Source organism: Micromonospora sp. RB23 (genome assembly GCF_053585025.1).
In genome coordinates this window covers 2,165,109-2,222,779 of the sequence record NZ_CM132111.1, presented here as the reverse complement: position 1 = coordinate 2,222,779, position 57,671 = coordinate 2,165,109, and the positions used below count along the sequence as shown (strand labels likewise).

Annotated in this window: 47 protein-coding genes (2 of these 47 cut by a window edge); 24 read left to right on the top strand and 23 right to left on the bottom strand. The window is 71.0% G+C overall.

What is annotated here, in order from left to right:
• A protein-coding gene (locus ACTFTM_RS10265; protein ID WP_449565560.1) for an alpha/beta fold hydrolase crosses the window boundary here: on the bottom strand, nt 1–119 show its beginning. 718 nt of this gene lie to the left of the window's left edge; the window shows 119 of its 837 coding nt (coding positions 1–119); its start codon is at nt 117–119; its stop codon lies beyond the left edge, outside the window.
• A gap of 106 nt (nt 120–225) precedes the next feature.
• The gene (locus ACTFTM_RS10260; RefSeq protein ID WP_449565559.1) at nt 226–795 is read right to left on the bottom strand and encodes an alpha/beta fold hydrolase; all 570 of its coding nucleotides are present in this window, start codon (nt 793–795) and stop codon (nt 226–228) included.
• A 246-nt stretch (nt 796–1,041) separates the two neighbouring features.
• On the opposite strand from ACTFTM_RS10260, the gene rph reads away from it, so the two are divergent.
• The 3 genes from rph to ACTFTM_RS10245 all read left to right on the top strand — a co-directional run bounded on the left by rph (nt 1,042) and on the right by ACTFTM_RS10245 (nt 5,395).
• Nucleotides 1,042–3,663 carry a rifamycin-inactivating phosphotransferase gene (gene rph, locus ACTFTM_RS10255; RefSeq protein ID WP_449565558.1) on the top strand — a complete coding sequence of 874 codons (2,622 nt, stop codon included), beginning with the start codon at nt 1,042–1,044 and terminating at the stop codon, nt 3,661–3,663.
• A gap of 126 nt (nt 3,664–3,789) precedes the next feature.
• Nucleotides 3,790–4,146, top strand: a complete 357-nt coding sequence (locus ACTFTM_RS10250; RefSeq protein WP_449565557.1) for a YciI family protein — start codon at nt 3,790–3,792, stop codon at nt 4,144–4,146.
• Nucleotides 4,147–4,219: 73 nt separating this feature from the next.
• A complete protein-coding gene (locus ACTFTM_RS10245; protein WP_449566597.1) occupies nt 4,220–5,395 on the top strand; it encodes an RNA polymerase sigma factor in 1,176 nt (391 codons plus the stop codon).
• Between the two features lie 92 nt (nt 5,396–5,487).
• On the opposite strand, the gene ACTFTM_RS10240 is transcribed toward ACTFTM_RS10245, so the two are convergent.
• The 4 genes from ACTFTM_RS10240 to ACTFTM_RS10225 form a co-directional block, all read right to left on the bottom strand.
• Nucleotides 5,488–5,847, bottom strand: a complete 360-nt coding sequence (locus ACTFTM_RS10240) for a VOC family protein (protein WP_449565556.1) — start codon at nt 5,845–5,847, stop codon at nt 5,488–5,490.
• Between the two features lie 128 nt (nt 5,848–5,975).
• Entirely contained in the window at nt 5,976–7,517 is a 1,542-nt protein-coding gene (locus ACTFTM_RS10235) for a non-reducing end alpha-L-arabinofuranosidase family hydrolase (protein ID WP_449565555.1), read from the bottom strand.
• Nucleotides 7,518–8,013: 496 nt separating this feature from the next.
• Complete coding sequence (locus ACTFTM_RS10230) at nt 8,014–9,330, bottom strand: cellulose binding domain-containing protein (RefSeq protein WP_449565554.1); 1,317 nt, start codon at nt 9,328–9,330, stop codon at nt 8,014–8,016.
• Nucleotides 9,331–9,748: 418 nt separating this feature from the next.
• A complete protein-coding gene (locus ACTFTM_RS10225) occupies nt 9,749–12,637 on the bottom strand; it encodes a BTAD domain-containing putative transcriptional regulator (protein ID WP_449565553.1) in 2,889 nt (962 codons plus the stop codon).
• A 387-nt stretch (nt 12,638–13,024) separates the two neighbouring features.
• Here ACTFTM_RS10225 and ACTFTM_RS10220 point away from each other — a divergent pair, with 387 nt between their 5' ends.
• Nucleotides 13,025–15,145, top strand: coding sequence for an amylo-alpha-1,6-glucosidase (locus tag ACTFTM_RS10220; protein ID WP_449565552.1), 2,121 nt, complete (start codon nt 13,025–13,027; stop codon nt 15,143–15,145).
• A gap of 22 nt (nt 15,146–15,167) precedes the next feature.
• Here the strand turns inward: ACTFTM_RS10220 and ACTFTM_RS10215 are convergent, their stop codons facing one another.
• The 3 genes from ACTFTM_RS10215 to ACTFTM_RS10205 all read right to left on the bottom strand — a co-directional run bounded on the left by ACTFTM_RS10215 (nt 15,168) and on the right by ACTFTM_RS10205 (nt 16,972).
• Nucleotides 15,168–15,683, bottom strand: coding sequence for a sigma-70 family RNA polymerase sigma factor (locus ACTFTM_RS10215; RefSeq protein WP_449565551.1), 516 nt, complete (start codon nt 15,681–15,683; stop codon nt 15,168–15,170).
• 145 nt (nt 15,684–15,828) lie between these two features.
• Nucleotides 15,829–16,275 (bottom strand): DUF4333 domain-containing protein, encoded by a 447-nt coding sequence (locus tag ACTFTM_RS10210; protein ID WP_449565550.1) that lies wholly within the window; start codon nt 16,273–16,275, stop codon nt 15,829–15,831.
• A gap of 16 nt (nt 16,276–16,291) precedes the next feature.
• Nucleotides 16,292–16,972, bottom strand: a complete 681-nt coding sequence (locus ACTFTM_RS10205) for a hypothetical protein (RefSeq protein WP_449565549.1) — start codon at nt 16,970–16,972, stop codon at nt 16,292–16,294.
• 234 nt (nt 16,973–17,206) lie between these two features.
• On the opposite strand from ACTFTM_RS10205, the gene ACTFTM_RS10200 reads away from it, so the two are divergent.
• On the top strand, nt 17,207–17,503 hold the full coding sequence (locus tag ACTFTM_RS10200) for a WXG100 family type VII secretion target (RefSeq protein ID WP_007457407.1): 297 nt from the start codon (nt 17,207–17,209) through the stop codon (nt 17,501–17,503).
• Between the two features lie 87 nt (nt 17,504–17,590).
• Complete coding sequence (locus ACTFTM_RS10195) at nt 17,591–21,982, top strand: FtsK/SpoIIIE domain-containing protein (protein ID WP_449565548.1); 4,392 nt, start codon at nt 17,591–17,593, stop codon at nt 21,980–21,982.
• Between the two features lie 61 nt (nt 21,983–22,043).
• Here the strand turns inward: ACTFTM_RS10195 and ACTFTM_RS10190 are convergent, their stop codons facing one another.
• Together ACTFTM_RS10190 and ACTFTM_RS10185 are read right to left on the bottom strand one after the other, a co-directional pair.
• Entirely contained in the window at nt 22,044–22,712 is a 669-nt protein-coding gene (locus tag ACTFTM_RS10190; protein ID WP_449565547.1) for a hypothetical protein, read from the bottom strand.
• Nucleotides 22,709–23,014 (bottom strand): hypothetical protein, encoded by a 306-nt coding sequence (locus tag ACTFTM_RS10185; RefSeq protein WP_357120592.1) that lies wholly within the window; start codon nt 23,012–23,014, stop codon nt 22,709–22,711. The genes ACTFTM_RS10190 and ACTFTM_RS10185 overlap by 4 nt, the downstream gene beginning before the upstream one ends.
• 379 nt (nt 23,015–23,393) lie before the next feature.
• Here ACTFTM_RS10185 and ACTFTM_RS10180 point away from each other — a divergent pair, with 379 nt between their 5' ends.
• The 4 genes from ACTFTM_RS10180 to ACTFTM_RS10165 all read left to right on the top strand — a co-directional run bounded on the left by ACTFTM_RS10180 (nt 23,394) and on the right by ACTFTM_RS10165 (nt 27,112).
• Nucleotides 23,394–25,037: a hypothetical protein gene (locus tag ACTFTM_RS10180; RefSeq protein ID WP_449565546.1), complete on the top strand. Its 1,644-nt coding sequence runs from the start codon at nt 23,394–23,396 to the stop codon at nt 25,035–25,037.
• Complete coding sequence (locus tag ACTFTM_RS10175; RefSeq protein WP_449565545.1) at nt 25,034–25,618, top strand: type VII secretion system-associated protein; 585 nt, start codon at nt 25,034–25,036, stop codon at nt 25,616–25,618. Before ACTFTM_RS10180 ends, ACTFTM_RS10175 begins: the two co-directional genes overlap by 4 nt.
• Before the next feature lie 232 nt (nt 25,619–25,850).
• On the top strand, nt 25,851–26,399 hold the full coding sequence (locus ACTFTM_RS10170; protein WP_449565544.1) for a sigma-70 family RNA polymerase sigma factor: 549 nt from the start codon (nt 25,851–25,853) through the stop codon (nt 26,397–26,399).
• Entirely contained in the window at nt 26,396–27,112 is a 717-nt protein-coding gene (locus ACTFTM_RS10165; RefSeq protein ID WP_449565543.1) for a zf-HC2 domain-containing protein, read from the top strand. The genes ACTFTM_RS10170 and ACTFTM_RS10165 overlap by 4 nt, the downstream gene beginning before the upstream one ends.
• Before the next feature lie 104 nt (nt 27,113–27,216).
• Here ACTFTM_RS10165 and ACTFTM_RS10160 read toward each other — a convergent pair whose 3' ends face one another.
• The 3 genes from ACTFTM_RS10160 to ACTFTM_RS10150 form a co-directional block, all read right to left on the bottom strand.
• Nucleotides 27,217–28,140, bottom strand: coding sequence for a hypothetical protein (locus ACTFTM_RS10160; protein WP_449565542.1), 924 nt, complete (start codon nt 28,138–28,140; stop codon nt 27,217–27,219).
• A gap of 116 nt (nt 28,141–28,256) precedes the next feature.
• Nucleotides 28,257–29,465 carry an alcohol dehydrogenase catalytic domain-containing protein gene (locus tag ACTFTM_RS10155; RefSeq protein ID WP_449565541.1) on the bottom strand — a complete coding sequence of 403 codons (1,209 nt, stop codon included), beginning with the start codon at nt 29,463–29,465 and terminating at the stop codon, nt 28,257–28,259.
• 110 nt (nt 29,466–29,575) lie between these two features.
• Entirely contained in the window at nt 29,576–32,470 is a 2,895-nt protein-coding gene (locus tag ACTFTM_RS10150; protein WP_449565540.1) for a BTAD domain-containing putative transcriptional regulator, read from the bottom strand.
• Between the two features lie 246 nt (nt 32,471–32,716).
• Between ACTFTM_RS10150 and ACTFTM_RS10145 the strand changes: the two genes are divergently transcribed.
• The 4 genes from ACTFTM_RS10145 (at nt 32,717) to ACTFTM_RS10130 (ending at nt 35,389) form a co-directional block, all read left to right on the top strand.
• Nucleotides 32,717–33,685, top strand: coding sequence for an RNA polymerase sigma factor (locus ACTFTM_RS10145; RefSeq protein WP_449565539.1), 969 nt, complete (start codon nt 32,717–32,719; stop codon nt 33,683–33,685).
• A 40-nt stretch (nt 33,686–33,725) separates the two neighbouring features.
• Nucleotides 33,726–34,478 carry a GNAT family N-acetyltransferase gene (locus tag ACTFTM_RS10140; RefSeq protein ID WP_449565538.1) on the top strand — a complete coding sequence of 251 codons (753 nt, stop codon included), beginning with the start codon at nt 33,726–33,728 and terminating at the stop codon, nt 34,476–34,478.
• A 147-nt stretch (nt 34,479–34,625) separates the two neighbouring features.
• The gene (locus ACTFTM_RS10135) at nt 34,626–35,081 is read left to right on the top strand and encodes a hypothetical protein (RefSeq protein ID WP_449565537.1); all 456 of its coding nucleotides are present in this window, start codon (nt 34,626–34,628) and stop codon (nt 35,079–35,081) included.
• Nucleotides 35,082–35,083: 2 nt separating this feature from the next.
• Complete coding sequence (locus tag ACTFTM_RS10130) at nt 35,084–35,389, top strand: winged helix-turn-helix domain-containing protein (protein ID WP_449565536.1); 306 nt, start codon at nt 35,084–35,086, stop codon at nt 35,387–35,389.
• On the opposite strand, the gene ACTFTM_RS10125 is transcribed toward ACTFTM_RS10130, so the two are convergent.
• The 3 genes from ACTFTM_RS10125 to ACTFTM_RS10115 form a co-directional block, all read right to left on the bottom strand.
• A complete protein-coding gene (locus ACTFTM_RS10125) occupies nt 35,386–36,981 on the bottom strand; it encodes a Na+/H+ antiporter (RefSeq protein ID WP_449565535.1) in 1,596 nt (531 codons plus the stop codon). The two genes, ACTFTM_RS10130 and ACTFTM_RS10125, sit on opposite strands and share 4 nt — an antisense overlap.
• A gap of 88 nt (nt 36,982–37,069) precedes the next feature.
• Entirely contained in the window at nt 37,070–37,681 is a 612-nt protein-coding gene (locus ACTFTM_RS10120) for a YdeI/OmpD-associated family protein (RefSeq protein WP_449565534.1), read from the bottom strand.
• A gap of 135 nt (nt 37,682–37,816) precedes the next feature.
• Nucleotides 37,817–39,085, bottom strand: a complete 1,269-nt coding sequence (locus tag ACTFTM_RS10115) for a cellulose-binding domain-containing protein (protein WP_449565533.1) — start codon at nt 39,083–39,085, stop codon at nt 37,817–37,819.
• Between the two features lie 383 nt (nt 39,086–39,468).
• Here ACTFTM_RS10115 and ACTFTM_RS10110 point away from each other — a divergent pair, with 383 nt between their 5' ends.
• The gene (locus ACTFTM_RS10110) at nt 39,469–41,451 is read left to right on the top strand and encodes a GTP-binding protein (RefSeq protein ID WP_449565532.1); all 1,983 of its coding nucleotides are present in this window, start codon (nt 39,469–39,471) and stop codon (nt 41,449–41,451) included.
• Here the strand turns inward: ACTFTM_RS10110 and ACTFTM_RS10105 are convergent.
• Nucleotides 41,414–41,914, bottom strand: coding sequence for a YcxB family protein (locus ACTFTM_RS10105; protein ID WP_449565531.1), 501 nt, complete (start codon nt 41,912–41,914; stop codon nt 41,414–41,416). The genes ACTFTM_RS10110 and ACTFTM_RS10105 overlap by 38 nt on opposite strands.
• Nucleotides 41,915–42,005: 91 nt before the next feature.
• Here ACTFTM_RS10105 and ACTFTM_RS10100 point away from each other — a divergent pair, with 91 nt between their 5' ends.
• Both ACTFTM_RS10100 and ACTFTM_RS10095 read left to right on the top strand, forming a co-directional pair.
• Nucleotides 42,006–42,563, top strand: coding sequence for a hypothetical protein (locus tag ACTFTM_RS10100; protein ID WP_449565530.1), 558 nt, complete (start codon nt 42,006–42,008; stop codon nt 42,561–42,563).
• 22 nt (nt 42,564–42,585) lie between these two features.
• Complete coding sequence (locus ACTFTM_RS10095; protein ID WP_449565529.1) at nt 42,586–43,797, top strand: MFS transporter; 1,212 nt, start codon at nt 42,586–42,588, stop codon at nt 43,795–43,797.
• 11 nt (nt 43,798–43,808) lie between these two features.
• On the opposite strand, the gene ACTFTM_RS10090 is transcribed toward ACTFTM_RS10095, so the two are convergent.
• Nucleotides 43,809–45,047: a hypothetical protein gene (locus ACTFTM_RS10090; protein ID WP_449565528.1), complete on the bottom strand. Its 1,239-nt coding sequence runs from the start codon at nt 45,045–45,047 to the stop codon at nt 43,809–43,811.
• Between the two features lie 356 nt (nt 45,048–45,403).
• On the opposite strand from ACTFTM_RS10090, the gene ACTFTM_RS10085 reads away from it, so the two are divergent.
• Entirely contained in the window at nt 45,404–46,840 is a 1,437-nt protein-coding gene (locus ACTFTM_RS10085) for an RICIN domain-containing protein (RefSeq protein ID WP_449565527.1), read from the top strand.
• Nucleotides 46,841–46,911: 71 nt separating this feature from the next.
• On the opposite strand, the gene ACTFTM_RS10080 is transcribed toward ACTFTM_RS10085, so the two are convergent.
• Entirely contained in the window at nt 46,912–48,039 is a 1,128-nt protein-coding gene (locus ACTFTM_RS10080; RefSeq protein WP_449565526.1) for a glycoside hydrolase family 53 protein, read from the bottom strand.
• A 19-nt stretch (nt 48,040–48,058) separates the two neighbouring features.
• Nucleotides 48,059–49,249: a cellulose binding domain-containing protein gene (locus tag ACTFTM_RS10075; RefSeq protein ID WP_449565525.1), complete on the bottom strand. Its 1,191-nt coding sequence runs from the start codon at nt 49,247–49,249 to the stop codon at nt 48,059–48,061.
• 223 nt (nt 49,250–49,472) lie between these two features.
• Here ACTFTM_RS10075 and ACTFTM_RS10070 point away from each other — a divergent pair, with 223 nt between their 5' ends.
• From ACTFTM_RS10070 to ACTFTM_RS10055, 4 genes are all read left to right on the top strand, one after another.
• Nucleotides 49,473–50,300, top strand: coding sequence for an SAM-dependent methyltransferase (locus tag ACTFTM_RS10070; RefSeq protein ID WP_449565524.1), 828 nt, complete (start codon nt 49,473–49,475; stop codon nt 50,298–50,300).
• Between the two features lie 150 nt (nt 50,301–50,450).
• Nucleotides 50,451–50,825, top strand: coding sequence for a hypothetical protein (locus ACTFTM_RS10065; protein WP_449565523.1), 375 nt, complete (start codon nt 50,451–50,453; stop codon nt 50,823–50,825).
• Between the two features lie 212 nt (nt 50,826–51,037).
• Nucleotides 51,038–51,769 (top strand): alpha/beta fold hydrolase, encoded by a 732-nt coding sequence (locus ACTFTM_RS10060; RefSeq protein ID WP_449565522.1) that lies wholly within the window; start codon nt 51,038–51,040, stop codon nt 51,767–51,769.
• Between the two features lie 103 nt (nt 51,770–51,872).
• Entirely contained in the window at nt 51,873–53,213 is a 1,341-nt protein-coding gene (locus ACTFTM_RS10055) for a carbohydrate-binding protein (RefSeq protein WP_449565521.1), read from the top strand.
• A 35-nt stretch (nt 53,214–53,248) separates the two neighbouring features.
• On the opposite strand, the gene ACTFTM_RS10050 is transcribed toward ACTFTM_RS10055, so the two are convergent.
• On the bottom strand, nt 53,249–53,899 hold the full coding sequence (locus tag ACTFTM_RS10050; RefSeq protein WP_449565520.1) for a TMEM175 family protein: 651 nt from the start codon (nt 53,897–53,899) through the stop codon (nt 53,249–53,251).
• Nucleotides 53,900–54,198: 299 nt separating this feature from the next.
• On the opposite strand from ACTFTM_RS10050, the gene ACTFTM_RS10045 reads away from it, so the two are divergent.
• Complete coding sequence (locus ACTFTM_RS10045) at nt 54,199–55,467, top strand: prolyl oligopeptidase family serine peptidase (protein WP_449565519.1); 1,269 nt, start codon at nt 54,199–54,201, stop codon at nt 55,465–55,467.
• Nucleotides 55,468–55,482: 15 nt separating this feature from the next.
• Here the strand turns inward: ACTFTM_RS10045 and ACTFTM_RS10040 are convergent, their stop codons facing one another.
• Nucleotides 55,483–56,670 carry an amidohydrolase family protein gene (locus ACTFTM_RS10040; protein WP_449565518.1) on the bottom strand — a complete coding sequence of 396 codons (1,188 nt, stop codon included), beginning with the start codon at nt 56,668–56,670 and terminating at the stop codon, nt 55,483–55,485.
• A 323-nt stretch (nt 56,671–56,993) separates the two neighbouring features.
• On the opposite strand from ACTFTM_RS10040, the gene ACTFTM_RS10035 reads away from it, so the two are divergent.
• On the top strand, nt 56,994–57,671 hold the 5' end (the start) of the coding sequence (locus tag ACTFTM_RS10035; protein ID WP_449565517.1) for an APC family permease. It continues 828 nt past the right edge of the window; only the first 678 of its 1,506 coding nucleotides appear in the window; its start codon is at nt 56,994–56,996; the stop codon falls past the right edge of the window.

Sequence of the window (57,671 nt, the reverse complement as noted above, 5' to 3'; positions counted from 1 at the left end):
ACGAAACGGTACGCCTCACGGCTGTCACCCATGCCGTGGGCGAGCACGACGAGCGGGCCGGAGTCGCCGGTCACCTCGTACGCCAGGGTGCCGCCGTCGACGTTCAGGAACTCGGTCATCAGACCCTCCAAGCTAATTGGCTTAGCCAAAGGCTAATACCATTAGCCTGAGCCGTCAAAGTGACGTCCGACGCAGCAAACGAGGGCCACGACTCCGAAGGTGCGCTCAGCGCGTGGGAGGGACGTCCCGGGTGATCACCCGCGCCACCTCGGCGAGGTCGTCGTCGAGTTGGTGACCGCGCCCGGGGAGCCGGTACAGGAGGGCCTGTGGCAACGCGTCCGCGTACCGGTCGGCGTGCGACGGCGGCACCGTCCCATCCCCGAGACCGTGGAACACCCGCACCGGCACGCCGCGCGGCAGCCTGACGCCGAGGTCGACGGGCAGCTCGAACTCGTCGCCGGGCCAGCCGCCCGCGCCAACGAAGGGGGCGGCGACCAGGACGATCAGCGCCAGCTCACGCACCGGGGGCCGCTCGGCGAGCGCATGGACGAGAATCGTCCCGCCCACCGAGTGGCCGACCACGACGGCTCCGTCGTCCAGGGCCGCGATCTCCCGGCGGATGGCAGCGCTCCAGGTGGCGCAGTGCGGATCGTCCTCGTCGGGGAGGCGTGGGTAGCGGACGTCGTACGAGGCACCGAGTTCGCGCCGCAGGCTGTCGACCATCCGGCTGTCCCACTCGTCGTACGTGCCGGAGCCGGCGCCCTGGACGAACAGAACCTGCGTGGTCGCTGTCACGACCGCCCCTCTCGAGCGCGGACCGTGCCGCTTTACGCGATTTCCGTTCACGGCGGAAAGGGGAAAACACCACCGGAAACCGCTCCCACTTCAACGTATATCGCAACCGGGGCCTTGCCGCAAGACCCCGGTCGTGGCGCAGAATCGTCGGCCGGAGACGGGAACCAACGAAGAATCGGGGAACCACGTGCGTGTGTTGTTCAAGGCGCTGGCGTTCGCGCGGACCGTCCGGGCCGAGGTGACGCGATGAGCGACAGGTACGTACGGGATCTCGACGAGGTCGACGAGACGCAGGTGGCGATCGTCGGCGGCAAGGGCGCCCGCCTGGGGGCGCTGTCCCGGATCGACGGCGTCCGCGTACCGCCCGGCTTCTGCGTGACGACCGACGCCTTCCGGCGGGTCCTGGCCGAGGCGCCCGCGATGGTGGAACACCTCGACGACCTGTCGCGCCTCACGGCGGACGACCGGGAGACGATCCGCGACCTCAGCGCGGAGATCCGCCGACTGATCGAGGGAATCGTCCCACCCGACGACGTGGTGACGGCGATCGGCGCGGCCCTGCGCCGGCACGGCACGGACGCGGCCTACGCCGTCCGGTCCAGCGCCACCGCGGAGGACCTCGCGACGGCGTCGTTCGCGGGCCAGCAGGACACCTACCTGAACGTCCGAGGCGCGGCGGCCATCCTGGCGCAGGTCAGCCGGTGCTGGGCCGCGCTCTTCACCGAGCGGGCCGTCACCTACCGACAGCGCAACGGCATCGACCACCGGGCGGTCCACCTCGCCGTCGTCGTGCAGAAGATGGTCTTCCCGCAGGCGGCCGGTGTGCTGTTCACGGCCGATCCCGTCACGTCCAACCGGAAGGTCGCCGCCGTGGAGGCCAGCTTCGGTCTCGGCGAGGCTCTGGTCTCCGGCATCGTGAACCCGGACGCCTACCGGGTGCGGGACGACGTGATCGTCGACAGGTCGATCGCCGTCAAACGCGTCGCCATCGACGCCCTCCCGGACGGCGGCACCGCCCGGCAGGCGATCAGCGCGGACCGGCAGGGGCAGCCGGCGCTGACGGACGACCAGGTCCTGCGACTGGTACGGGTGGGGCGGCGCATCGAGGCGGCCTTCGGCTGCCCGCAGGACATCGAGTGGTGCCTGGCCGACGACGACGTCCAGATCGTCCAGAGCCGGCCGATCACCACGCTGTTCCCCGTCCCCGCCGCTCCGAACGAGGAGAACCACGTCTACCTGTCCGTCGGGCATCAGCAGATGATGACCGACGCCATGAAGCCGTTGGGGCTGTCCATGTGGCAGCTCACGGCGATGGCGCCGATGCACGAGGCCGGTGGAAGGCTCTTCGTCGACGCCACCCGCATCCTGTCGTCGCCCGCGAGCCGCACCGGCTTCCTCGACATGGCGGGAAAGTCCGATCCGTTGACGCGGGACGCGCTGGAGACCCTCCTCGCCCGCCCCGACTTCGTACCGACGCTGACGCAGGACGCTCCCCGTGTCCCGCGACTCGGCGGCGCGCCGACCACGATCGAGAACGACCCGGCCATCGTCACCGAGCTGGTCGAGCGCAGCCGGACGTCTCTCGCCGCGCTGCGGCGCGACATCGCGACGGTGACCGGACCGGCGCTGTTCGACTTCCTGCTCGCGGCCTTCGAGGAGCACAAGCGACTGCTCGCCGACCCGCTGAGTATGCAGGCGATCATGGCGGGGATGGAGGCCACCTGGTGGCTCAACGAGCAGTTGGCCGAATGGCTGGGTGAGCGGAACGCGGCCGACACCCTCACCCTGTCGGCCCCCGGCAACGTCACGTCGGAGATGGGCCTGGCTCTGCTGGAGGTGGCGGACGCGATCCGCCCGTATCCCGAGGTGGTGGCCTTCCTGCGGGACGTCGACGACGACGGCTTCCTCGACGAGCTGCCCAAGCTGGCGGGCGGCATTCAGGCGCGCGACGCCATCCGGGCCTATCTCGACCGGTACGGAATGCGCTGCGTCGGCGAGATCGACATCACGAGACCACGCTGGGCCGAATGTCCCACCACGCTCGTGCCCCTGATCCTGGACAACATCAGGCTCCACGAGTCGGGAGCCGCCGCCCGGCGCTTCGCACAGGGCCACGCCGAGGCGCAGCGCAAACGCGAGGAGCTGCTGGAACGCCTACGCGCCCTGCCGGACGGGGAGCGCAAGGCCGACGAGACCGCACGGATGATCGACCGGGTCCGCACCTTCATCGGGTACCGGGAGTACCCGAAGTACGCGATCATCAGCCGCTACTTCGTCTACAAGCAGGCCCTGCTGCGGGAGACCGAACGCCTCGTCCAGGCTGGCGTACTGCGCGACGCCGACGACGTCTTCTACCTCACCTTCGCCGAGCTGCACGACGTCGTACGGTCGCACCGGATCGACGATCACCTCGTCGCGCGGCGCAGGGAGGCGTTCCGGACGTACCAGGCGCTCACCCCGCCCCGGGTGCTCACCTCCGAGGGAGAGGGTCTCTCCGGGACGTACCGGCGCGACGACGTGCCGGCCGGCGCGCTCGTCGGTCTCGGCGTCTCCGACGGGATCGTCGAGGGTCGCGCCCGCGTCCTTCTCGACCTGGCCGACGCCGACCTGGAACCGGGCGACATCCTGGTCACCGCGTACACCGATCCGAGCTGGTCACCGCTGTTCGTGGCGGTCTCCGGGCTGGTCACCGAGGTGGGTGGCCTCATGACCCACGGGGCGGTCATCGCCCGGGAGTACGGCCTGCCCGCCGTCGTCGGCGTGCCGGACGCGACCAGGCTGATCCGTGACGGGCAGCGGATCCGCGTGCATGGCGCCGACGGGTACGTCGAGATCCTGGACGCGTCCGCCGCTGCCGCTCAGTTGTAGGGCCTGGTCGCTGGCGCGACGTCGGGGACAAGATTTTCGGCGTGGCTGTCGATCTACGGCCCGCCCGGCCCGTCGTAGTGTGGAGGCCACCACGAGGGGGGCCGGCACACGGACGGGACTTGAGCCATGGCCAAGTACATGATTCTGATCTACGGCGACGCCCAGCAGTGGGACGCGATGACCGACGAGCAGTGGAAGGCGCACGACGCCGCGCACGAAGCGTTCGCCGAGAAGGCCGGCAGGCAGATCATCGACGGGAAGCAGCTGGAGATGTCGCCCACGGCCACCACGCTGCGCTCGGACTCCACGGGCCAGATCAAGACCACCGACGGCCCGTTCCTGGAGACCAAGGAGGCGCTCGGCGGCTACTACCTCATCGAGGCCACCGACCTGGACGACGTCCTGTCGTTGGCGGCGCTGCTCCCCGAGGTGCACGCGTCGCACAGCGGTGTGGAGATCCGCCCGGTGGTCGACCACGGTTGACGTGACCGACCCACGGACGAAGGACGAGGTCGTCGCGGCGGTCGCCCAGGCGCACCGCCGCGACTGGGCCCAGGTGCTCAGCACCACGGCCCATCTGACCCGCGATCTCGACCTGGCCGAGGAGTGCACACAGGACGCGTTCGCGCAGGCCCTGGAGACCTGGACGCAGACCTGTATCCCGGACCGGCCGGGCGCCTGGTTGACCACCATCGCGCGCAACCGGGCCCGTGACGTCCTGCGCCGCGAGTCGGTGTTCCGTCGCAAGATGCCGCTGCTGGTGGCCGACGGGACCACGCCGGGGCCGGAGGACGGCCTCGTCGACGACCGGCTGCGTCTCATCTTCACCTGCTCGCACCCGGCACTGGCCCCGGAGGCCCAGGTCGCCCTGACGCTGCGCCTGGTGTGCGGGCTGTCCACGCCCGAGGTGGCCCGCGCGTTCCTCGTGCAGCCGGCCACCATGGCCGCCCGCATCACCCGGGCCAAGAAGAAGATCGCCGCGGCCCGCATCCCGTACCGGGTGCCGGGCCCGGACCAGCTCGAAGAGCGGGTGAGCGCCGTCCTGGAGGTCGTCCATCTGATCTTCACCACCGGCCACACGGCGCCGCTCGGCGCCCAGCTGGTCCGCCAGGATCTGGTGGACAGCGCGGTCGGGCTGGCCCGCATGCTGCACCTGCTGATGCCGACCAACGCCGAGATCAGCGCACTGCTCGCGTTGCTCCTGCTCAACGTCGCCCGCCAGGACACCCGCAGATCCGCGGACGGGCGTCTGGTGCTGCTGTCCGAGCAGGACCGCTCGCGCTGGGACCGGCAGCTCATCGCCGAGGGCCGCGCTCTGGTCGCCGACGCGCTGCGTCGTCGGCCCCCGACACGGTACGCGCTGGAGGCGGCGATAGCCGCCCTGCACGCGGAGGCGCCGAGCTGGCAGGACACCGACTGGGCCCAGATCGTCGCGCTCTACGACACCCTGTTCCGGATCTGGCCCTCCCCCGTGGTCGATCTCAACCGAGCTGTGGCGATCGGGCTGCGCGACGGGCCCCGGGCCGGCCTCGACGCGCTGAACCCGCTGCTCGCCGACCCGGCCCTCGCCACGTACGGATACCTCAGTGCCGCCCGGGCCGACTTCCTGCGCCAGTTGGGGCAGTGGCCGCAGGCCCGGACGGCCTACGAGGAGGCGTTGACCCTCACCGACAACGACGTCGAACGTGCGTTCCTCACTGATCGGCTGACCGAACTGGAGCGGAATCCGTGAGCGCGCCGTCTCGCCGTCGGGCAGGTCCGCCAGGGCGGCGGCGATCTCGTCGGTCCGGTGGACGGTGGCGGGTGGCGGCACGAACCGGTCGGTCAGACATCCGCCTCGATGGCGAACGTGTTGCCGTCCGGGTCCTGGAACCAGGCGATGCGTCCACCGCCGGCCCGGGCGGTGATCCCCTTCCGGTCGTGCTCGAACTGCTCGTACCGCACGAAGTCGACGCCGGCCGAGGTGAGTTCGTCGACGATCTCGTCGAGGTCGTCGACGTACCACGTCGCCAGCGTCGCCTCGGTCGTCCCGGCGGTGACCGACTGGTACACGTTCAGGGCCGGTCCGCCGCCGGAGGCGTAGATGCGACTGCCGTCGGGGATGTGGGCGCTGGGCGCGGACCGCAGCGCGCGCAGGCCCAGCCTGCCTTCGTAGAAGGCGACCGCCCGCCCGATGTCGGACACGGCGACTGACGTTCGTAGGTGGTGTGCGCTCAAGGGCATGACCCAGCCTTGCAGAGGCGGGGCCCTGCGGACGTGACGCGGGGCGGGCTCGGCGTGGTGCCGGGCCCGCCCCTCGGTCGTGCGTCAGGTCAGCGTTGCAGGGTGAGCAGGCCCGGTCGGTAGGGCAGCAGGCCGTAGTCGACGCCGTTGGAGGAGGGCGATCGGCCTTGGTAGAGCAGTTGGAGGTTGCAGGGGTCGACGGTGAAGGTCTGGTCGGCGCTGGTGCGGATCAGCTCGCCGTGGCTGATGTCGTTGGTCCAGGTGGCGCCGCTGTTGGCCTTGCCGGCGAAGGGGTTGCTTTCGGTGGCGGCCTGGGGGGTCCAGGTGCCGTTGAGGCTGGTGGCGGTGAAGGAGCGGAAGTAGCGGCCCTGGCTGCCGATGGCTTCGACGATCATGAGGTAGCGGTTCTGGCCGCGGAGTTTGTACACCTGGGGTGCTTCGAAGAGGTTGTTGGTGGTGTCACTCATGATCGTGGTGTAGCTGGAGCCGAAGCTGGCGGGGAAGTTTCCGATGGGCATGCTGGCGCGGTAGATCTTGCCGTTGTCGCCGGCGAAGAAGAGGTACATGTTCTGGTCGTCGGCGATGAGGGTCTGGTCGATGGGGCCGGTGCCGGAGCCGGTGATGCTGCCGGTGAACAGGGTTTGCGCGGCGGACCAGCCGTTGGCGTTGGTGGGGTCGCTGGAGGTGCGGTAGGAGAACGCGGTGCCGCCCCACTGGTAGGCCAGGACCCAGATGTTCTTGGGCGCGAAGTAGAACAGGGTGGGTGCGACGGTGCCGCTGTTCATGGTGTTCTGGCTGGCCGAGGCCATGTCCGACCAGTTGGTGAACAGCCCGAAGTTCATCGAACCCCACGACGAACCGAAGTCGTGGGTGGTCGCGTAGACCAGCTGGCGGCCGTTGTAGGGGGCGACGGTGAAGTCCTTGAGGGACACCCAGCCGGACTTCGGCTGCGCCAACGCCCCGGTCGACGACCACCGGTACGACGACGGCAGGTCACAGGTGCCGCCCGGGGGCGGCGTGGTGGGAGGCGGCGTGGTCGGGTTGCCCCCGCCGTCGACGCGCACGAGCTGCCACTGCTGGTTGGCGCCGTTCCAGTCGTCGTACTGCACGATGTTGCCACCGTCGGCGGTCGAGGCGCCCTGCACCTCCATGACCTTGTTGCTGTTGCGGTTGATCAACCGCACATAGCCACTGTCCGAGTCGGCCAGGCGGAACTGCTGGTTGGTGCCGTTGTTGTCGGACCACTGCACGATCGCCCCGCCATTGGCGGTCGAACGGCCGGAAACGTCCAACACCTTGCCCGACAACCGCGACTTGACCCGGTAGTAGCCGCCACCCGAATCCACGAACTGCCACTGCTGCTGGTTGCCGTTGTTACGCGTCCACTGCGTGATGCGCGCACCGTCGTTCGTGGCCAGGTTGTAGACGTCCAGCGCCTTGCCACTGTTGCGGTTCACCAGGACGTACCACGCGCTGGTGTCGACGGTCGCCGCGGCGGCGGGCGACGACACCGCCATCGCGGCGGCGCCAGCAACCACCACCGCCGCCACGCTGGCGGCTGCCGCTCGTACCAACCATCCTCGTCGCCGCGAGGGCGGCGCTATCGCCGGGGACGTACCAATGGCGGACATGTTCCTCCTCAATCACAGGGAGCCGAACGGCTACCCGAAGCGGGGCGCACCGTGGCACGCGACCGGCGCACATGGCGGGAATGTTCGCGTTAACACATCCCTGCGCGCTGCGGACGCTGTCGGATTCACGGTCGACGAAGTCGGCCGGCGATAGATCGCATCCGACGTCGTCCTTGACCATCGACTGTGAGCGATAACATGCTGTTCGTCAAGACGTAACATCCGCGTAAACCTGGACCGGCGCGACGTGTCCAACATTGACGCCGGTCGCACGCCTGCTGCCCGACCACCCACTGCGGAGCGGGGCGGGTCGGCGCGCTCAGAGCGGCGGAATGACTGACGCTAACATCGACATTCGCGCATAAAGCACCGCGACTCCCCCGATGCCGCAGCCACGCTCGCGACGATCCGTCGACGGACCGCCGGCCGCGCCGACGCCGCATCGGCCCTCGACGCCCGGGTCCGGAGCCGGTGGCTCCGGACCCGGGCATCCGTTCTAGGGGCTGGTGCAGGTGACGTTGCTGGGCGGCGTGGCGCCGTCTCCGGTGGCGGTGAATCCGAAGGTCGTCGAGGCGTTCGGCGCGAGCGTGCCGTTGTAGGCGGCGTTGCGGACGGTGACGTTGCCCGTGGTTCCCGAGTTGACTCCGCTCCAGAGGCTGCTGATGGCCTGGCCGTTGGCCAGGGTCAGGCCCACCGTCCAGCCGCTGATCGTGCTGGCGGTCCCGTTGGCAACGGTGACCTCACCCTGGAAGCCGCCCGGCCAACTGTTGACGGCCCGGTAGGTGGCGGCGCAGGTGCCCGGCTCACCGGTCGGCGGCGGGGTGGTCGGCGGGGGCGTGGTCGGCGGCGGGGTGGTCGGCGGCGGGGTCGTGGGCGGGGGCGTCGTCGGCGGCGGCGTCGTGGGCGGAGTGGTGGACTGGAACTGGCTGAAGAACCGCCAGATCTCACCCGAGGTCCAGGTCCGCGAGTCGTTGGGGCTGCCCGACCCGTCGACCGGGCTCGGGGTGTGGTCGCCGTCGAAGGCGGCCCACTGCACGGGATACCCGGCGCGGCAGCCGGAGTAGGTGGTGGTGATGTGGGTCAGGCTGCCCCGGCTGGGCTCTCGTGGGCTCTGTGCCGTGCAGCCGTTGTTCCGCACGAACGTGTCGCGCAACGCCCGACCCTGCGAGATGTTGAGCACGCTGTCGTAGATGCCGTGGATGCCGAAGTACGGAACCGGCTGGGTGCCGCCGTTGCAGCCACTGAGGTTCGCGCCGGACAGCACGGCGACCGCGCGGATGACGTTCGGTCGGGCACAGGCCACCGCGTAACTCATGGCCCCGCCGTAGCTCCAGCCCAGGGCGAAGCGCTGCGTCGTGTCGACGCAGAGGTCGTTCTCGACCTGCCGGGAGATGTCGTCGAAGAGGGTCAGGTCACGACCGTTGGTGTTGGCCCAACCGGCGTTGATGCCCTGCGGGGCGACGAAGATGGTGCTGTTGTTCGACAGCGGCGCGAGCCCGTAGTAACCGGCCGAGGCGACGTTGTTGGCCGAACCGTTCAGCCAGTGGAAGCCGAAGACCAGCCGGTACTGACGGTTCCGGTCGTACCCGCTCGGGATCTGGAGGATGTAGGTGCGACTCTGACCGCTGCTGGTGATCGTGCGTGTCCCGCTGGCGAGGGTGGGCGCCTTGCCACAGCCCGCGGTCGCCGCGAGGGTGCCGTTCGTGGCTGCCACCGCCTCGCCACGGAAGCCGGCGCTCAGCGCTCCGCCGGTCGCCACGACGAGAACCGCCGCCGCCGCGACGAATGTCAATAGTTGTCTCCGTCTGACCATTGTGCTCGACTCCTTGCCGATGATCGTGCGTACACCAGGGGACGGCGCGGCGTACACGGGTGGGGGTACGGGCCGTACCGTCGCTGCCGGGTTGTGCGCGACGCAGCATGGGATGCGGGCATGCGGCCGGATCGGGGGCGTCCGGCGACCGCGCGGTCGCCTGGCAGTGGCGGAGCGGCCCGGACTGGTGTCACCGACCGGCGAGGCTGCGCGACGGCGAACCCTCGGCGTGCCTGCCGACTGACTGCGGTGACCGGGAGCGTGCCCTTCACTCCCCGCGCCGGAACATAGCATGTTATCGATAACATGCTCAACCGATCGAGTACCGCCCAGCGGACCGACATGGCCGGTCCGACGCCTTGGCGCGCTGGTCAGACGGCCGGCCGCAGCGCGGCGCGCCCACTCCCGCCACCACGTTTCACCGCTGCGTGTCCTCGGACCGCGAAGCGAAGGGAGTGACCTCGAGCAGCCTGTCCCCCAGGTCGCAGACCGTGTCCCGCATGCGACGGGTTCCCCCGTTCTGCATGGCGTGCATGGCGTCGCACGCCTCCCGCCATGCCTGACAGGCGCCGGGCACGTCGTCGAGATCCAGGAGTGTCGCGCAGAGCTGGGCGGACGCTTCGAAGACGCCGATCCGACTGCGTGCCTCGACGGCCGCTCGCAGCCCTTGCTCGAGCTGGTCCCGAGCGTCGCTCTGGTGCCCCAGCAACGCCAGACACTCGGCGATCAGGACCCGGATCGCAGGCTCGTCCGTCCCCGGTGCGAACTTCTCGCTCTGGACCAGCGCCTCGTTGAGGCACTCCATGGCCTCGCCGGGAGCACCGAGTCGGACCAGTGAACGGCCCCGGGCCACGGACGCCCAGATCTCGCCCTGCTCGAAGCCGGCGGCACGGTAGAGGGACAGCGCTCGCTCGTTCTCGGCGAGTGCCCGCTCGTGCCGGCCGAGCTGACTGTGGATCCGCTCCAGGGCACTGTGGACACCGCCCAGCTCCGCGATCAGGCCGCGCTCGGTGAAGATCTCCCGGGCGCGGGTGAGCAGATCGAGCGCCTCGTCGTAGGTGGCGAAGTGGTAGCAGGAATCGGCCAGACTCCACATGGCGTGGGCCGCGCCCACCTGGTCCCCGCAGCCGCTGGCGGCCCGCAGAGCAACCCGCATCACGTCCTGCCAGTCGTGGAACCGCCCGGTGAGCTGCAACCACGGCCAGATGGTGAGAGCCAGCCGCCAGGGCGGGACACCGAAGTCCCCCTCCGCCGCGCGGCGTACCGCCTCGAACAGGATCTCCCGATGATCGTCGAACCACCGCATGGCGGCGTCGTACGAATCGGGTCGCTCGGCGACGACGCCGGCCGGGGCCGGGGCGGGTGCGGCCGCCGGGCTCGTCGGCACGAGCCGCAGCGCGGCCTGGTAGCTGCTGTGCAGGTAGTGGTGCAGGAGCCGGCCGATCGCCGCTTCCCGGTCCAGGACCGACTCCTCGGCCAGGAACAGCTCCTGCGCGTAGGCCCTGATGAGGACATGCGAGGTGAGCCGTCCCCGGTCGTCCTCGTCGAGCATGGCGGCGTCGGTGATCTCCCGCACCAGTCCTCGCGCCTCGGTCGGCGGAGTCAGCGACATACTGGCGAACGCCTCCGTCGAGATGCCCGCCGTCATGGCGGCGGAGGACAGGCGGAAGAGTCGGGCGGCCTCCGGGCTGAGCTGGCGGTACGACCACGCGAAGGCGGCACGCGGATCACATCCGCCATGGGTGCTGGAGAAGGCGGCGAGTCGCCGCGCGCCGTCGCGGAGCTCGGCGGCCACGTCCTGAAGGGCAAGCCGCGGACGAGCGCTCAACCGGCCCGCCAGGATCGCCAACGCAAGCGGTAGGCGGCCACACATCTCGATGATCTCGTCGAGGATGTCGGACGGCGGGGCGTCGCCCGCCGGCAAGCGGTTCGGCGCGTCTTCCAGCCGGCGCTGGACCAGCCTACGGGCGGTCGGCATGTCCGGGGGATCGAGGTGCAGCAGGTGGGCCCCGTCGCGGACGGCAAGATCGACGAGCGGCCTACGGCTGGTCACCAGAACCAGGCACTCCGGGGAGTTGGGCAGCAACGGACGCACCTGAGCGGCGTCCAGCGCGTTGTCGAGGAGAATGAGCAGCTTCCGACCGGCGGTGAGACTGCGGTAAAGGCCGACGCGCGCGGCGAGCGTCCCCGGGACGCTGGACATGTGGAAACCCTGCGACGACAGCAGGGATCCGAGCGCGTCCCGGGCGGACAGGCTGTCGACCTCGGGCTGCTCCGCGCGCAGGTCGAGGTACAGCTGGCCGTCGGTGAATTCACCGGCTACCAGGTGGGCGAAGTGCGCGGCCAGGGTGGACTTCCCCACGCCGCCCATCCCGTCGAGGGCGACGACGAGCGGACCCGTCCCTCGCGCGTCGGCCGTGCCCTCACGCAGACCGGCGAGCGTCGCGAGCTCGGCGGAACGTCCGACGAAGGCGGGGAGGTCGGGTGGGAGCTGCGCCGGTCGTACCAGCGGCACCGGCCACGACCGGACGCTCCGCCCGGTTTCGCCGCCGGTCCGACCGCTCCCCGACGACGTCGTCGTCGTGCCCGTCAGCACCCGCCGGTGCGCGGCCTGGAGGGCCTCGCCCGGATCGATGCCCAACTCCTCGGTGAGTCGGGCACGGGCGCTCCGAAACAGCTCCAGCGCCTCGGCCTGGTGGCCAGCCGCCCCGAGCGCGGCGATGAGACTCGCCTGCACCGGCTCGTGGAACGGCGCCATCGAGGCGGCCAGCCGCAGCGGCCGCAGCACCCGCGTCGGACGCTCCAGTGACATGGCGAGTTCGGCCGCCGACACGCACACGTCGAGGAACTCCCGATCGAGCGCAGCGAAGATCGACATCGCGGTGGTGCCGTGGGCGTACGTGTCACCGGCGGGCCCGCGCCACAGCCCCAGGGCCTGGGCGTAGTGATCCAGCGCCGCGTGGCGGTCGCCGGCCGTGAGCTTCGCCCGGGCGGCCCCGACGAGCTCACGGAAGCGGAACAGGTCAAGCGAGCCCGGCGCCGGCGTGAAAAGGTAGCCGCCACCGTGCCGCCGCAGGTACGAGCCGGGCGCGCGCAGCGGAAGCGAGGGTTCCATCAGTCGCCGCAGCGCGCCGACGTACTTGTGGATGACGTTCGAGGCGCTGGCCGGGGCGTCCTCGCCCCAGACGAGTTCGATGAGGTCGCCCGCGCTGACCGGTCGTCCGGCCCGGGCGAGCAGCAGAGCCAGCAGGCGGCCCTGCTGTCGAGGGCCGACGTCAAGCTCGACACCGTCGCGCCACAGTCGCACAGGCCCCAGGATCTCGAAACACAGCGTGCCGGCGGCCGGTCGGGATCCGTCTTCTCCGTGGCGGACATCGGCCGAACTTGACAATTCAATCTCCCGTTTCGCCTACCCGTCGCCGCCAGCGGCTGCCACCCGCGCTCCCAGTCTACGTGCGAGCCAGCGAGCCGAACTCCTCGCCGACGGCGGAACCGGACGAAACGCCGGAGCACGACGCCCGGCAACAGAAATCTCACTGCGGGAATATGGCGCGGAAAGCGCTCCGGTACCGTTCGTCGCCTTTCCCACGGGACCGGGAATCCCGTGCGATATGGCAGCGAGGCCGTCCTTTCGAGCCCTAGACTGCGAAGCGTGCACGGCGGGGCCGCCCCTGCCGACGGAGGTGCCGGTGCCATGAATGCTCAGCCGACGAAACAGCAGGAACGCCCTCACGGCGGCGCCAACCGCGACATGCCCCCGGAACTCGGCCCCGATTCCATCGGCGTATTCGAGGGTCGTGCCTTCATGTTGTCCAATTCCGTTGGTGACGTTCCCAACGATTCCATTGCCGGACTCGTACACGACGACACCCGCTATATCAGCCGATGGGAGCTGACCCTCGACGGACTCGCGCCGCTGGTGCTCAGCGCCAACACGGTCGACGCCTACTCCGCCGCCTTCTTCCTCGCCAACCCCGAACTGCCGGACCTGCGGGCGAACGGCGTCGGCGTACGACGGGAACGGTTCATCGGTGACGGCATGTCCGAGCGGATCGTGTTGCAGTACTTCGGTGTCGAGCCGGTCTCCGTACGGCTTCGGCTGGATGTCGGCGCGGACTTCGCCGACCTCTTCGAGATCAAGAGGGCGGCACGGAGCAGGCTGGCCGACATCCGGCGGAGCCACCGGTCGGACGGCTCGGCCCTGCGCTTCTCCTACCAGAACTCGCGCTGGTCGGCCGGCACCACCGTCGAGGCCGACCCTCCCGCCGATCGGGTCGAGGGCGACTCGCTGGTCTGGGACGTACGCCTGGAACGAGGCGGCACCTGGGGTTGCGAGCTGCGTGTCCTGCTGAACTGCCAGGGCGAGACGTTCACGCCGACCAACCGTGCCTTCGGCGAACCGCAGGACACCGACGCCGACGACCCGGCAACGCTGTGGACGGCGAACAAACCAGACCTCAGCGCGGAATCGGAGCTGCTACGCAACGTCTATCACAAGTCGGCAGTCGATCTGGTGTCGATGCGTATCACCAAGGAGATCAACGGCCAGAAGATCGTCCTGTTGGCTGCCGGCATGCCCTGGTTCCTGACCGTGTTCGGGCGGGACACGTTGATCACCGCCTATCAGAGCGTCACCTGCGGTCCGGACGTCGCGCGTGGAGCGCTGGTGACTCTCGCCGCGCACCAGGGCACCGTCGTCGACGACTTCAGCGACCAGGACCCCGGGAAGATCCTGCACGAGTTCCGGTCAGGGGAGCTGACGAAGCTCGGCATCGAGCCGTACGGCCCGTGTTTCGGCGCGGCCGACACCACCCAACTGTGGCTGATCCTGCTCTCCGAGTACTGGCGGTGGACCGGCGACGACGCGTTGGTCCGGCAGTTGCGGCCCAACGCCGACGCGGCGCTGCGCTGGATCGACGAATTCGGGGACCGCGACGGCGACGGGTACGTCGAGTACGGCACGCGCTCTCCGAACGGCATGCGCAACCAGTGCTGGCGCGACTCGCCGGACGGCGTGCAGTTCGCCGACACCAGGCTCCCCGACCTGCCGGTCGCCACGTGTGAGATCCAGGGCTACACCTACGACGCGAAGGTACGCGCCGCGGAACTCGCCGACGGGCCGTGGGCCGACGCCCCGTGGGCGCGACGGCTGCGCAAGGAGGCCGCCGACCTGCGCGAGCGGTTCAACCGTGACTACTGGCTGCCGGGGCGCGGCGGCTACTACGCGATCGGCCTCGACGCGGAGAAACGTCCGATCGATTCGATGACCTCGAACATGGGCCACCTGCTGTGGAGCGGGATCGTGCCACCCGAGCGGGCCGCCGTGGTGGCGCGGCACCTGATGTCCGACGAGATGTTCTCCGGCTGGGGCGTCCGGACGCTGTCGACCGCCGATGTGGGGTACAACCCGATCGGATACCACCTCGGCACCGTGTGGCCGCACGACAACTCGATCATCGCCGCCGGGCTCGCCCGGTACGGCCACCGGGACGAGGCCAACCGCATCGCGATGGCGATGCTCGAAGCGGCGGCCCACTTCGAGTACCGCCTGCCCGAGGCGTTCTCCGGGTACGACCGTTCGCTCGGACGGCGACCCGTGCCCTACCCCACCGCCTGCAACCCGCAGGCCTGGGCCAGCGGGGCGCCCCTGCTCTTCCTACGGACGATGCTCGGGCTCGACGTCAGCGACGGCATCCTCGGCGCCGACCCGCACATTCCCGAGACGTTCGGGGCCATCCGGCTGACCGGGGTCACCGTGCACGGCGCGAAGCGGACCGTCGACGCCTCCGGTTCGCGGCTGCGTACCCTGGCCTGAGCTGCCGGGGAACCCGACCTGGTCAGGCTGCCCGGCAGCTCGTCCGCAGGGTGTAGAGGGCGTCCTGATGCCGGGAACGGACCGTGCGGACCGGGACGCCCAGTGCGCGGGCCGTCTGGTGCGCGGTCCGACCCGCCAGGTAGGTGTGCAGCAGCACCGCGCGGTGCTCGACCGACAGCCGTCGCAGCATCGAGACCGCCTCGGCGGTGGCGACGGCGGCGTCCGCGTGGTCCGGTTGGGCGACGTCGACCTCCGGCTCGGCCCTCTCCCGCCCCACGGCGACCTGGCGCAACGACGCGGCCGCCAGGTCACGCGCCACCGTCATCAACCAGTCGCGGATCGGCACGTCGATGAGGCGGAGGCGAGCGCCGTGCTGCCAGGCGTGGATGAACGTCTCCTGCACGATGTCCTCGGCGAGATGGTGGTCCACCACGATCTGCTCGACGAAGGAGAGCAGCGGCCCGGTGTGATCGGCCATCAACTCGTCCAGTGCGGGAGTCCGACCGGACGCCGCACAGGACTGGGGAGCCGTTGTCATCGCTGGTGCCTGGTCCTTAGCGAGCGGGTCTACGAGCGGGCCCACCACCGACCGTCCTGCGACCGGCGCCGATGATCGGCCCTGACCCCGACGCTAACCTTCGCCAGTTACCAATCTCGTGACGAATTCTTACCGGCCCGGACGACTACTTCGGGCGCGCGACCTCCAGCTGACCCGTGGACCGGACCGTCACCCAGGTCGTGACCGTCGCCCCGTCGACCTCGGCGGTGCAGGTGAACCGGTGGCCCTCGATGACCGGCTGGTCGACCGGGCAGGCGACGGTGTCCGCGTTCAGCCCGTAGTCGGTCCGTAGGACGGTCAGCACCTGACGTTGCAGGGCAGCGGTGTCGAGGACCTTCTGTCGCGGGAGGTCGGGCCGGGTCACGGCCACGACCGTCCCCGCGACGGCCAGGAGGACGACCGGGACCGCGACGGCCACCACGAGTTTCGGGGAGAGCCGCCAGCGTCTCGCCGCCGGCACGCTCGCCGCCGGCCCCCACTGCGGCGGAGGCGCCGGTTTCCAGCGGGGTACCACCAGGGCGGGCCCAGCGCCGGCGACCGCCGGGCGGTCGGACGCGCGATCCGGGTTCATCGTCGACTCCACGGTCTCAGCGGGCGGTGGGGGTGGGCACGGCGACGACCTCCGGTACCGGCTTGGTCTTCGCGCCGGTCGGGGCGACCGCGAACCAGGTGCCGCCGACTCCCTGGCCCCGGATCTCACCGGGCGCGGTGTCCTTCGCGAACAGGTAGACCGGCCAGCCGCCGATGGTCACCTGGCAGGTGCCGTCGGCCCGCTCGACGTACCCGACGAGTCGGGGGTCGACGCCGTCGGGGTAGATCCGGCCGGGTGACGAGATGAGCAACGGGGGCCAGGTCTTGGCGCAGTCGCCGGCACAGGTCGCCTTCGGCGGCTTCGCCGAGTCCTTGTCGAACCGGTAGAGCGTCCTGCCCTGGCCGTCCGCGACGTACGTGCCGATGTCGGCCTGGTCCATGGCCCGCAGCTGCACCATGTCGCTGCCCTGACCACGGTCCGGGCTACCGGAGACGGGGACGTCGGACGGCCCGCTGAAGATCTGGACGCGGCGCTGCGTCTTCGCCACGGTCGGCGGCGGCACCGGGCTGACCTCGATCACCTGCGGGCTCGGGTCCGCGCCCGCGGTGACCGGCGCGGACGCGGACGCCCCCTGGGTCGGAGCGGTCGCGGTGACGCCCGCCCCCGTGGCGTCCCCACACGCGGTCAGCGCCGCCAGGCCGATCACCGCGATCGCGATCCGCGCTCTCTGCACCATGTTCGCTCCACCTCGTGTTCGGTGTGGACCGGGCTCGTGCACAGGTCCGGCACCCACACGGACGTCGTCCCGAAACGGTTCACCGCCGTACCGGGACCCACGCCCGGGACGGATTCGAACTTGCCCTGAACCGGATGGCGCGAGCATCCGTGTGGGTGGCGGCATCGGCGCAAGACGGTCCACGAGGGGACCGACTCGCCGATCCGCAGAACCACAGGAACACGGGAGGGCGACATGGCCACGTACCACATCGTCAGCGAGGACATCCAGGAGTCCGCGAGCTGGCTGCAGCAGAACATGCAGACCCTGCTGGACGGGATGACCCAGGCCAAGAGCAAGATCGACACGCTGATCCAGGGTGGCTACAACACCCCGGGCGCGCAGCAGCAGTTCGGGCCGTACTTCGAGGAGTACAAGGGCAGCGTCGACCAGACCCTGCACGGCATGGAGGGCATCAGCCAGTACCTCACGCAGGTCAGCGACGCCTTCTCGGAGACCGACACGCAGACCGCCGCCAGCCTCAGCCGCTGACGCGACGAACGGTCGGGGCCGCGTGGTGAGCGATCACCACGCGGCCCCGACCGTGTTCCCGACGGATCGTCCGACCAGGAGATACCCGTGCGACTGTTGCTCACCGTCACGGACCAGTCCACCCCCGCAACCGATTACCAGGTCGAGGCCGCCCTCGACTCCACCGTCGCGGAGCTCGCCGAGGTGCTGGCGGGACGCCGTCCGGAACCCGGTACCCGAGCGCCGACGATCTTCGTCGCCGGCGCTCCGCTGGACCCCGGGCTGACACTCGCCGACGCCCCGCTGTGGCAGGGCAGCGTCATCGAGCTGGACCGTCCGACGTCCGTGTCGCCGCCACGGGCGGCGGGTGCACTGGAGATCCGGGTGGTCAGCGGTCTGGGCGCCGGCAACCTGTATCCGCTCGACACCGGCGAGCACACCATCGGCGTCGCCGACGACGACCACGTCCGCGTACACGACGACCCGCTCGCTCCGGCGCTCGCCCGGCTGCGGGTGACCGAGGACGGGAAGTGCTGGCTCCGCCCGGAGGCGCCCGGCTTGTTGCTCGACCGGATCGAGGTCGACGAGCAGGAGCGGATCTGGACGCCGGGGGCGCAACTCGCCGCGGGGTCGTCCCTGCTGGAGCTTCGCCGCTCCCTGCGGGACGAGGCCGCGCTCCAGATCTCCGAGGACCGTACGGGCCTCGACTACAACCGTCCGCCCCGCCTCCTGCCCGCGGCGCGGACCACCCAGTTCACGCTTCCCGGGCCGCCGTCGCCGCCGGAGCGACGGCCGCTCACGCTGATCACCGTGCTGGCGCCGGTCGTGCTCTCCGGCGCCGCGTTCGTCGTCACCCGCAACCCGCTCACGTTGCTCTTCGCCATCCTGTCGCCGTTGGTGCTGATCGCCGGTCAGATCGGCGCGCGGCGTCAGGGCCGGGCCACGTACCGCTCCCGGCTCGCCGACTACGAGGCGAAGAGGGCGCGCATCAGTGGCGAGGCCGAGGAGGCGCTGGCCGCCGAACGGTCGGTTCGTCGGGACAACTTCCCCGACCCCGCGGCGATGGGGCTGGTCGCGGTCGGGCCGCAGCGTCGCCTCTGGGAGCGCCGCCGTACCGATCCGGACTTCCTGGAGCTGCGGGTCGGCAGCGCGGACCTGCCGTCCGAGGTGGTGCTCCGGGATCTGAGCCAGGACGAGAACCGGCGTGAGGTCCGGTGGAGCGCCTTCGACGTGCCCGCGACCGTGCCGGTGCGCAAGCACGGTGTCGTGGGGGTGGCCGGCGACGCCGTCGCGCGTCAGACGGCCCGCTGGATGATGGCCCAGGCCAGCGCGCTGCACAGTCCGGAGGACCTGCAGATCTACCTGCTCTGCGGCGCCGCCGACGAGGCCGGCTGGGCCTGGGCGGGGTGGCTGCCCCACCTGCGGCCCCGCGACGGTCAGGACACCCTCGCGACGGTCGGCACCGACACCCAGACGCTGGCCCGCCGGGTCGGCGAACTGGTGACCATCATCTCGTCCCGTACCGGCGAGCGGGGCAACGGCGCGTTCCGGGACGTCCTCGTGGTGCTCGACGGCGCCCGCAAACTGCGGTCCCTGCCCGGCGTCACCCAGATCCTGCGCGAAGGACCGGCGGTCGGGGTGTACGCCATCTGCCTGGACGCCGAGGAGCGGCTGCTGCCCGAGGAGTGCCAGGCGGTCATCGCCCAGCAGGAGGACGGGTCGCTGCTGGTGACCCAGACCCTCGCCGCCCCGATCGCGGACGTCCACCCGGACGTCGTGTCGCCGGAGTGGCTGTACCGGGTGGCGCGGGCGCTCGCGCCACTGCGGGACATCGGCGGCGCCGACGAGGAGAGCGCCCTGCCCGGGTCGAGCCGGCTGCTCGACGTACTCGGAATGGAGCCGCCGGAGCCGGATGCGGTGACGGCCCGGTGGACCTCGGGTGGTCGGACCACCGAGGCGGTGCTCGGTGTGTCGCTCGACGGGCCGTTCGCCCTCGACCTGAAGCGGGACGGACCGCACGGCCTGGTCGCCGGCACCACCGGCTCCGGCAAGTCGGAGCTGCTGCAGACCCTCGTCGCCTCGCTCGCCGTGGCCAACCGTCCGGACGCGATGACGTTCGTGCTCGTCGACTACAAGGGTGGCAGCGCGTTCAAGGACTGCGTCCTCCTGCCGCACACCGTCGGCATGGTGACCGACCTGGACACCCACCTGGTGGGCCGGGCGCTGACGTCGCTCTCGGCGGAGCTGCGCCGACGCGAACACATCCTCGCCGAGGCCGGGGCGAAGGACATCGACGACTACGTGGAGCTGCTGCGCCGCGAGCCGTCCCGCGTCCCGATGCCGCGGCTGCTCATCGTGATCGACGAGTTCGCGTCGATGGTGCGTGACCTGCCCGACTTCGTGACCGGTCTGGTCAACATCGCCCAGCGCGGCCGGTCGCTCGGCATCCACCTGGTGCTGGCGACCCAGCGACCCGGCGGCGTGGTCTCCCCCGAGATCCGTGCCAACACCAACCTGCGCATCGCCCTACGGGTCACCGACAGCAGCGAGAGCCAGGACGTGCTGAACGCGCCGGACGCGGCGGCCATCTCGAAGTCGACGCCGGGTCGCGCGTTCGTCCGTCTCGCCCAGTCGTCACTGGTGCCGTTCCAGGCGGGTCGGGTCGGCGGGTTCCGCCCCGGCGCGCGCAGCACCGACCGGCCGGCACCCTGGTTGGCGCCGTTGTCCTTTCCCGACCTCGGACGCCCCGCGCCGCGTCGCCGCTCCGGCGGGGCGGCGCCGTCGGCCGAACTGACCGACCTCGCGGTGCTCGTGACGGCGATCCGGGACGCCAGTGAAGGGCTCGGCATCGCGCCACAGCACAGCCCCTGGCTGCCGGCGCTGCCCACGTCGCTGACCGTGGACGCGCTGCCTCCGGCCCGCGCCAACGACTACCACCTCCCGACGGTCGCCTACGGACTGGTGGACCTTCCCGCCCAGCAGGACCAGGTGCCGTTGGCGCTGGACCTCTCCACGCTCGGGCACCTGCACGTCATCGGCTCCTCGCGCAGCGGCCGATCGCAGACGCTCCGGACGATCGCCGGGGCGCTCGCCCGCGTCCACTCCGCGGCGGACGTCCACCTCTACGGCGTCGACTGCGGCAACGGGGCACTGCTGGCCCTCAACGGCCTGCCGCACTGCGGGGCGGTGGTGCAGCGTACCGAGGCGGAACGGCTCGGCCGGTTGTTCGCCCGTCTCGTCGCCGAGTTGGGCCGGCGGCAGCAACTGCTGGCCACCCGGGGGTCGGCGAGCATGGTGGAGTACCGGGCCGGCGCGGCCCCGGACGAGCGACCGCCACACATCCTGGTGCTCCTGGACCGGTTCGAGGTCTTCGACAAGACCTTCGCCGACTACGACAACGGCACGATCATGGCCGGTCTGCTGACGCTGCTGCGCGAGGGCGCCGGGGCGGGCATCCACGTGGTGCTCGCGGGCGACCGGGCGATGTTCTCCAGCCGGATCTCGTCCACCACGGACGACAAGCTGGTGCTGCGCCTGACCGAACGCGGCGACTACAGCATGGTCGGCATCAACCACCGGCAACTGCCGGACGAGATCGAGGCGGGCCGCGCGATCCGGGCGTCCGACGGCGCCGAGGCGCAGATCGCGCTCCTCGGCGAGGACAGCTCCGGTCAGGGACAGGCGCGCGTACTCGCCGACATCGCCGAGACGGCCCAGCGGCGGGACGCGGACCTCGCGCCCGGCGACCGCCCGTTCCGCATCGACGTGCTGCCCGACGAGCTGACTCTCGCGGACACCGAGGCGCTCACCCGACCCGACGGGCCGCTCTGGACGATGCTTGGTGTCGGTGGCGACGAGCTCACCGCGATCGGGCCGGACCTGACGGTCGTCCCCACCCTGGTCCTGGCCGGGCCGCCGCGCTCGGGTCGGAGCACCGCCCTCCTGACGATGGTCGCCGGCCTGCTCCGCAAGGGCACGCAGGTCGTCGTGGCGGCACCGCGCAGGTCGCCGCTGCGCGAGCTGGCCGGACTGCCGGGCGTGCTCGACCTCGTCCCGAGCGAGAACCTCACCTCCGCCGGCCTGACAGCGGCGCTGAAGCGCAGGGAAGGACCGGCCGTGGTCGTGCTGGACGACGCCGAGTTGCTGCTCAAGTGCGACGCGGGCAGCGACCTCGGAGAGATCGCGCGGGCCGGCGCGGAACACGGGCTCGGACTGATCATGGCCGGCACCATCGACGGTCTGTCCGGCGGTTTCGGCGGCTGGCACGTCGACGCCCGGCGCAACCGGCAGGGCGCCCTGCTCAGCCCGCAGGGCCTCGGCGACGGCGAGCTGATCGGCGCCAAGCTGAGCCGGGGTCAGCTCGGCGTGGGACGCCTCGGTCGGGCGCTGCTGCACCTGGGCGACGGCACCGTCCGTCTGGTCCAGGTCCCCCGCACCGATCCGGCGGCGCTGCGGTCACTGGCGACGCCCGAGCAGGCCCAGGCGGCGGCCGAGGGCTGACCCGACCGCAACGGACAAGGGGGACACCGCGCCGCGGTGTCCCCCTTGTCGCGTACCACCCTCAGGCGTGGGTCGTACCCGTCGACTCCGGCCGCGCGGTCAGCTCCGGCTGGTCGTCGTCCCAGGTGAAGGTCAGCGTCTCCGTGACCGCGCCGAAGAGTTCGAAGATCTCTTCCGCTTCGGCGAGGTTCGGGCTCGACCCGGTGACCACGACGACGTCAGCCGATCCCGGCATCGGCACGACGGTGTGCATCACCGCGCACCGCATCGTGACGCCGTCCTGGACGACGTTCTGGATGCCGTACACCCGACCCACGGTGCCGATCCGCGGGATCGTCGCGGTCGTCACCCGACGCCAGGTCCCGTCGGCCCGGTTCGGTTGCGCCACCGCCGTCAACGCGCCGAGGATGTCGCCGTTGGCCGGTGGCGTGACCACCGCGACCACCACGGTGGCGGTGAGCGGGCCGTCCTCGTACATCTCGAAGACGCCCGCAGCGTGCACCGCGCCGCCGCGACGGGCCTGGCGTACCGACCGGCGTACCTGCTCGGCGAAGCGGCCCGCCTCGTCCGCGGTGAAGCCGCCGGTCAGGGCGTGCCCCCGCGCCTCCTCGCCCAGCCGGTTCTCGCTCGCCTCGTCGGCCACCGAGAAGTCGACCCACGCCTGCGGAGTGCGCAGCTCGAAACCGGTCGGGGTCGGCGTCGCGGCATGGGTCCGCGTCGGGGCGCTCACTGTGCCGCCTGCTGGTCCGGGGCGGTCAAGGCGTTGACCGTCTGGGTGTCGGTCTCCCGGAACGCGTCGGCGACGGCCTTCGCCGCGTCGCGTACGCCACCGAGGTCCTTGCCCACGACGTGCCGGCCGTCGCCCCACCGCTTCTCGAAGTGCCGGGCGGCGTCCTCCAGGCCGCGCTGGCCGAGCGTGTCGACCACCGCGCCCATCGACCGGACCGACGCGCTGTCCATCAACTCCTTCGTACGCCGCAGCAGCTCGTGTACGCGTTCCAGCTCCGCACCCGGAACGAGGATCTCGCTCATCGCACGCGCTCCCCCGCCGGCCTGCCCATCGCATCGCTCATCTCCGCACCCTCCAGACCGTCACGGCAACTGCGTCGTACACGGATCGGCGGCCGGCCCGGTTCATCAGGTGAACCGATCTCGCACCGGCTACGTGTGCGACCCGGCTCCCGGCGGACGGCTCGGGCGCCGGCCTGACGATGCGATGGGGAGGTTCGTCATGACGCGTCCGGGCGACGCCGAGTGGTCCGTGTTGCAGCTCGACTCGGATCCCGTGCCGGGTGATCCCGAGTCCTTCGAGGAGATCACCCGGGCGTACCAGGAGTTGGCCAGAACCACCCAGGAAGCGCACGACCTGCTCGCCTCGGGCAGCCAGATCGACGTCGGCCAGGGCAAGGCCATGGACGCCTTCCGTGACCTGATCGGCAAGCTGCCCGGCCGCCTGGAGGGCATGGCGAACTCCTACGCCAGCGCCGCCGACGCCTACCTGCGCTACCTGCCCTCGCTGGAAGAGGCGCAGACCATGTCGCTACGCGCCCTCGACCAGGCCCGACAGGCCGCCGGAGACCAGAACGCCGCCCAGGCGGCAGCCGTCAGCGCGGCGGCCGCGCTGCTCGTCCTGAACGCCGACACCGCAACCAGTCCGGACGCCAAAGACCAGGCCACCGACGACGCGACCGCCGCCAAGAACCGCGCCGCCGACGCCCAACAAGCACTCGACGGCGCGAAGTCACTGCTCGGCCAGGCGACCGCCCTGCGCGACCAGGCCGCCCGCACCGCCGCCGACACCCTGCACCAACTCGCCAAAGACGCGCCGCAACGCTCCCTCTGGGACAAGATCGTCGAGGCGTTCGAAGCGTTCGTCGACTTCCTCCAGAGCACCGTCATCGAATGGATCACCACCATCCTCGACGTGCTCTCCGTCGTCGCCTCGTTCATCTTCCCGCCCCTGGGCTCGGCGATCGGCTTCCTCTCCGGCGCCATCGACCTCGCCGCCGCAGCCCTCGGCGGCGACCCCGCCGAGATCGCCCTCGCCGCCGGCGGACTCGCCCTCGGCCTCGTCCCCGGCGGACGAATCGTCAACCGCGTCATCAAACTCGCCAACAAATTCGCCGGCAAAATCCGCCCCGGCACCATCGCCAACGGCATCAAAACCAGCACCAAAGAGGTCACCGCCGGCAGCGCCACGACCGTGGGACGTGGGATCAACGAGAACGTCACCCGTCTCGGCGTCGGCAAAACCATCAAGGGCGCGTTCGGAGGAATCCGCCAGAAGATCGCGGACATCCGCTTCGATCGTGATCTCAAGAACGCCCGGAAGCAGACCACGCTGGACCCGACCCTCATCATCGGCCAGAACAGCAAGGGACGCCTCAAGACGTTCCACGCCTCGGACGTCCGGTCGGTGCCGCTCGAGGACAGCAGTGGCAGGCAGATCGGCGTCCTCTTCCCCAGTGCGTCCGGGGACGTCGACACGTTCACCGACTGGGCGAGGTTGGAGGCGAACGTTCCGCTCGGCCGGAACCTCGGCGGCTCGCTGAACGTGGGTGGCGCCAAGCTGGTCCGCTCGATCCCCGGCAAGGACGCGCCGATGAGCACCGAGCAGTTCGACCTGGCGCCCTGGGCCCGGCTGAAGAGTCCGCCCATCTTCGTCATCGCACACGGTGATCCACACTCCGTGGACATCACGCTCAAGAACGGCAAGGTCATGTCGGTGCCGGGCACACAGTTCGCCAAGGTCGTGCACTTCGACAACGTCTTCCGGGCCGCCGCGGACAACAACCCGAAGGGATCGATAGCCCTGCTCTCCTGCAACTTCGCCAACCCGGCGGGAAGCGCCGGCCAGGATTTTGCCAACGTGATGCGGGATCTCGGCGAAAATCGAAAGGTCTTTGCCTCGACGGAGGTCGTACAGGCGAGCCGCGGCGTGGACGTCGACGGCCTTTTCACTAGCCCCGGCAACAGCATTGCCAATGTGACGGTGGAGAACATGGGCGTTTTCAAGGAAATGAAGCCTGGCGTGACACGGGACGTGACGCAGTGACGGACGAGCGCGTGGACGACGCGGACAACGAGCGGAACTGGATGCTGCTGCTCGACGAGGAGTGGACGGACTCCGACGGCGAAGCGACAGGCACCCCGGCCATGCCTCCGGTGGAGGCCATCGTCGGTGGCTGGTTGGTGGAGCGCGACGGCACCGTCGCCCGTTTCACGGCCAATCCCCTCTACCGGCCCAAGAACCCGCAGGCCCCCACGAGCCCGGTGGACGCCACGGCGGCTCTGGTCGCCACCGGCCGCGCGGACGTCGACGCGGTGCTCCTGGCGCTGCGCGACAGCCTTGTCGAGGTGGCGCTGGACGACGAGGGGGGCGTCATCGTGGCACCGGCGCCGGACGACGTTCCGTGTGTGCTCGTCGCGACCGGAGCCGTGGACCAGGCCCGGGTCGACGCGGTCGACTGGCGGCAGGTCGACCTGGACGAGTTGCTGACACTCCTGCCGGACGGCGTCGACGTGCTGCTGAACCCGGGCGGCCCACGTGCCATGCGGTTGTTCGCCGACGCGTTACGCGACCTCGCCGCCGAGGCCGTCCCGGAGAGCGACGAGCCGTGGCCGTTCGCCCCGTAGGGCTTGCGCGGCTGCTTCCCCGCTGGGCCCGGACACGCCGTCCGGGCCCAGCGAGGGCGCCCCACCTGGCCCGTATCGGCGACCGCTGACATCTCGTTTCGGTCTCGACGTGGGTCAGTAGACAAAGTTTCCACTGACCAGCTGACGGCACGAACGGGACGTGCATCCTGAGGACCCGTGGACAACCGGCGGGAACACCGGCGACGTGAGGGTCAGCAAAAGGGTGGCAGCAATGGCGGGATCAGGACCTGTTCGTCGGCGCGAAGTGGCAGGCGAAGCACTGGTCCGGTCCATATTCGAGGAGCACGGACGCGCGATGCTCGCGTACGCGACACAGTTGACACGCGACCGCGCGGCCGCGGAGGACGTCGTCCAGGAGGCACTGGTACGCGCGTGGCGTCACCCCGACAGCCTGGTCAACGGCAAGGGCTCGGTACGGGGTTGGCTGCTGACGGTCGTCCGCAACATCGTGACCGACACCATCCGCGCCCGCAAGGCGCGACCACCCGAGGTGCCGGAGGGCCCGACCGAGTCCGCGGTCGAGCGTGACCACGCCGACCAGGTGGTGAACTCGATCGTCGTGACGGACGCCCTCAACCGCCTCTCCACCGAACACCGACAGGTGCTTGAGCAGGTATACCTGCGCGGGAGTACAGTCGCGGAAGCCGCCCAGGTCCTCGGGATCCCGCCGGGCACCGTGAAGTCCCGCTCCTACTACGCACTCCGAGCACTCCGCGATCTCGCCGAGCGTCGCGCCGGGGTGGAACGGCCTGCCTCATGACATCCGACAGCTCATCGCCCCACGCCGACCACTTCGACATCGGCGGCTATCTGCTGGGGGCGCTCGACGAGGAGTCGACCCGCCGAGCCGAGGAGCACCTGGCGGATTGTGCACGGTGCCGGGCCGAGGTCGAGTCGCTGCGGACGTGGGCGGGCGCGCTCGAGAACGTACCCGATGTGATGCTGCTCGACGGCCCGCCGGAGGACGGCGACCTGCTGTTGCAGCGCACCCTGCGGCAGATCCGCGGCGAGGCCGCCGACGAGCGCCGCCGCCGGCACGCCGTGACCGGGGTCGCCGCGGCGGTCGTCGCCTCGGCCGTCCTCGGTGGCGCCTTCCTCGTTCCCCGGGGCGACGAGACGACTGACGCGACCGCCCCGCCGCCGAGCCCGAGCGTCACGGCCGACCCGACGGTCCGCCGCACCAGCGCCTCCGACGCGCGAACCGGCGCTCGACTCGCCGTCGCCGTCCAGCCGGCCCCCGGCTGGGTACGCGTCAACGCCACGGTCTCCGGCATCCCGCAGGGCCAGCGTTGTCGCCTCCTGGTCGTCGGCAAGGACGGCAGCACGGTACTGGCGGGTAGTTGGCTGGTGTCGGAGCGCGGGGCCGCCGAGGGCGTCACCCTGGACGGCAGTGCCCTGATCGACGAGGCCCAGATCGGCGGTGTCCGGGTGGAGACGACCGACGGCAGGGTGTACGTCAGCGCGACGCTGTAGCCGGTCGCCGTCAGCGGCCGGACCGTGCTCGACGGACCCGGCGACAGACAGCAGCGCGCCGGCCCGGCCAGTGGCCGGGCCGGCGCGAGCCGTACCGCCGGGGATCAGCCGAGGCGCACCGAGACGACCGCGTTGTCGAAGTCGACGGTCGCCAGGTCCGCGACGTCCCCGTTGATCACCTTCGAGCGGCCGGTGCAGTCCGGGCCGGCCCACAACTTGAGCGAGCCGGGTGCTGCCACCGAGGAGGAGACGCCCGGACGGCTCAGGTTCCGGCAGCCGGTGCCGGCGACCCCCTGCGAGCCGGCGCCGTCGCCGAAGTTGGGGTCGTCGAAGAAGACGGCGCTGGTGGCCGGCGGGGCTGGCGACTCCGCGGCGGGCTGCTCGGCACCGGCCACGCCGGCCTTGCCGCCGGTCGGGGTCACGCCGAACCAGGTGCCCCCGACGCCCTGGCCCTTGGTGTCACCGGGCTTGGTGTCCTTGGCGAAGCGGTAGACCGGCCAGCCGCCGATGGTGACCTGCCGGCTGCCGTCCGAACGCCGCACCGTTCCGACGGCCTCCGCCCTGACCCCCGCTACGAAGATCTTCCCGCCCGGCGTGACCGTGACCGGGGGCCAGGTCGTGGCGCAGTCACCGTCGCAGTTCGACGTCGGCGGGTTGTTGCTGTCCTTGTCGAACCGGTAGAGGGTCAGCCCCGCGCCGTTGACGACGACCGGGTCGAGCTTGCCCGCACTGCCAACGGTCAGCTGGACCCACCGCTGCGCCGATTCGCGTGCGGCCCCGGTCGCGACCCCGCCGTCGGGTACCGCCCAGTCACCGGTGCCCGCCGCCGCGTTGTTGGACTTCGCGGTGCCGGACGTGAGGGCGAGATCGGCGATTCCGGCCCCGCCCTGGGGTGCCGGCGCCGGGCTGCCGCTCAGGTCGGCGGCCCGCGCCGGGCCGGGTGGCACCTGGCTCGGGCCGCACGCCGTGAGCGTCACCGCGCCGACGGCCAACGCGGCGATGAGGGGTGTCACGTGGTTGCGCATCATCGGAAATCTCCAGCAGTCACCCGGCTTCCAGCAGGTCCGGAAACCGTTCGCCCCTCACACGGAACGGGTCCCGGATCGGTTCAGGGTGGGTGCTGCCGCAGTCGTACCGATCGCGCTCAGCCGGCGCCCAGGGCGACCTTGAGCCAGCCAGGGCTGCGCAGGTCGAACTCCCGGTACGCGCGGACCGCGTCCGTCAGCGGTTCGTGCTCCGTCACGACGTCCTCCGGACGGACCTGACCGGAGGCGACCATGGCCGCCAGCTTGGGGATGTACCGGGGATGGTTGCCGTTGCCGGCGCGGATGGTCAGGTTGCGCCCCATGGCCACACCGATGGGGAAGTACCGGTCGCCGGGCGGGTAGACGCCCACGATGCCCAGCGTGCCGACCTTGGCGAGGCTGTCGACCGCCCAGGTCTGCGCCTGGCTCGGCGCGTCACCCGGCTTGAAGTGTCCGTCCTGGCCCTGGCTGTCGAGGTTCGGGGAGATCGCGCGTTGTTCCTCGGCGTTGCGCTCGGCGTCCTTGCCGGCCGCGGGGCCCGACTTGGCGCTCTCGCTGTCCACTCCGACGGCGTCGATGGCGCAGTCCGCCCCGATGCCGTTCGTCAGCTCCATGATGGCGTCGACCGGGTCGACCTCGTTGAAGTTGATCACTTCGGCGCCACGGTTACGGGCGTGTTCCAGCCGGTCGGCGTGCCCGTCGATCGCGATCACCCGGGACGCGCCGCGCTGGTAGGCGGAGAGAATGGCGAACTGGCCCACCGGGCCGCAGCCCCAGACCGTGACGACCTTGCCGTCACCGGCGTCGGCGAGGACCGCTCCGAAGTAGCCGGTCGGGTAGATGTCAGACAGTGTGATGGCCTGCGACTCGGTGACGTTCTCGCCAAGGGAGATCAGGTTGGTGTGCGCGAAGGGCACGCGCGCGTACTCGGCCTGTAGGCCGTTGAACGGCCCCTGCATCTCGGGTGAGCCGGGCGAAGCCGTACCGGTCCGCGGCCCGAGCGGGTTGGCGTTGTCGCACTGCGCGAACAGGCCGCGGCGGCAGTACCAGCAGGAGCCGCAGCCCAGCACCGCCGAGATCACCACCCGGTCACCCGGCCGGAAGTTGTGGATCTGCGAACCCACCTCCTCGACCACCCCGACGCCCTCGTGGCCGAGGACCTTGCCCGGCTTCATCCCGGGCATGGTGCCACGGACGAAATGCAGATCGGTACCGCAGATCGCCGCCGTCGTGACCCGGACGATCGCGTCCGTGGGTTGTTCGATGTGGGGCTCGGGCACGTCGTCGACGCGAATGTCACCGATACCGTGGAAAACGACGGCCTTCACGCGTACTCCCATCCGCGCTGGTCGCCTCGACGCGCCAGCGCTCGCCATCGGGACACCTCGTGCCCGCAACGAGATCCGGCTTCCCCGCGCTGGCCACGACAAACGCCCGGTCAGTTCAGTCTCTCGGCCAGGCGGGTGACTGAGGCGCGCATACTGTCTGTCCCACCATCGGGGAACTCCCGCAGCAGCGTGCGGGCCTGTTCGAACACCCGGCGGCACCCGGGCAGATCCCCCGCGGCAATGAGAACGTCGGCCATCTGCCGCAGCGCGGCGAACTGCGACGGCCGGTCCCCCACGCTTCGCGCCGCGCTCGCCGCGAACTCCAGCTCCGTCACCGCCTCCGTGATGCGTCCGGTCTCGGCCAGGTTGTCCGCCATGGCGGCCCGGATCTCACTCTCCTCATGTGCCCGCCCGACCCGGTGACAGAGTTCGAGGGCGTCCCGCAGCACCAGGATCGATTCCCAGACCTTCCCCTGGGCCGTCAACGATCTTGCCGTCCTCAGCAGGGCGCCGAGCTGGCCCCGGGGGTTGTCGAGCAGGCGGAACAACGACAGCGCCTCCGCACTGTGTTCGAGAGCACGCTCGTGCCGGCCCAACGCGCTGTGCACCTCGTGACAGTTGTTGTGCACCAACGCCTGCTCCAGGCGCATCTCCTGGTCCTGGTAGGTCCGCGCGGCCGCACCGAGCAGGCCGAGCGACTCCTCGTGAGCGCCGAGGAAGTACCGCGCGCCCGCCAGGCTGCGCAGCACATGCGCCTCGCCGACGACGTCACCGCGCTCCCGCGCGGCACGCAGCGCGATCCGCATGACGTCCTCCCAGTCCTGGAAGCGTCCGGCCCACTGCAGGTACTGCTGCATCGCGAGGGCGAGCTGCCAGGGCACGATGCCGTACCCGACGTCGGCGGCGAGGCGCACCACCTCGGTGAGCACCTCCCGCTGGCGGTCGAACCAGGCGATGGCCTCGTCGTACGTCCCCGGCCGCTCGGGGACGACACCGGGCAGCGGCGGTGGCGGCTCGATCGGCGGACGGTTCGGATTCAGAGCCAGCTGCGCCTGGTAACTGCTGTGCAGGTAGTGCTGCAACAGGCGACTGAGCGCCGCCTGTCGATCCGCCGTCGACTCCTCCGCCTCCAACAGCTCCTCGGCGTACGCCTTCACCAGGACGTGGGACGTGAGTCTGCCGTCCTCGTGCTCGCTCACCAGCGCCGCGTCGATCAGTTCGGCGAGCTGGGCGCGCGTGCTGTCCGGGTCCCGGTCGGCGAGGCTCACGCAGGCCTCGGCCGTGACACCGGGCAGCGGGGCGGCCGACAGCAGCCGGAACAGCCGGGCGGCCTCCGCGCTGAGCTGCCGGTAGGACCACGAGAAGGCGGTACGCGGATCGGTGAGCCCACGCTCGCCCGCGAACGCCTCGAGCCGGCGGGCGCTGTCGCGCAGCTCGGCGGCGATGGTGGTGAGCGACAGACCCGGACGGGCGGCGATCCGGGCCGCCAGGATGGCCAGCGCCAGAGGAAGCCGTCCGCACAGCTCGATGATCTCCTCGGCGGCGCCGGCGCACCCCCCGTCGGCGGTCGACCGGCTCGGCAGGCCGGCGAGACGACGTTCGAGCAGTCGACGGGCCGTCGGCAGGTCGGGTGGGTCGACCCGGAGCAGGTGGGCGCCGTCGAACGCCGCGAGGCCGACGAGGGCCCGCCGGCTGGTGACGATCACGAGGCTTCGTGCCGAGTTCGGCAGCAGCGGCCGCACCTGGGCAGCGTCGTGGGCGTTGTCCAGCAGGAAGAGCATCTGCTTGCCGGCCGTCATGCTGCGGTACATGCCGATCCGCGCGTCGAACGTGTCGGGTACGTCGGAGGCGGGCACGCCCACCAGGTGCAGCAGCGAACGCATCGCGTCGTCGGCCGAGAGGCGCTCGTCCGCGCAGAGGTGCCCCCGCAGATCGAGGTAGAGCTGTCCGTCGGCGAACTCGTCGGCCACCCGGTGCGCGAAGTGCGTGGCGAGCGTCGAGGTGCCCACTCCACCCATGCCGTCCATCGCGATCACCAGAGGGCTGGTCCGTCCGGCGGTCCGCATCCCGTTGGTCAGGTCGCGCAGGATCAGCAGTTCGGATTCGCGGCCCACGAAGAGTGGCGGGTCCGGCGGGAGCTGCGCCGGGCGTACCACCGGTCGGGGCGCGACGGGGGCCGGGTCCTCGACGGGCGTCAGCGCCGTCTGGGTGAGGGCCCGCCGCTGTGCCTCCTGAAGCTGGTAGCCGGGGTCGATACCCAACTCCTCGTCGAGGCGCGCCCGGATCGCGCCGTACACCGTCAACGCCTCGGCCTGCTGGCCCGCCGCGGCGAGGGTCGTCACGAGGCTCGCGTGGACCGGCTCGTTGAGCTGACCCATCGTCGCCGCGAGCCGCAGCGGCGCCAGCACGCGGGCGGGCTGACGCAGTCGTACGGCCACCGCGGCGGCGGCGATCGCGGCGTCGAAGAACTCGCCGTCGATACCCGCGAGGACGGCCGCGGCGGCGGCGCTGTCGACCAGCCCGTCACCGGACGAACCGTGACAGCGACGCAGCGCCTCGAGGTAATGCTCCAACGCCTCGTCCGGGCGGTCCTGCGCGAGGCTGGACTTCGCCGCCGAAACGTCGCGGCGGAACGCGACGAGGTCGAGCGTCTCCGGCCCGGCCACGAAGAGGTAGCCGTTGCCGTGCCGCAGCAGGTAGGAACCGACAGCCCGCGCCGGCAGGTCGGGTTCGAGCAGGCGGCGCAGCGCCGCGACGTACTTGTGGATCACGTTCACGGCGCTGGCGGGCGAGTCGGGGCCCCAGACGAGATCCAGGAGGTCGCTGGTGGTGGTGGGACGCCCCTGCCGCGCCAGGAGGACCGCCAGGAGGCGGCGTTGCTGGCGCGGGCCCGCATCGAGTTCGGTCTCGCCACGCCAGACCCGCAGCGGGCCCATGATCTGCAGGCGCGGTCCCCCCTGCGACGCCGATTCGTCTGTCCGACCGGAGCCGACGTCGTCACTCACGTTGATCACGCTGCGTCCACCGGGTGAAGGTTTACTTGACGATGACTGGATCGGACAGTTCGCCGCAAGATTCGAATCCCGGGCGCGGTGAAACCGACTCTGGGGTCGAAGGCGGTACGCATCGGCCGACTCGGCGATGCCGAGGCTCGGCCCTGTCTCGTAACCCATGTCCAGCAGACGTCGCTGGCGAGATGAAAGTTCGATCCGCTTGACGGGTTTTTCCACCGGGCGAGCTAGCGTTCCCGGATGCTTCTTCCGACCTCGGCGCCCGTGTCGGCCGGTGACACGGTCGAGCAGGTCCGCAGCGCCCAGCGGGGCGATACGGCCGGCTTCGCGCTGCTCCTCGACCGTCACTACCCCGGCATGCTCGCCGTGGCACACCGCCTGCTGGGCTCCCGGCCCGATGCCGAGGACGCCTGCCAGGACGCGGCGATCACCGCGTTCAGTCGCATCGGTGAGCTGCGTGACCCCGAGGCGGCGCGATCCTGGCTCCACGCCATCGTGCGCAACAACTGCCGGACGATGCTCCGCGCCCGCGTCCCCGTTCCGATCGGGGTGGCCGGCGAGAACCTGCTCGCCTCGGAGCTGGACGACCCGGTCGCCCGCATCGAACGCAGCGCCATGCGGGACTGGGTCTGGCACGCGATCCAGCAGTTGTCGCCGGCGGCCCAGACGGTGGCGTTGCTGCGCTACTTCACCACGAACAACTCGTACGAGCAGATCGCGGCCCTGTGCGGAACGCCGGTCGGCACCGTCCGTAGTCGTCTGAGCGAGGCCCGGCGACAGTTGGCCGAGGTCCTCCCCCGCGTGCACGACGAGCGGCACGGCCAGACCGTGGCGTTGCGCGCCGAACGACACCAGGAGGCGGCGACGATCGCGTCAGCGGTGCCGGACGGCGACGCGCTCACCAGGGTGGCGGCCCGCTGGGCCGAGGACATGACCTTCTGGTGGCCGGGCGGCATCCGGACGATCGGCCGGGAGCCGGTCTTCGACGTCATGCGGCGGGACTACGAGTCCGGCGTCAGCTTGACGGTCACCGGAGTGCTCGCCGGTTCCGGTGTCACGATCTGGGAGTCCACCTTCACCAACCCACCGGAGGACCCGCACCACTGTCCGCCCGGGGCCACCTGGCTGCTGCGGGAGAAAGAGGGCCTGGTGCGCGAGATGCGCCTTCTGCACTACCCGCGGCCGGCGCGACCGGAAACAACTTCCTGACACGATCGAACTTCCGCCTGGCGAACGGCGTCCTGAGGATATGACCACGTACTCCATCCACGATCTGGAACCGCAGCTCGCCGCGAACCGCACGTACTGGTGCGGTTGGGCCGGCGCCCAGCCCGACACCGACCTGCCGACCTATCGCACCGACATCCCGCACCCGCTGCTCAACGGGGTCCTGCGCGTGCGCGGGCGGCAGCTCGACGAGGCGATCACGGAGGCGCGCAAGCACCTCACCGGCTCGACCTGGGGCTGGTGGGTGGGCGCGGACAGCGACGAGGGCACCGCCGAGGGCCTGCTCGCGCGCGGCGCGAAGCAGATCTCCGACATGCCCGTCATGGCGGTGGACGTGACCACGGTGGCCGGGGTCGAGGCGCCCAGCGACCTGCGGATCCAGGTCGCCGCCACGCCGGCCGAGATGCGGGAGTACGTCGAGGCGTACGCCGGGCCGCTCGGCATCTCCGGCGACCTCGGGCTCGTCGTCGACCGGGAACTGTCCTTCGCCTACCCGGACGTGGTCCGCCTCGCCGGCATCGTGGACGGCCGCACCGTGGGCACGTGCACCCTGTCGCTCGGCACCGACGTCGGCGCGCTGTACTGCATCGCCACCCACCCCGACCACCGTCGCAAGGGCATCGCGAGCGCCCTCACCCGCGAGGCGCTGCGGATCACCCGCGCGGCCGGACGGCGCATCGCCACCCTGCAGGCGAGCAGCGAGGGTGAGCCGGTGTACCGGAAGATCGGCTTCGACACGGTCACCCGCTACCGCCTCTACCAGCTCCCGGAGTGAGTCCCACGGCGCTGCCGCCGGGCCGCACACCCGGGCGGCAGCGCCGTGACGTGCGGCACCGGGGCCAGGCAAGCACTTGCCGGTACGGAAAGTGGGTGTTAACTTTCCACACGAGCAAGTACTTTCCCTAGCTCAAGGAGTTGCGCGATGGGCACCACCCCGACCCCAGAAGAGGCACGACGGGCCCTGGCGGACGTCGACCGACGCCGGGAGCAGACCGCGGCGGCCGCCGGCCGGTCACGCTGGACCTGGCTCGCCGCCGGTGTCTTCGCCGCGGTGTACGGAATCGTGGCCGACCGGTATCCGGACTTCGTCCGCACCTACGGAACCACAATCGTCATCCTGCTGCTGGTCGCCTCGATGCTGCCCAACACCCGGTGGGGAGCGGCCCTGCTGAAGCGGTCGGTGCGTCCCCGTGCCACCCCCGACGCGCAGAGCCTGCTGTGGTCGGCCCTGGTGGTGGCCCTCCTGATCGGCGGCACGGCGCTCGCCACCGCGCTGGACGTCCCGCACCTCTGGGTGTGGATCGGCCTGGCCATCGGTGTGCTGCTGGCCGCCGCCGGGCCGTGGTGGCAGCGCCACGTCCTCACCCGCCCGGCCTGACCGTGGCGGCCGACCCGAAGCTGGACCCGGCCCTGCTCGATCCCACCCGGCTGGCCATCCTGGCGCTGCTGGCGGGGACCGAGTGGGCCGAGTTCGCGTTCGTCCGCGATGCCATGGACCTCAGCGATTCGGCCCTGTCCAAGCGGATCTCGAACCTGAGCGAAGGCGGTTACGTCGAGGTGCGCAAGGGCTACGTGGGCAAGCGTCCCCGGACGTGGATCAACCTCTCCACGGCCGGCCGGACGGCCCTGAGCGGCCACATCGCCGCGCTGCGGGACATCGCCGCCCGCGTGGACGGCCTCCCCTAGCGGTTGTCGTTGTCCCGTCGCTGGGTCATGTGGACCTGTTCGAGATCAAGGCCGTCCTGGACCCGACGAAGCACCTCGTCGTCGATCTCGCCCGCGTCGCGCATGCGCACGACGGTCTCGTGGCGGTGGTCGATGACCGCGAGGTGCAGGTCGGCGTACTGCCTCTCGTAGTCGGCCGCCGCCTCGTCCGGGCCCGAGACGGCGTCACCGTCGCGCAGCACCCGCAGGCGACGGTCGTACTCCGTGCGCAACTGCTCGTGCACGTCGTCGCTCGTACCCAGCTCGGCCGCCATCGTGGGCAGGGACTCCAGCGCCCGGTCCATGGACGTGATCTCCGCCTCCCGGCGTTCCCGCTCGGCCTCGGAGTCGGCGCCCAACCCGGCCCACCGCGTCACCCGGGGCATCAGCGGCGCCTGCACCAGCAGGGTCACGGCGATCACGACGGCCGTGACGAAGATGATGAGATCGCGGTCCGGGAACTCGGACCCGGACGGGAGCGTGTGGGGTACGGCCAGTGCCGCCGCCATCGACACCGCGCCCCGGAACCCGGCCGCCGACATGAGCGCCCGGGGCCGTCCACTCAGCCGTCGCTCACGCTGTTGCGGCCGGCGGTCGATCGCCCGGATCACGTACGGGCTGGTGAAGAGCCAGCCGAACCGCACCGCGACGATGACCGCGCAGACCACGAGCGCGACCAGCATGCCGTGCGCCAGACCACTGCTGTCGAGCCCTCGCACGGCCGACTGCGCCTCCAGCCCCACCAGGACGAACAACGCCGCGTTCGCCAGCATGGTCACGAACTCCATGACGGTGTGGACGTGCCGGCGGGCCTTACCGGGGAACAGGCGCGGCGAGGCGCGACCCACCCACAGTCCGCTGACCACGGCCGCGAGGACACCGGACACCTCGGCCGCCTCGGCGATCAGGTAGGCGGTCAAGGGTGTCAGCAGCGCGAGGAGATTGTGCTGGAACGGATCGCTCAACCGGCGACGGATCTGCAGGACGAGGAACGTCACGACCGCGCCGGACGCGATGCCGCCGAGGTACGAGAACGCGAACAGCCCGGCGACCCGACCGACGCTCAGGTGTTCCTCGCCGAGGGTGATGCCGACCGCGAGCGTGTAGATCACCAGCGCCGTACCGTCGTTGACCAGGCTCTCCGCGCGCAGGGTGGTCGCGATGCGACGCGGCAGCATCCGACCCAGGACGCCGACCGCGGTGGCGTCGGTCGGCGCGACGGCGGCGCCCAGCACCCACGCCGCTCCCCAGCCGAGCCCGAGCGCGTGCGCGGCGACCGCCACACCGGCCGCCGTCGCCACCACGAGCAGGGTGCTCAGCAGCACGATGACCCGCAGGTTCCGGCGCATCTCGCGCAGCGAGGAGGAGAACGCCTCCCAGTACAGCAGCACCGGAAGGAACACCAGAAGGACGGCCTCGGGTGGCAGGTGCACCCCGCGCAGCGCGGGCGCGAAGCCGAGGAGGACACCGGCGATCAGGAGCAGCACCGGTGGGGCGATCCGGAGCCGGCGGGCCGCGCCCGTGCCGACCAGGATCGCGACACCGACCGCTACGACCAGGGCGAGGCTGGACACGGGGTTCCTCTGTCCTTCGTTCAGGGGGGACTCGATCCCGGCAAGGATGACCGGGCCCAGTGGACAGCTACTTGACACTGCTGGGGGATCACGACGACGGAGGGCTCGACGGCCTGGCCTTCTGCGGGTACGGGGTCTCGTGTCGGGCCAGCATGGCGACGAACTCGCCGATCTTGCGCGCGCGGGTCTCGGCCCGCTTGACCGCGTTGACGCGGTGGATGAGGGAGAACCGGTTGGTCTTGGTGAGCACGTCGAACATGGCCTGGGCCGCGGGATCGGCCGCGATGGCGGCGAGCAGGTCGGCCGGCACCTCGGCCTCCGACGGCGGAGCGTACGCGGCCGCCCACCTTCCGTCGGCCTTGGCGGCCTCCACCGCGGCCCGGCCCGCGGGTGTCATCCGCCCCTCCGACTCCAGCCGGGCCACGTGCGCGACGTTCCGCTGTGACCAGATGCTGCGCGGACGGCGGGGGGTGAACCGGATCCAGGAGGACTCCTCGTCCCGCTTGCGGGCCTGGCCGTCGATCCAGCCGAAACAGAGCGCCTCGTCGACGGCCTGCTGCCAGGTCAGCGTCGTGACCGTGCCGCCCTTCTTCGTCAGGGCCAGCCAGACGCCCGGCGACGTGACGTGGTTGGCCGACAACCACGCGCGCAGCTCGTCGGCGTCCGCCACGATCAGCTCCTGGAGTTCCGCGCTCGCCATGCCAGCAGGCTATCGCCGCGCCGCCGGGCCAACCTCCACCAGGTGGGCCGTTCCGGCGCCGACCGACGGCGGACGCGGGGAGGGCCGGGGGTGTGGCACGTCGACCGTGCCACACCCCCGATTCCCGTACGGCGGTCAGCAGCCGATCCGGCTGGCTCCGACCGCGACGTCGTCGTACCAGAGGGTGTCGGACCCGTTGCCGTAGCTCTCCCAGCCCAGCTTCAGGTCGGTGAGCTGCGGTCGCCAGGTGCGGTTGTACCACTGCCCGTCGATGTCGTGCGTGGGTACGCCGTCCGCGGTCAGCCCCGCGACGGCGGTGCCGTCCAGCCAGGTACGGAGCTGACCGGACGAGCCGTCCACCATGAACTCGAGGCAGGTCCACCGGTTGGTGGGCAGCGGCACGCTCTGCGCCACCCCGGCCGGGCTCTGCTCGGGCAGGGTCGCGTCGTCGGAGGCGCGGTTCCATTGCAGGGCGCCGTTCTGGCCGCCCATCCGCAGGTCCCGATTGCCGTCGGCGGCGTCGGTCATCGCCATCATCGTGGTGTGGTCGGTGGGCTGGGCGGTGGTGTGCCGGACCCAGATCCGGCCGTACCGGACGCTGCCCACGCTCCCAAGGTTCCTGGTGGACCTGATGAACACGTGGTTGCAGTACCCCGCCGCGCCGTTGATCCGGACGGCTCGGCTGCCGCTGTGCGTGGTGCTCGTGTCGATGGTGGCGGTTCCGGCGCCGGAACAGTCCGGGCTCACCACGGCCCAGTCACCGGACGGCGTCGACCCGGTCTGGTTCTCGAAGCCGTCGCAGAGCACCGCCCCGGCACAGCCGACCGGCGGCGGAGTCGTGGGCGGGGGCGTGGTGGGTGGCGGCGTCGTGGGCGGGGGCGTCGTCGGCGGCGGCGTGGTGGGTGGCGGCGTCGTGGGTGGCGGCGTCGTCGGCGGGGGCGTGGTGGGCGGCGGAGTCGTCGGCGGGGGCGTGGTCGGCGCGACGCCGTTGCACGGTACGCCGTTCAGGCTGAAGCCGGTCGGCGCTCCACCGCTGGTGCTGTAGGTGCCCTGCACGCCGAACTCGGCGACGCCCCCGGCCGGGATGCTTCCGTTGTACGACATGTTGCGGGCGGTCACCGTCGATCCGGACTGGCTGACCGTGGCGTTCCAGCCGCTCGTGACGCGCTCGTTCCCGGCGTACGTCCAGGTGACGGTCCAGGTGGAGACGGCGGTGTCGCCGGGGCTGACCTTGACGCTGGCGGTGAAGCCGCCGGGCCACTGGTTGGGCGTGTAGTCGACCCGGCAGCCCTGGGCGGCGGCGGCCGGGACGACGAGCAGGGCCGTGCCGGTGGCGGTCACGGCGGTGGCCAGCGCGGCGACGACCGCGAGGGTCGGGGCGGGGCGGGCACGGAGAATGGTCATGGGAAGTCCTTCTGCCATCGAGCGGGAGGAACCGGCGCGGCAGCGCGTCCGGGGCGGACGCGGCGACACGCCGGGTACGGCGCGGCAATGCGCCACAGCGAGTGGTCGATGCGTACGACGACGTGCCCGGCTCGAGGTGAAGCTGTCAGTCACCGCATCGGGCCGTTGCCCGGGACGCGGTGACGCCCGCCCCCAATGTATTGACAGACCGCTATCTAATCAAGCGCGCGTAAATCGGTGGTCCGACGCCACCGACCGTGCCAGCCTGGCCGAGGAAGGATCGGGCCGGCACGGCCCGGCACCACCAGCAGACGGGAGCACGGCGATGCGAGGACTCGAAAACCCGCCCATCCGGACGCGAGCTTTCGAGGACCCGATCGCCTGTGCAGACCGTCAACCTTGGCATCGTCGCCCACGTCGACGCCGGTAAGACCACCCTGACCGAACGCCTGCTCCACGCCACCGGCGTCATCGACCGGCTCGGCAGTGTCGACGCGGGCACCACCCAGACCGACACCGGTGAGATCGAACGTCGGCGGGGCATCACCATCCGCAGCGCGGTCGTCTCGTTCACCGTGCGCGACCGCCAGGTCAACCTGCTCGACACCCCCGGGCACAGCGACTTCGTGGCCGAGGTCGAACGGGCCCTCGGGGTGCTCGACGCCGCCGTGCTGGTGCTGTCGGCCGTCGAGGGCGTCCAGCCGCACAGCCGCCGGATCATGGGAATCCTCCGGTCGCTCCGGCTGCCCACCCTGATCTTCGTGAACAAGATCGACCGGGTCGGCGCCCGCGTCGACGAGCTGGTCGCGGACGCACGCCGGCTCCTCACCCCGGCCGTCGTCCCACTGGGCACGGTCCGCGCGCCCGGCACGCCGGAGGCCACCTACCGGCCGCACCCCCGGGGGTACGACCAGAGCCTCGCCGAAGTCCTCGCCGAACACGACGACGAACTGCTGGCCGCCCTGGTCGACGACCTGCCACCCGACCCCGACCGCATCGACGAGGCCCTTCGGGCGCAGATCGCTGCCGGCCAGGCGCACCCGCTGCTGTTCGGCTCGGCATTGTCCGGGAACGGCGTACCGGAGCTGCTGGACGCCATCGCGGCCCTGCTTCCACCGTCGCCCCCGGCCGAGCCCGACCCGCGAGCGCGGGTGTTCGCCATCGAACGCGACCCCTCCGGTGAACGCGTGGCCTACCTGCGCTCGTACGGCGGGCAGTTCCGGACGCGGGAGCGGGTCACCGCGTACCGCCGGGAGCCGGACGGCCGGACCACCGCGACGCGCGGGCGGATCACGCGGCTCGACGTGGTCGGCGCGGCCACCGACCAGGCCGCGCTGACCGCCGGCCACATCGCCCGCGTCGGCGGCCTGACCGGGGTACGCCTCGGCGACCAGCTCGGCAGCCCGGCCGGCCTCGACGGGCGGTCGCACTTTCCCGCTCCGACCCTGGAGGCGGTGGTGCGACCCCGCGAGGCGTCCCGGGCGCTGGCGCTGCACGCCGCGCTGCTGGACATCGCGGACGCCGACCCGTTCCTGCGGACCCGGGTGGCTCCCGACGGCGGCACGAGCGTGCTCCTCTACGGCGAGGTGCAGCGCGAGGTGCTGAGCACCACGCTCGCCGAGACGTACGGGATCGAGGCGGAGTTCGGGCCGGGACTGCTCATGCACGTCGAGCGACCGACCGGCACGGGCTCGGCCGTGGAGATCATCGGGAACGGCTTCTTCGGGACGGTCGGATTCCGGGTCGAGCCCGGCGTCGGCGTCGACTACCGACGGGAGGTCGAACTGGGCTCGCTGCCGCTGTCGTTCCACGCGGCCATCGAGGAGGCCGCCCGCGCCGCCCTCGACCAGGGCCGTCACGGTTGGCCGGTCACCGACATCCGGATCACCCTCACCCACAGCGGCTACTGGTCACCGATCACGACGGCCGGGCACTTCCGGGACCTCGCGCCGTACGTCCTCATGCAGGCGCTCGCCGAGGCCGGCACCCGGGTCTTCGAGCCGTGCCGCCGGTTCGAGGTGGAGGTGCCGGCCGACCGGCTCGGCCCGGTCACGTCCCACCTGGGCCGGCTCGGCGCCCGGGTCGACGGGGTCGACGACGTCGCCGCCGGCTGGCGGATCAGTGGGGTGCTGCCGGCGCGGCTCGAAGGCCAGGCGCAGGGGCGTCTGCCGGACCTGTCCAGCGGGGAGGGGCTGTGGTCGTCGACACCCGGCGGCGACCGACCGGTGTCCGGCGAGCCGCCGCGCCGGGCCCGCACGGACGGCAACCCGTTCGACCGGGCTGCGTACCTGCGCTTTCTCGCCCAGCCGAAGGACCGGACCCTCGCCGTCAGGAAGGCGGTTTCAGGAGGCCCCGGGCGGTCATGAAGGCCCGCAACGTCTCGGCGTCCTCGGCGGACATCAGCCACCGGGGGATCACGGTCGCCGGCATCCGGCCGACGAACACGATCCAGAAGTCCGGGGTGTCCTGCACCTGCGCGACCCCGTCCCAGGCGATACCGCCGGACTCCGAGCCGCTGCGCATCATGATGTTGTCGTCGGTGATCTCGTAGGCGCCCTCGACGGCGTAGTCACCCGAGCGGCGACGGGCCCGCGACCGCACCCACGGCAGGTACAGCATCGACAGCACGCCGCCCACCGAGAACGCCAGCCACAGCGGCGATGCCCGCTCACCCCAGCCCAGCACCCGCGAGAGCACCAGTAGGACCGCACCGACCGCCACCAGCACGGCGCCGATGTAGCTGAACCGACGTAGCCGGACACCGGCGAGGGTGGCCGCCACACGGGCGGGATAGGCGGGATCGGCGGGTACGGCGAAGCGGATGCGCACCCCAGAACGATAGTGCCTCAACCGGCACGGTCGCGGCAGACGCGGAGGCGCGGACGTTTCGGCCGGAGTGGCTTTCGGGTAGCGGATGGCCATGAACCGCGATCTCCTGAAGGCCGTCCAGGTGGCGTGGGGGCTGCCGGAGTTCCGCGACGGACTGCGACACCTCATCGATCTCGACGAGGTGTCCGTGCTGCTGGCCACGCTGGCCGTGCCGGATCACGACGGTGCGGTCGACCGCAGCCTGGTGGACCTGCTGCGGTCCGGCCTGGAGACGGTCGAGATCCGGGAGGCGGTGTTGCTGCTGCTGGAACGGGACGAGGTGCGCCGGCCTCTCGTGGCGGCGGCGGTGGAGCCGCTCGCCGACCGACCGGGCCTCGCCGCCGCCATCACCTCGGCCGCCGAGGATCCCGCGGTACGACACGAGGTGCGGTCCGTCCTGGACAGCGCCAAGGTGCGCGAGCTGATCTGGCAGGCGTTGGAGAACCAGCTCAGCGACCACCGGATCGGCCTGGTCCGCCGGGCGGCGGCGCTGTTCGTACGGCACCCGAGCGTCCGGCGTCTGGTGTGGGCCGCGCGCCGGCACGGCGTGCTGCGCGAACTACGACGCCGACCGCTGGTCGACCAGGCCCACGGCCGGCAGGGGCTTTGACACACGCCCGTAGCGTGGCGGGGTGGCCGCGCCCCGCCCGGCACCGACCCCGGACCTGAGCCGCCCGCTGACGTTCCTGTTCGCGCTGGCGGCCGGCGCGGCGATCGCCAACCTGTACTGGGCGCAGCCGCTGCTCGGCGCCATCGCCGACGATCTGAACGCGCCGACCGCCACGGCCGGTTGGCTCGTCACCGCGACGCAGGCCGGGTACGCAGCCGGCGTCCTGCTGCTCGTACCGCTCGGCGACAGCCTGGACCGCCGCCGCCTCGTCCCGGTGATGTTCCTGGCCTCGGCCGTCGCGCTGCTGCTGTGCGCGCTGGCGCCGTCGATCGGCGTGCTCCTTGTCGCGCTCGGCGTCCTGGGCGTCACGACGATCTCCGGGCAGATCCTCACGCCACTCGCCGGCGATCTGGCCGGTGACGCCGACCGTGGTCGGATCGTCGGTGTCGTCGGGTCCGGGACCCTGACGGGCATCCTGGCCTCCCGCACGATCAGCGGTCTCGTCGCCGGCGCCGCCACGTGGCGTACGACCTTCGCCCTCGCCGCGGTCGTCGCCGCCCTGCTCGCGGTCCTGCTCCACCGCGTGACACCACCGCTGCCACCGCGGGCGCGCATACCGTACCCGCAGCTCCTGTTCTCGGTCGCCGCCGTGGTCCGCCGTGAGCGGGCGGCGCGGTGGACGCTGGCCCTGGGCGCCACCGGATTCGCCACCTTCTCGCTCTTCTGGACCTCGCTGACGTTCCTGCTCAGCGGTCCACCGTTCCGCTTCCCGGCATCGGTGATCGGGATGTTCGGGCTGGTCGGACTCGCCGGCGTCCTCTCCGGCCTGCGCGGCGGTCGTCTGCACGACCGCGGCTGGTCGCTTCCGGCCACCGGAGCGGCCTGGGCCCTGGCCCTGGTGGCGTTCGTCGTCGCGGCGTTCGGCGGCCACTCCCTCGTACTCCTCGTCACCGTGACCGTCGTGGTCGACGTCGCCCTCCAGACCCAGGCCCTGCTCAACCGGGCGCGGTTGTTCGCCCTCACGCACGAGGCGCGCAGCCGCCTCAACACGGCGCTGGCGACCAGCAACTTCATCGGCGCCGCCGCCGGCTCCGCCGCCGCGAGCACACTCTGGTCCGCAGGTGGCTGGTCGACGGTCGCGATCGCGGGAGCAGGACTCTGCGGCGTGGCGCTCACCGTGTGGGCACTGGGACGGCGTGGCCCACTCGTCGTCGGCCGTGACCCCGTCACCTGAGGACGGGCGGGTCAGCGCGCCCGCGTCCGGTCGACGATCGGGAAAGCCCGCCGTACGGCCGCCAGGAACTCGTCCCGGCGGGAAGCGTAGGTGCTGACCGCCGCCCACAGCGCCTCCAGCGCGGCCTGCAACGGATCCGACTCCCCGGCGGCCACGAGGGCCGGCAGGGCCATCGCGACCGGGTCCACCGGGCCGTCGAGCGCCGCGCGCAGCAGGTCGGTCGGCGCGGCGTCCGTGCGGCGCAGCGAGGCGACGGCGATCGTGACGGTCGGCCCGCCCACGATGCGTGTCCGGAGCGCGGTCATGTCGGTGAACTCGGCGGGCAGCGGTCCACCCCGTTCCAGGGCCGCCCACGCCGGCGTCATCCAGTCGAGATCCGCGATGCCGGCGAGGGCGCACGCCTGCCGCGCCGCCCAGATCGCGATCTCGCGTTGGGTGACGGCGTCGGCATCGGCCACCCCGTCGACCAGGTCCCGGTCCAGCAGCAGCATGCCGTGGATGTTGCCGCGTACCCGTCGAAGTGGCTCGCTCGGCAGCCGCCCGCCCCAACGTCGCAACTCCGCCCGCCGCCGGTACTCCTCGTTGCGGCGCTCCTCGTCCGCCCGCCTGCGCAGCTCGGCCTCGACCCGCTCCCACAGCGTGAGCGGTGTCGGCAGGCCACGAGCCCAGCCATGCCAGTACGCGGCGTTGCCGCTGCCCTGGCGCAACACCGCGTCGGCACGGACATCGCCGTCACCCGGGTCGCCGCCCGCGCTGCCCTCCGGCCAGAAGCAGAGCAGGTAGCGGTCCGGTCGTCGGTCGAGGTACGTGTGGTCGTCCTCGTCGATCTCGTCGGGGTCGAGCCCTCCGAACGGATCGCTCCCCTCGTCCATGCCGGCCGCGCAGTACCGCACGCGGTAGACCGGCAGCCGGCCACCGTCGTTCTCCTCCGAGGTCAGCGGCAGGTGGGCCAGCGCTCCGTCGCCCCACGGGACCAGGTCGACCACCGGGGCCCTCGGCACGAACGACACCTCCACCACGTCCTCCCACTCACTGTCGACGACCGACGGATCGGCGTCGTGCAGCTCGATCCGGAACCGGACCCGTCCGGAGTGCGTACCGGTCATCAGGAACAGCGCACCCGGGTCACCGGCGCCGCACAGTCCGTTGGCCTGCCCGGCGAACGCCCGCTCCATGTCGGGAAGATTCCGGCTCGTCACGTAGATCTGCCCATAGTCCACCGGCGCCGGGCCGTCGAAGAGAACGCGCATCGAACGATCCTGTCATCGACCGATCGGCGTCCGCCGCCCCGCGACGAGTCGGGCGGCCACCTCATCAGCGAGGAACGTCGATGCCTTGACACTCCACATGCGATCGCTAACACTTGGCTGCAACACGCGCTTAACACACCGAACACACGCTGTCCGCATCAGGGTGAGGTGCCGGGTCCACCTGTGCGGCACGCCAATCACGCCGCGATTCGACCAATCATGTCCGCGGTTCGTGTTAGCGCTAACACCTTCACGACCGCCTCGGAGGCATCATGGTCACACCACCCGCTGGCCGCGCACCTGTTTCGACGCGCGCTCCTCGCCTGTTACGGCGAACGCTCATCGCACTGGTAGCCGTGTTGACGGCGCTGGTGGGTGGTGTCGCGGTCCGGCCCGGGCCGGCTGCCGCCGCCACCAGTGGGTTCCGGGGTATGAACTGGGCCGTGCTGGGCGACAACTTCAGCACCGGTCCGCTCGTCGTGCAGGGCTTGAGCATGTCGGACAGCAATGCGACGGTGCGGGTCAAGGCCAATGCCCTCTACGACGACATGGCGTCCACCCTGGGTGTCAACACCGTCCGGTTGCCCATCAACACGCACACCGTCGGCACGGCCTGGTGGGAGGCGTACCGCGGGGCCATCGACGCCGCGACCGCCCGCGGATTCAAGGTGATCCTGGCCTACTGGGAGGACGGGGCCGCCTCCGGCGGCAGGATCACGAACCTCACCGCGTGGAACGCGATGTGGTCCACGGTGATCAACACGTACGGCGCGAACCCCAACGTCTACTTCGAACCGATGAACGAGCCGCACGGCTACAACTCGACCGAGTGGCGCACCGTCGCGGCGAACTGGCTCAGCTCCCACTCCTCGGCCCCGCCCAGCCGCGTGCTCATCGGCGGCACCGGCTTCAGCCAGGACCTACGCGACATCTGCACCGACAGCCGCTTCAACGCCACGCTCCTCTCCTTCCACTACTACGCCTTCTTCTACGGCGCGATGACCTACGACGCCTTCCGCAGCCACATCCAGACGCGCCTGGGCACCTGTGCCGCCCGTGCGGTCGCCACCGAGTTCGGCGCGCCCATGAACGACGGCCGTAACTACGCCGACCCGAACAGCACCGACAACTTCGTGCGCTACATCCGGGCCATGGCCCAGGTCATGCGCGACAACCAGATGGGCGGCACCTACTGGCCCGCCCTCGGCGGCAAACCCGGCAGCATCGGCTACGACTGGTACTCGATGTACTCACTCACCGGCAGCGGCACCGACCTCAACCTCAGCGTCCGCAACAACTCCGGCGCGGACCGGATCCGCTACGGCTGGGGAGACACCACCGGCGGCGACCCCACAACGCCTCCTCCGAGCACCGGAACCTTCTACCGCATCGACGTACGACACAGCGGCAAGGCCATGGACGTCCAGTCACCGAACACCACCAACGGCGCACGCGTCGGCCAGTACACCTACGGCGGCAACCCCTGGCAACAGTGGCAGTTCCAGGACGCCGGCAGCGGCTACTGGCGGATCATCAGCCGCAACAGCGGCAAGTGCCTCGACGTGACCAGCGCCTCGACCGCCGACGGCGCCGAGCTGATCCAGTACACCTGCGGCAACGGCACCAACCAGCAGTTCCAGATGGTCACCAACGGCGGCTACTTCCAACTCCGTGCCCGACACAGCGGCAAGTGCGTGGACGTACCGGCCGCGTCGACGGCGGACGGGGTGGTCCTCAAGCAGTACACCTGCAACAGCGGCGCGAACCAGCAGTGGTCCCGCACGGCTGTCTGACGACCCGCACGCCAGCGCCCCCGCTCATCGTCGTAACGGTGCGCGGGGGCGCTTCGTCCCTGCCGGGAAGGTCAGGGCGTCCACCGTACGCCCGGGTTCACCCGCCCGAACCAGTCGAAGACGGCCATGTTGTCCCACTGGTTTCCGGTGCCGTTGATGTTGGCCGGATCCCAGCCGTTGCCGTTCACGGCGTACCAGGTCGGTTCCCAGTAGAAGACACCGACGGCTCCGGCGTTACGCGCGGTGTTCTGCACCCAGTCGAACTCCTGGGCCTGCCCGGACCAGCTCGCGCTGATGCCGTCGCACGTCGCGTCGCCGATGGCGTTCGGCTCGTTGTCCGCGTTGTTGCGGGTGAAGGGGTACGCGGTCTCCGCGATCACCACCGGCCTGCCGTAGCGACCGCGCAGGTCGACGATGTTGTTGTACAGGTTCGCCAGGCTGCCGTGCCACATGCAGTAGTACGACAGGGCCGTGATGTCCCACTGCACGCCCTGGGCGCGGATGCCGTCGTAGAACCACCGGGCGTTGGCGTTGCTGTCGGCGTTCGCCGTGTGGATCATCACCGGAATGCCGCCGCCGCACGCCTTGGTCGCGCTGTAGCCCTGTTTCAGCAGGCCGGCCAGCGGGCCGAAGTCGTTGTTGACGACCTTGCCCTCGTTCCAGAGCATCCCGACGTTGATCTCGTTGCCGATCTGCACGCTGTCCGGCAGGGTGCCCTGCCCCCGCAGGCCGGCGCAGACGTCGTAGGTGAAGTTGTACACGTCGGCGCCCAGTTGGCTCAGGCTGTGGCCGGCCCACGCCGCCGGCTTGTACTGCTTGCCGGGGTCGGCCCAGGTGTCGGAGTAGTGGAAGTCGATGAGCACCTTGAGGCCCTTCGCCTTGGCCACCCTGGCCTGGGCCAACACCTTGCTCTTGTTGTTGTAGCCGCTGACCGGGTTGTTCCAGACGCGCAGTCGGACGTAGTTCACGCCGACGGACCGCAGGATGTCCAGTGGGTCACGGGCCACCCCGCCGGCGTCGTAGTACCGGGCGCCCAGGTCGAGGCTGCGCTGCAACGAGGAGACGTCGGCGCCCCGCATGGTGAGCGTGTTCGCGGCCGAGGCGGGTGCGCTCGGGGCGGCGAGTGTGGTGGAGACGAGGAGGATGCCGGCCAGGACAACGCCGGGCAGGGCCCTGCGGCGGCGGTGGGGTGTGCTCACGAAACTCCTTGCCCGGCGCTCAGCCCGTGGCGCACGGAGCGCCGTTCAGTGTGAAGGTGGTGGGCGGCGCGTCGCTGGCGCTCCACCGCCCCTGGATGCCGAAGGTCGCCGAGCCGTTCGGCGACAGGACGCGGTTCCAGTCGACGTTACGGGCGGTCACGGTGGCACCGGTCTGGCCGACCGTGGCGTTCCATGCCGAGGTCACCTGCTGGTCCCCGGGGAAGGCGAAGGTGACGATCCAGCCGTCGACGGGCGCGGCACCGAGGTTCTGCACCGTCACCGTGGCCACGAAACCGCTCTGCCACTCGGACTGGTTCCGGTAGGTCACCCGGCAGGTCGAGGGCGGCGGGGGCGACGGCGTGGACGTCGTGGGCAGCGTGACCGTGTTGGACGCGATCGACACGTTGCCCACCGCGTCCCGGGCCCGCACGTAGTAGAGGTTCCGCAGCGGCGTCGACGCGGGCAGCGACGTCGTGTACGTCGTCCCCGGGACGGTGGCGATCAGCGTCGAGCTGAACCAGCCGTCGAAACGGTAGACGTTGTACCCCAGTACGCCGACGTTGTCGGTCGACGGCGACCAGGACAGCGTCCCCGTGGAGGCGGTCACCTCGCCCACGGTCAGGCTCTGCGGGGCGCTCGGCGGGGTGGTGTCCGGGCCGGTGTCGGTCACCGGCGTGACCACGGTCAGCGTGTCGGTGAAGGCCGACAGGTGTCCGAGAGTGTCCTTGGCCGCCACCCGGAACGAGTACTGCCGGCCCGGACCGATGTACGAGGTGACGGTGGTGCTGGTGACGGCGCCGACGCTGGCGCTGTAGATCACGTCGTCGAACGCCTGGTAGTACGTGATGTCGTACCCGGCGACGGCGCAACAGCCGGGCTTGGCGGCCGTCCAGGTGAGGGTGACCGATCCGGCCCCTACCGCGCTGGCGGTCAGGTTGGTGGGCGGGCTCGGTGGGAAGGGCGAGGTGCCCGGCGTGCCGGGCGGCGTGGTCGGCGCCGGCGGCGCGGTTCCGGTCGGTTCGGCGGCGGGCGGCGCGGCGGCGCGCGGCGCCGGGGCGACCCCGGGATACGCGGCAGGGGCGGCGGTGCCGGCGTCGGCCGCCGGCGCGGCGCCCGCGACGGTCACGACCACCGCCGTCGAGAGCATGGCGGCGACCAGCAGACCGGGCCCCAAGCGGCGGAACAGCGAGGACGACGAGACGCCTGTCATACGTCGACGATGGCGTCGGACATCGATGATCGCCAACGTATCTCATTACTCGGTCGCCGCCGGATCGGCGCGTCACCCGACGAGCGCCCTGCCGGGGAGACGATTCACTGGGAGCGATACCAGCCGGGGCGGAATTCCGTCCGCCCGATCGCTACACTCGCCGCAACGCCGGCACCGTCCACAGTCCTCAGCCTGCGCTGATTCGAATCGAATGGAGACGCCTGTGACCCGCGACGAGGCGGCCCCCCCGGGCATCGATCCCCGCATCCCCAGCGTGGCCCGGGTCTATGACTATTTTCTGGGCGGCAAGGACAACTTCGAGGCGGACCGGCAGGTCGCCCAGCACGCCCTGCGGATCACCCCGGACGGGCCGGCCGCCGGGCAGGCGAACCGGGCGTTCCTGCGTCGGGTGATCCGCTTCCTCGTGTCCGAGGCGGGCATCGACCAGTTCCTCGACATCGGATCGGGGCTGCCCACCCAGGGCAACGTGCACGAGGTCGCCACCGAGCAGAACCCGAAGGCTCAGGTGGTCTACGTCGACAACGACCCGATCGTCCTGACGCACGGCCGGGCACTGCTCGCCGCGGACGGCACCGCCACGGTGATCCAGGCGGACATCCGGACGCCGCAGGAGATCCTGCACCACCCGGACGCACGGCGCTTCCTCGACTTCGACCGCCCGGTCGGGCTGCTCCTCTTCGCGATCCTGCACCACCTGGGCGACGACGAGGACCCGCGCGCCGTGGCGGCGGAACTGATCGACGCGCTGCCCTCGGGCAGCTACGTGGCGATCTCACACTTCCGTGACCCGGGCGAGCGGGACCCGGAGGGCTCCCGCAAGGCGCGCGAGGTCGAGCGGGTCTTCAACGAGTCGCTGGGCACCGGCCGCTGGCGTACGGACGAGGAGATCCTCTCGTTCGTCGACGGGCTGGAGGTGCTGGAGCCGGGACTGGTGCCGCTGGCCGAGTGGCGCCCGGAGCCGGGCGCGTCCGCCCCGCAGCAGACCGACACCTATCACACCTTCGTCGGACTGCTCGCCCGCAGACCGTAGGTCGCGCCGCGCGTCCGTCGGCGAGAGCACCCCGCCGACGGACGCGTCACGCCGCGCCGGGCTCCGCCGACTCACCCCTAGTTATTGACGACGCAAATTTCCACCGGTAGCTTCAAGTCCATTGATAGTCGTCTATCAAAGGGGACCGCCGTGCTCTGGAAATCCATCGCCGTTGCCGCGTCCGTCGCAGGCGTCCTGGCTACCGCCCCCGCCGCCCCCGCCGCGGCCTCCGGTGTCTGGGGGCCCGGGAACTGCCCGCAGGGCGCGTTCTGCGCCTGGCCCAACTGGGACCACCCGGCGGAGGGCCCGACAGCACCTCCATCCCTGGTGACCAGCACCGAGTGGTCGGGCAACGTCCCGGTCTTCAACTACTACAACCACACCTCCCGGAACGCCGAGATCACCTGGTCCTACACGTACCTCGGCACGCCCCTGACCGGCACGGAGTGCGTACGCCCCGGCGACGGGAACTTCTACGTGCCCATGTTCGTGACGAAGGTGACCTGGCAGCCGCGTACCTGCTGACACGCCGCCCGTACGGGCGGCGCTGGCCGCCTCGTCCGAGGCCGGCCTACGTCCGGTGGCCGTGCCGCGGTCGCAGTCGGCGCGGGCGAACCAACACCCCCGTGCGGTCGACGGCGCGGCGTTCGCGCCGTCGCCGCGACCGGCATGGGGAAGAGTGTCGGGTGAGCCAGTTCCGAGCGGCGACGATTCCGCGTATCGCGTAGGAGACTCCGATGACCGACGGACCCCAGGGCGAATCCGCCCGCAACGTCGTCCTGGTGCACGGCGCGTACGCCGACGGCTCCTCCTGGTCCGACGTCATCCCGCTCCTGCAACGGGCCGGCCTGACGGTCACCGCCGTGCAGAACCCACTGACCTCGCTGTCCGACGACGTCGCGGCCACCCGCCGGGCCCTGGACCGCCAGGACGGACCGACGGTGCTCGTCGGCCACTCCTGGGCCGGCACGGTCATCACCGAGGCCGGGGACCATCCGTCGGTCACCGCCCTGGTGTACGTGGCGGCCCGCGCGCCGGACGCCGGCGAGGACTTCACCGCGCTCGCCGGGAAATTTCCCACGCCACCGGCGAACGCGGGCCTCGTCCACAACGACGGGTACGCGCAGCTCAGCGAGAGCGCCTTCCTCGAAGACTTCGCCGGCGGCGTCGACGAGGCCCGTGCGCGCGCCCTCTACGCCGTCCAGGGGCCGATCGCCAGCGACCTCTTCGCATCCCGCACGACGACTGCGGCCTGGCGGGACAAACCCTGCTACTACTCCATCTCGCGGCAGGACCGTACGACCGCACCCGAGCTCGAGCAGTTCCTGGCCAAGCGGATGAACGCGACGACGATCGAGGTCGACTCCTCCCACCTCGCCATGGTCACCCACCCGGATGCGATAGCCGACCTCATCATCATGGCCACGCACGGCACCCGAAGCCCGACGCCGAACAACGCCGGCCGATGACATACGCGCTCCCCCCGAGTTATCTGTAAACAACCCTTGATATTAAACGTCACGAACGTCAATATGTGGAGGTCGCGGGTCGTCGAAGCCTGGGGAGTGAGCCATGAGAAGCCGTCGCATCGTCGCAGCGCTGGCCGGGGCGGCGATGTCCGTCGCGGCCGCCGTCGCCTTCGTCCCCAGCAGCATGGCTGCCGTGTCCTCGGCGAACGCCGTCGCGGCGGTCGCCTGCACGGCGCCCGCGTGGGCCGAGGGCACCACCTACCAGGTGGGCGCCCAGGTCACCTACGGCGGTCGCCTCTACCAGGCTCTGGTCACCCACACCGCGTACGTCGGCGCCGGCTGGAACCCCGCTTCCACCCCGTCGCTCTGGCGTGACCTGGGGGCGTGCTCGGGCAGCACTCCCCCGCCCACCACGCCACCACCGACGACCGCGCCGCCCACCACGCCACCACCGACCACCGCTCCCCCCACCACGCCGCCGCCGACCGGTGGGACCTGCGCGGTGAAGTCGCGGCCGACCGGCAAGGTGTTGCAGGGCTACTGGGAGAACTGGGACGGTGCCTCCAACGGCGTACACCCCGGGCTCGGCTGGATCCCGATCACCGACAGCCGGCTCCCGCAGCACGGCTACAACGTGATCAACGCGGCGTTCCCGGTGATCCGCGCGGACGGCACGGTCCTCTGGGAGAACGGCATGGACGCCGGCGTGAAGGTGGCGACCCCGGCCGAGATGTGCCAGGCCAAAGCGGCCGGCGCCACCATCCTCATGTCGATCGGCGGGGCCGCCGCGGGCATCGACCTGAGCTCCACCGCGGTCGCCGACCGATTCGTCGCGACGATCGTGCCGATCCTGACGGCGTACCACTTCGACGGCATCGACATCGACATCGAGACCGGCCTCACCGGCAGCGGCAACATCAACACCCTGTCGACCTCGCAGGCCAACCTGATCCGGATCATCGACGGCGTGCTGGCTCGGATGCCGTCGAACTTCGGCCTGACCATGGCCCCGGAGACGGCGTACGTCACCGGCGGCAGCGTCACCTACGGCTCGATCTGGGGCTCGTACCTGCCGATCATCAAGAAGTACGTCGACAACGGCCGGCTCTGGTGGCTCAACATGCAGTACTACAACGGCAGCATGTACGGCTGCTCCGGCGACTCGTACCCGGCGGGCACCGTGCAGGGCTTCACGGTGCAGACGCAGTGCCTGAACAACGGCCTCACCATCCAGGGAACCACCATCCGCGTGCCGTACGACAGGCAGGTCCCCGGCCTGCCCGCGCAGGTCGGGGCGGGCGGCGGCTACCTGTCGACGTCGTTGGTCACGCAGGCCTGGAACTCCGTGCCCGGCCTCAAGGGCCTGATGACCTGGTCGGCGAACTGGGACGGCTCGAAGGGGTGGAGCTTCGGCGACAACGTGAAGCGCCTACAGGGCCGGTGAGGCCCGCCCCCGCCGGACCGGTTCGACGGGGCCGGTCACGGCAGGCCGTCCGCCGCCCGTGCGCGGGTACGTCTGATGCTGGCGATCTCACCCTTGATCGGTAGCCAGTAGAAGGGAATGAAGGCGGCGACCGCGATCAGGCCGGCGATCGGGTGGACGACGCAGAGCGCGGTTCCGACGGCGATCCAGACGGGGGCGGGTCGGAACCGCCTGCTGATCGCCCTGGCGGTGGCCTCGTCGGTGGTGGACGTCAACAGGCGGTGCCCGCTCCTGGCGTACTCCCAGATGACGTTGAAGAGGATGGCGGCGGTCCCGTAGACGATGCCGTAGAAGACGAGTGCGGTCCGCGTGCCGGGGCCCTCCGAGAAGGCGCGGGCCAGCACCGACGAGACGAACGGCAGAAAGGCGATCACCATCAGGAGCAGGGTGTTCAACAGCAGCAGCAGGCGGTCGGCGGAACGGATGTGGTCGAACATGACGTGATGGTTCACCCACATCTGGCCGATCAGCAGGAAGGTGACGCCGTAGGCCAGGTAGGACGGCCACAGGTCGAGCAGTCCGCGCATGAGGTGTTCGGTGTCCTGGGGCGGCCGGATCTCCAGGACGAGAAGCGTGATCGCGATCGCCGTGACGGCATCGCTGAAGGCGACCACCCGGCCGGGGTCACGTTCCGCTCCGATCGGCATCCGCGATCTGGTCGCCCCGTTCGAGGTGGCGCCGCGGGACGCCCGGATCCTCCGCATCAGCCTCCCCCACCCGTGCCCGACCGCCGCCGGAGCGCTGCCGGGAATCCCCGCCGGGGGAGGGAGCTAAACCGGCAGCCGCACCATCATCTGGTCGGCACGGACGGGTCCGTGACCGACCAGGGCGCCCTCCGGATTCCCGGCCTCGGGCACCCTGGCCGCGCGTCCCCATCGGTTGCCAGTGGATTTCCACGCCGTTACGGTGGGGCTCCATCGACGTTTGTCTACAAACGGGGGGCCGTATGTCCACGCCTGTCACTCGCCGTACCGTGCTGGCCGGTGGCGCCGGCGCCGCTCTCGGTCTCACCCTGCCGGGCGCCGCCGCCCAGGCCGACGACCGTCACCACGAGATCGGCGTGAGCTTCACCCTCGACGCGCGGACGCTCGACGGCGGTGAGCAGGTCACCTCGGTCACCCTCGACACCCGTCGGCTCGGCCCGATCGACCCGGCAGGGCTCACCCCCGGAACGTTCACCGTGCACGCCAAGGCGACCAGCCCGCTCCCGATCGCCCCCGGCGATCTGATCTTCAGCGAGTACGACCTGGACCGCACGGTGACCGCGGCCCGGCTCGACCGGCACGGGAACATCGTCCTGGAGCTGAGCCACGCAGAGGGTCAACCTGGCGGCGGCACTCTGGGCTACATCCTGAGCAAGGGCCGCAACGTCCGGCTGGACCTCGTCTACACCATCACGCAGAACACCCCGCTCGTGCGCCGCCACGGCGCCCCGCTCACCATCACGCGCTTCGTACAGGGACGGCTGTCGAACCCCGAGGTGGACGCCTTCACCCACCATGTCTCCGGGTCGGGCCTGAAGTACCGGCTGTACTCCCCGCAACGGACGCGTCACCACGGACGACGGCCGCTGATCCTCTGGCTGCACGGAGCCGGCGAGGGCGCCTCGATGCCCGACGGCTACTACGACAACGAGACCACGCTGCGCGCCAACCGGGGCGCGCTGGGCTTCGCCACACCGGAGGCTCAACGGATCTTCTCCGGCGCGTACGTCGTCGCCCCGCAGAGCACCTCCTACTGGATGGAGGACGGGCCCCGGTTCGCGCCGCTGATCCGCGAGATCGTCCAGGATCTCGTTCGTCGCGAGCACGTCGACCCCGACCGGATCCACGTGGTCGGTTGTAGCAACGGCGGCTACATGTCCCTGGAGATGACCGTCGCGTACCCCGACCTGTTCGCGGCGTCGGTGCCGATCTGCGGCGTCGTCCAGCCGCTCGGCGGGGAGGGCCCGCCGCTGATCACGGACGCGGAGCTGGCGGCGATCCAGACGCCGACCTGGCTGGTCACCTCGCTCGACGACGACACCGTGCCACCGGAGACCAACACGATCCACGCCCACGACCTCATCCGAGGATCACTGGTCACCCTGTACGACCACGTCGTCTGGAACGGCTACCAGTTCCCCGGTCACTGGTCCTGGATCTACGTGGCCCGCAACGACCCGAGCCGGCACGGCACGCACATCTGGCAGTGGATGGCCCGCCGTCACCGATGATCTACCCCATCGAGGTCAGCTCACCTGAACACCGGCGCGGTACACGGCGAGCGGGTGGCGCAGCACCCTGATGTCGCTCGTCGGATCACCGTCGACGATCAACAGGTCGGCCTCGAATCCGGGCCGGACGCGGCCCTTACCGCCGCCCACGCCACACACCTCTGCACCGACCACGGTGGCCGCGGTAAGGGCGGCGGTGGCGGGAATGCCGCAGTCCACGTACTCGACGAGTGTCTCCGGCAGGATCCCGTGCGGTTTCGCGGGGCCGAGGCCCGCGTCCGAACCGGCCACCAGACGGACCCCGGCCCGGTACAGGGTGGCAGCGCCGGCCCGTAGCGCGGCGGCGCTGAGCCCGGCCCGCTCCGCCATCGCCACCACCTCCGGCGGGATGACCACGGCCGGATCGGTGCCGAGCGTGGCGCAGACCGCTGGTCCGGACGCGGCCAGGCGGTCCGCGAGCTCGTCGGGGACGTGGGCACCGGCCGCCGTCACGCAGGTGCAGTGCTCGACACCGTCCACACCGACGCGTAGCGCCTGCTCGACCGCGCGGAGGGCGTGCGTGTGCGCGGTCACCGGCAGGTCCAGATCGTGCGCCTGCTCAACGGCGGCGGTCATCTCCTGATCGGTGAACTGCAACCCACTGGTGTCCGTGCCAGGCGTGAAGACCCCGCCGCTGGCCATTATCTTGATCAGGTCCGCGCCGGCTGCCGCCCGCAGCCGCACGGCCTCCCGCACACCGTCGATGCCGCTCGCCTCACCGCCCAGAGCCCAGCAGTGTCCGCCAACGCTGGTGATGGGCGTGCCCGACCCCACCACCGTCGGCAGGTCGTCGCGCATCCCCCGAGCCCGCCATCGGAGCACCGCGTCGCGTCGGTCGCCCAGGTCCCGTACCGTCGTGACGCCGGCCGCCAGGTGCGCTCGCAGTGACGCCTCGATGACCGCGTCGAGATCCGCCTCGGCGCGCTCGGCGAGTCGACCGAGGGCGTCAGGCCCGGCGTCGGCGCACAGGTGCACGTGTGCGTCGACCAGACCGGGCAGCAGTGTGCCGTCCGGCGCCTCACACACCGGCCAGCCCTCCGGCGCGTCGGTCCAGCCCCGGCGTACGTCGGCGATGCGCCCGCCCTCGATGAGGACCAGCACCCCACCATCGGTGAGCCGCTCGCCGTCGAACATCCGTGCCGCCCGGACAGCCTGCTTCGTCATCCGTCACTCCATCCCCCGCGCGGCCGCGGCCACCACACCTGCCGCGGCGCCTTGTCTCCTCCGGCACAGCACCGGTCGTGATCCGACCATCGCACCGATGGCGGGTGTCCGGCCTCCCTCCGCAGGGTGATCCCTCCTCCCTCCGCCGAGGTGATTACGGATCAGCGCGGCTGGATGTCCACACAGGACCTGCGCAATCACCGCCCCGCCTTTCGGGGCGCTCAACTTCTGCGGACCGCTGCTCCCAGTAACGGCGAGATCACCTGTAAGGTCATCGAGTCCCGTCCCTGACCTATCGCCTAAGAACCTGGGGAGGTTCAGTTATGGTCACGCCTTCGGTGACCCCCCTGACGGTGTCCGCCGAGCGGGGACTGGCACGCAAAACTCTGCGAACGAGTTCTCTGGTGACGTTCGGCGCGACCGCGTCATCTCCCATGGCCGTTCTCGTCGGCGGTATCGTCGCCACCTATGCGGCGACCGGCAATACCGGTGTGGCCTCCAGTTTCCTGCTCCTGACGGTCGTGATGCTCCTGTGGGCACCGGGGTACATCGCCATCGCCCGTTACGTGCAGCCCAGTGGCATCTTCTACACCGCCCTCGCCGCCGGCCTTTCCCGGCTCGTCGGGGTGGCGGGCGCGCCGGTCGTGCTCCTGGCCTACAACACCATCCAGATATCGCTGTACGGACTCCTCGGTTCGGTGATCAGCGGTCTGGTCGGCGGACCGTGGTGGGTCGGCGCGCTCCTCGCGTGGGCCATCGTCGCGGCGTTCGGTCTGCAACGCACGGGTGTCAGCACCGCCATGTTCGGGACCATCCTGATCGTCGAGATCACGTTGCTGCTGGTGTTCGTGATGGTCGGCCTGGCCCACCCGGCGGGCGGTCACGTGACGTTCACGGCCCTGAACCCGACGCAACTGTTCGATGCCGGTGTGGTGGCCGGACTCGCGGTCCTTCCCCTCGGCTTCGCCGCGTTCTTCGGCACCGAGACGATCGCCGCGTAC

What these genes read in the sequence shown, in the direction of transcription:
- ACTFTM_RS10250 (WP_449565557.1), top strand. Translation starts at nt 3,790, where the DNA reads ATGGCCAAGTACATGATTCTGATCTACGGCGACGCCCAGCAGTGGGAC.
- ACTFTM_RS10160 (WP_449565542.1), bottom strand. Translation starts at nt 28,140, where the DNA reads ATGATGCGCAACCACGTGACACCCCTCATCGCCGCGTTGGCCGTCGGC.
- ACTFTM_RS10040 (WP_449565518.1), bottom strand. Translation starts at nt 56,670, where the DNA reads ATGACGAAGCAGGCTGTCCGGGCGGCACGGATGTTCGACGGCGAGCGG.
- ACTFTM_RS10055 (WP_449565521.1), top strand. Translation starts at nt 51,873, where the DNA reads ATGAGAAGCCGTCGCATCGTCGCAGCGCTGGCCGGGGCGGCGATGTCC.
- ACTFTM_RS10140 (WP_449565538.1), top strand. Translation starts at nt 33,726, where the DNA reads ATGACCACGTACTCCATCCACGATCTGGAACCGCAGCTCGCCGCGAAC.
- ACTFTM_RS10220 (WP_449565552.1), top strand. Translation starts at nt 13,025, where the DNA reads ATGAATGCTCAGCCGACGAAACAGCAGGAACGCCCTCACGGCGGCGCC.
- ACTFTM_RS10115 (WP_449565533.1), bottom strand. Translation starts at nt 39,085, where the DNA reads ATGACCATTCTCCGTGCCCGCCCCGCCCCGACCCTCGCGGTCGTCGCC.
- rph (WP_449565558.1), top strand. Translation starts at nt 1,042, where the DNA reads ATGAGCGACAGGTACGTACGGGATCTCGACGAGGTCGACGAGACGCAG.
- ACTFTM_RS10210 (WP_449565550.1), bottom strand. Translation starts at nt 16,275, where the DNA reads ATGAACCCGGATCGCGCGTCCGACCGCCCGGCGGTCGCCGGCGCTGGG.
- ACTFTM_RS10185 (WP_357120592.1), bottom strand. Translation starts at nt 23,014, where the DNA reads ATGAGCGAGATCCTCGTTCCGGGTGCGGAGCTGGAACGCGTACACGAG.
- ACTFTM_RS10100 (WP_449565530.1), top strand. Translation starts at nt 42,006, where the DNA reads ATGAACCGCGATCTCCTGAAGGCCGTCCAGGTGGCGTGGGGGCTGCCG.
- ACTFTM_RS10145 (WP_449565539.1), top strand. Translation starts at nt 32,717, where the DNA reads ATGCTTCTTCCGACCTCGGCGCCCGTGTCGGCCGGTGACACGGTCGAG.
- ACTFTM_RS10230 (WP_449565554.1), bottom strand. Translation starts at nt 9,330, where the DNA reads ATGGTCAGACGGAGACAACTATTGACATTCGTCGCGGCGGCGGCGGTT.
- ACTFTM_RS10135 (WP_449565537.1), top strand. Translation starts at nt 34,626, where the DNA reads ATGGGCACCACCCCGACCCCAGAAGAGGCACGACGGGCCCTGGCGGAC.
- ACTFTM_RS10205 (WP_449565549.1), bottom strand. Translation starts at nt 16,972, where the DNA reads ATGGTGCAGAGAGCGCGGATCGCGATCGCGGTGATCGGCCTGGCGGCG.
- ACTFTM_RS10170 (WP_449565544.1), top strand. Translation starts at nt 25,851, where the DNA reads ATGGCGGGATCAGGACCTGTTCGTCGGCGCGAAGTGGCAGGCGAAGCA.
- ACTFTM_RS10180 (WP_449565546.1), top strand. Translation starts at nt 23,394, where the DNA reads ATGGACGCCTTCCGTGACCTGATCGGCAAGCTGCCCGGCCGCCTGGAG.
- ACTFTM_RS10075 (WP_449565525.1), bottom strand. Translation starts at nt 49,249, where the DNA reads ATGACAGGCGTCTCGTCGTCCTCGCTGTTCCGCCGCTTGGGGCCCGGT.
- ACTFTM_RS10215 (WP_449565551.1), bottom strand. Translation starts at nt 15,683, where the DNA reads ATGACAACGGCTCCCCAGTCCTGTGCGGCGTCCGGTCGGACTCCCGCA.
- ACTFTM_RS10090 (WP_449565528.1), bottom strand. Translation starts at nt 45,047, where the DNA reads ATGCGCGTTCTCTTCGACGGCCCGGCGCCGGTGGACTATGGGCAGATC.
- ACTFTM_RS10060 (WP_449565522.1), top strand. Translation starts at nt 51,038, where the DNA reads ATGACCGACGGACCCCAGGGCGAATCCGCCCGCAACGTCGTCCTGGTG.
- ACTFTM_RS10200 (WP_007457407.1), top strand. Translation starts at nt 17,207, where the DNA reads ATGGCCACGTACCACATCGTCAGCGAGGACATCCAGGAGTCCGCGAGC.
- ACTFTM_RS10235 (WP_449565555.1), bottom strand. Translation starts at nt 7,517, where the DNA reads ATGTCCGCCATTGGTACGTCCCCGGCGATAGCGCCGCCCTCGCGGCGA.
- ACTFTM_RS10050 (WP_449565520.1), bottom strand. Translation starts at nt 53,899, where the DNA reads ATGCCGATCGGAGCGGAACGTGACCCCGGCCGGGTGGTCGCCTTCAGC.
- ACTFTM_RS10165 (WP_449565543.1), top strand. Translation starts at nt 26,396, where the DNA reads ATGACATCCGACAGCTCATCGCCCCACGCCGACCACTTCGACATCGGC.
- ACTFTM_RS10045 (WP_449565519.1), top strand. Translation starts at nt 54,199, where the DNA reads ATGTCCACGCCTGTCACTCGCCGTACCGTGCTGGCCGGTGGCGCCGGC.
- ACTFTM_RS10120 (WP_449565534.1), bottom strand. Translation starts at nt 37,681, where the DNA reads ATGGCGAGCGCGGAACTCCAGGAGCTGATCGTGGCGGACGCCGACGAG.